Genomic DNA, 57,671 nt, shown 5'->3' on the forward strand with positions numbered 1-57,671 from the left:
CCACCCGTATGGCTGAAGATGCGGGATATTTTGCTTTTTTGGACCGCCCGAAAGGTAGATGGTTTTCGCTGCGATATGGCGGAGGAAGTGCCAGTGGAATTTTGGAGCTGGGTAATTCCGGAAATAAAAAAGGCCAACCCGGATATTATATTTATCGCTGAGGCCTACAATGCTCAAAAATACGCAAGCTTCCTCACCACCGGCAACTTCGATTTCCTGTATGATAAAGTCGGTCTGTACGATGGATTAAAGAAGCTGATTAAAAACGAACATCATGCAGATGTAAAGGATATTACACATGTATGGAGTGTTGAGAGCAAAGGTTTCTCATCGCGCATGCTGCGTTTTCTGGAGAATCATGATGAAGAACGAATTGCATCTCCTGCATTCGCTGGCAATGCCTGGTATGCAAAACCGGCAATGGTAGTAAGTGCAACCTTGTCTACTGGCCCGGTGATGATATATTTTGGGCAGGAAAGCGGGGAACCCGGACATGGCAACGCAGGTTTTGCCGGCGAGAACAACCGGACTACCATATTTGACTATTGGGGCGTTCCGGAACACCAAAAGTGGATGAATAACGGTGCCTTCGATGGCAAAGGGCTTAGTGAAGATCAGCATTATCTCCGTGGATTCTACAGCACGCTTTTAAATGCGGTGAAAACGGAGAGGGCCTTGCGTAAAGGGGCGTTTTTGGAGTTAGTTCATCAGGAAAACTTTTCGAACCGTAATTATGCTTACCTGCGATATACAGCTGATCAGCGAATATTGGTAGTGGCCAATTTCGAACGGGAGCGGCGTCTGCATTCCAAGATCCATTTACCTAAGGAGTTTTTGACGTCAATTAAGAACAAGCAGAATGTTAAGCTCCGTGACATCTTAACAGGCAAAACATTTGTCGTTACAGATCTCTCGGCCGAGATACCAGTGGAAGTGGCAACAACCGATGCATTGATACTAACCTTTTAAACCCAACCATTATAAATGATCCAGTCACTCAAGCCCAGGCTCTCATTCTGGCAACTATGGAATATGAGCTTCGGCTTTTTTGGCATTCAGTTTGGCTTTGCACTGCAAAACGCGAATACCAGCCGGATATTTTCGACCCTTGGAGCAACCCCAGACGACCTGCCGTTGTATTGGCTTGCAGCACCGGTAACAGGCTTGTTGGTACAACCTATTATAGGGTACCTAAGTGACAATACCTGGCATCCATTGTGGGGCCGGCGGCGGCCATTCTTTTTTATCGGTGCTGTACTCGCCGCCATTGCCCTGTTTCTAATGCCTAACTCAACCGTATTGTGGATGGCTGTGGCAGTTTTATGGTTGATGGATGCTTCCATTAATATCTCAATGGAACCTTTCAGAGCTTTCGTTGGCGACAAACTTAATCCTTCACAGCAAACAGCAGGTTTTGCGATGCAAACCTTTTTTATTGGTTGCGGAGCTGTGATTGCCTCGCTACTTCCAACCATGTTTTCGGAAATTTTCAATGTAAGTAATTCTGCCGCCGATGGCTCAATTCCGGACTCAGTACGCTATTCATTCTATATTGGAGGATTAATTTTCCTTCTCTCGGTGATGTGGACAGTATTCACTACTAACGAGATTCCGCCTAAAGATCTTGAGGCTTTCAAAGCGGAAAGAAGAGAGAAAGGTGGATTTACGAAAGCTTTTAAGGAAATCATCTATGGTTTTGGAAAGATGCCAAAGACAATGGTTCAGCTGGCTTTCGTCCAATTCTTCACCTGGGTTGCTCTATTCTCCATGTGGATCTATACTACCTCAGCAATTGCCGATAATGTCTTTAATACTACGGATGCTCAGTCGGCTGCTTACCAGGAGGCGGGAAACTGGGTAGGAACCATGTTTGCGGTTTACAGTGGAGTATCTGCGCTTGCTGCCTTCCTGCTCCCGGTTTTTGCAAGACTCACCAGCCGTAAATTTGTTCACTTGATTTGTTTGGTCATTGGAGGGCTGAGTTTAGCCTCAATATTTTTAATCACCGAAAAAGAGTGGTTGATGTTGCCAATGGCGGGTGTCGGGATAGCCTGGGCAAGTGTTTTAACTATGCCTTATTCTATTTTGGCCGGATCATTGCCACCAGAAAAGATGGGTTACTTTATGGGAGTATTCAATTTCTTTATTGTAATCCCGCAGATCGTAGGAGGTCTGGTGCTAGGCTATATTACCAGTAATTTTTTTGACGGTCATACCGTCAATACTTTAATGCTTGGCGGTTTTTGTATGATATTTGCCGGGGTGTTAACCTTGTTTGTCAGGGATGAAGCCGGAGAAATAAAAGAAGTGGTGCCGGCTCCACATTAATAATTATGGAAGAGAGTAAAGAACTGATTACGGATCAGATTGATGTAGATAAATTGGAAGAGGGTGTTCAGCACCTTAACAACCCCATTTTAAATCTACAACCCATTGTAAAGAAATACCTGACTCAAGTAAATTCGGTAAAACAGGAAGATAATATATTTTATTTTTCTGATGGATATGCCAAAGTAGAGGTTCGCGTAGTAAGCGACGAGATTATTCGAATACGACTTGCGCCCCATGGAGTCTTTCTACAGGACTTTTCCTACGCTGTAAACCAGCCGGATCAGAGAGTCACTGTGTTAAGTTTCGTTGAGAATGAAGCGACTTACCGGGTGTCGACAAACACCGTTACTTGTATTATCAGGAAAGAGGATTTCCTGATTTCATTCGCTGATAACCAGGACAAAGTAATCAACCGCGACCTTATGCCTATGCATTGGGAAGAAAATACCGAGTTTGGCGGCTTTTACGTCTACGCTACTAAGGAGTGTACCGTTGGTGAAAGCTTTTTTGGTATGGGTGATAAAGCTACTGATTTCAACCTTCGGGGGAAACGCGTCCACAACTGGAACACCGATGCCTATTCTTTTTCAAAAGGTCAGGACCCGCTCTACCGGTCGATCCCTTTTTATATCGGGTTAGCCGAAGATACCAGTTACGGTATTTTTTTCGATAATACATTTCGTACCCATTTCGATTTTGCTCAACAGGAGAGTACCAAAACAAGCTTCTGGGCAGATGGGGGCGAGCTTCAATACTACTATATTCACGGTCCGCACATGATGGACGTGGTTAAACGTTATAGTTCTCTTACGGGTACTCATCCTATGCCTCCGAAGTGGGCGCTGGGATATCATCAGTGTCGATGGAGCTACTACCCAGAATCAAAACTTAAAGATCTTGCTAAAAACTTCCGTGACCGCAAAATTCCCTGCGATGCCCTTTACCTGGACATCGACTATATGGATGGTTACCGTTGCTTCACCTGGAATAAAAAGCATTTTCCTGATCCTAAGCGAATGATTAAGGAGCTTTCTGACGATGGCTTCAAAACCGTCGTAATTATTGATCCAGGTATTCGCGTGGATGATAACTATTGGGTTTTTAAAGAAGGTAAAGCGAATAATTATTTCTGCCGCCGTAGTGATGATTACTTCATGGAAGGTCATGTTTGGCCCGGCCGTTGTCAGTTTCCAGACTTCACCAATCCTAAAGTCAGACAATGGTGGGGTGGTTTATTCAAAGAGCTGGTTGACGACGGTGTTGCGGGGGTTTGGAACGATATGAATGAGCCTGCGGTGTTTGGCTCAGGGACTTTTCCGGATGATGTTCGTCACCATTTCGACGGCATGCGTGGTTCGCATCGAAAAGCGCATAATGTTTACGGAATGCAAATGGTGCGCTCGACGTATGACGGACTAAAAGCTCTTCAAAAGAATAAGAGACCCTTCACAATTACCAGAGCAGGCTATTCTGGTGTCCAGCGGTATACTTCGGTTTGGACAGGCGATAATGTTGCCTCATGGGAACATCTTAAACTTGGCAATATTCAATGTCAGCGGCTTTCCATTTCTGGTATCTCTTTTTGCGGAACCGATATAGGTGGGTTTAGCGGAGAGCCTGATGCAGAGTTATTTACGCGCTGGATCCAACTCGGTGTATTTTCACCGTTGATGCGAGCACATTCCGCCGGCGATACCAAGGAAAGAGAGCCCTGGAGCTTCGGCCCTGAGTTCGAAGCGATAAATCGAACATTTATCGAACTAAGATACCGGCTGCTACCTTATATTTATTCAACCTTCTGGGAACATCACCGTCATGGCTTCCCGATTCTGAGACCGGTGGTAATGCATGAGCAGGAAAACGCTCTGAATCATCACCGCGAAGATGAATTCAGTTTTGGTGATAAAATTCTTGTTGCGCCGGTCATGGAGCCGGACGCCGAATTCAAAAATGTTTATCTGCCCCAGGGTAAATGGTATCACTTCTGGACACACCAATTATTCGAAGGCGGGCAGGAACACCATGTTCACGCGCCTATAGAGAGCATGCCAATTTTTGTCAAGGCAGGTTCGGTTTTACCTGAATACCCAGTGATGCAGTATGTTGGCGAAAAAGAAATTGATGAAGTTTGGCTGAATGTATATTATGCGGATTACGAAGTAAACTCTTTCTTGTTTGAAGATCATGGAGACACTTTTGCTTATGAGCAGGACATTTACCTTGAAAAGAAATTTGTTGTGAAGGGCGACAATATCTCAATGATAATCAAACAGAACATTGAGGGATTATTTACCCCCAACTATGAGTCGTATGATTTCAATGTTATCGGTGTCCCGTTTACCGTAAGTCGGATAATGATCGATGGTAAAGAAATCAGTGATTTTCAGAAAGATGAGAGAGGGTGCCTGCGATTCAAATCCAATAAGAATTTCAAGCAAATACAGCTAACAAGCAAGTAAAAATAATTTATTAGGAATGCTAAATACCCTCCCCTGGAGGGTATTTTTTTGTTTTTGATCGTCCCTTCAGTCCAGGGCGGGCATCACTTCCTTAAAACATGGAGGAATGATAATTTATTAAGTCATATTCTCTTCCACGAAAACAATTATGCTATATTTATTTTAAGTGTACAGTCACATTCCACTCCATGGCGAAGGCAAAAACAATTAAAGGTTCCGAACCGAAAAAAACATCAATCGGTCAGGCCGCTAATACCCCAACACAACCGGAAATTCAGCAGAATACGAATGTCGGATTTTACTCACGTTTCACTGACTTTGATATAAGCCTGTTCAAGGCCGGTAAGCATTTTAAGCTCTACGAGAAGATGGGCTCTCATGTGGTCGAGCATGGAGGAGTAAAAGGAACATACTTTGCAGTGTGGGCGCCAAATGCACGTTCAGTTTCCGTTATGGGTAATTTTAATGGGTGGGATAAAACAACTTTTCCGATGAATGCCCGCTGGGACGGCTCAGGGATATGGGAAACATTTGTTCCGGTGATGGGTAACGGCGAGATTTACAAGTATTTCATACGCTCAACCTCAGGAGAAGAACTCGAAAAGGGAGACCCTTTTGCATTACGCTGGGAAGAAGCTCCTTCAACGGCTTCCATTGTTTGGGATACCTGGTATGAGTGGAAAGACCAGGAGTGGATGAAGGTCAGGCAGCAAAAAAATGCGCTTAACCAGCCAATGTCTGTTTACGAAATGCACTTTGGTTCATGGGCACGTAGTCTCGAATCTCCCGAGGAGTTTTTAAGTTACCGGGATATGGCAACCAGGTTAGTTCCATATCTTGTTGAAATGGAGTTCACCCACGTGGAATTTATGCCGCTGATGGAACACCCTTTTGCACCTTCCTGGGGTTACCAGATAACCGGCTACTTTGCAGCTTGTTCACGCTTCGGAACCCCACAAGATCTTATGTTCCTGATAGAGGAACTTCACAAGAGTGGAATTGGTGTCATCCTCGATTGGGTTCCTTCTCATTTTCCCGGTGATTCGCATGGCCTTTATAAATTTGACGGAACGCATTTGTATGAGCATGCCGATATGCGGAAGGGATTCCATCCCGACTGGAAATCTTACATCTTTAATTACGGCCGTAATGAAATACGGTCATTTCTGATCAGTAATGCCATCTTCTGGCTGGATCGTTTTCATGCCGATGGTCTGCGAGTGGATGCGGTGGCTTCGATGCTTTATCTTGATTATTCCCGAAATGCGGGTGAGTGGATTCCTAACGATTTCGGCGGGCGCGAAAATTTGGAGGCTATCAGCTTTATGAAGGAGTTTAATGAGGCAGTATACGGCGAATTCCCCTATGTCCAAACGATTGCGGAAGAATCAACTGCTTTCCCGGGTGTCAGCCGACCGGTTTACCTTGGCGGTCTGGGTTTCGGTATGAAATGGATGATGGGCTGGATGAACGATACACTAAGCTTCTTCGAGAAAGATCCATACTTCAGAAAACATCATCATAACCGTATCACTTTCAGCACGGAGTATGCGTTCACCGAGAATTTCATGCTGCCACTGTCTCATGATGAAGTGGTTCATGGTAAGGGCTCCCTACTCAATAAAATGCCGGGCGACGAATGGCAAAAATTTGCTAATCTGCGTCTTTTATTTGCCTATATGTTTACACATCCGGGAACCAAACTTATGTTTATGGGTAATGAGTTTGGACAGGGTAGAGAGTGGAATCATAATTACTCCCTGGACTGGCATGTTCTTGAACATGCATCTCACCAGGGTGTTAAAGCTTTTGTAAAAAGTTTGAACCACGTTTATAGAACTGAACCTGCTTTGTACGAAAAGAGTTTTACCTATGATGGATTTGAATGGATAGAGGGCGGTGACGCTGATAATTCAGTATTGGTTTATTCGCGAAAAGGGAATAACGCAGAGGATGACCTGGTAGTAGTAATTAATCTTACACCCGTTCCCCGTCCTGCGTACCGCACGGGCTTGCCGGCAGCTGGTGAATGGAGCACGATTCTGAATTCTGATGACTTAAAGTATTATGGTAGTGGTATGGAAATTCAGCAAAGTCATAAATCTGAACAAATAGCATGGCAGGGGAAAGCACAGTCTGTATTGCTTGATGTTCCTCCCTTAGCTGCGGTGATTCTGAAGAGGGGATAGTATCAATTATAATTTAATCTGAGAGTAACTGTAAGATCACAGATCTGCGACGGGATTCCACAACATTAAAATCTTGCTGAACCATTATACGAGATCGCTTTCCCGGCTTGCCCAATAACTAGTTTACCCTTATGCCTTAAGGCAACGAATTTACCGTCAGAAACAACGGCTTGTGTAATCTCTTCCGAGGATCTGTCTTCAATAGGTTGGTCAACCGGATCTTCCCGTCTATGAGATATGTTATTTTCGAGAAGATCCGATATCGATACACTGGACATATCCCGGGAATTTTTCAACCATATGGTATCATCCATTACCGCTAATGGAGTCGAACCATCGGTTAAAGGAAGTTCTGCCAACGGAGATATCCAACGCTGATACACTTGTGGTGTGTCTGTTTCTGTCCGAACATTTCCTTCAACCTGCAGCGTTTCATCAGCATCGGTAATTACCTGCGCAAAGATAGCCCCATCTTTAACATTGGCGAAGCCGAGATCACGTGTCCCGGCGGGACCCACTGCACTGAATCGAATTCGACCCTCAGCAGCTAAGCCCGATGTGATTACGGTCCACTCACGTAACGCAGGCAATCCGTAACTGTCAAAAGGCGGATCAACAAGCCAGTCAAGATTAAAAACTCCCATGCCCCAGCGATCGCTGATAGCCATACACTGAGAAATGGCAAAGGCTTTTTTGCTTGTGAAGCTTGTTGCAGGTTTCTCCGGAATTACTCCCAGATCGACCCATCTAACACCAATATTGCCTGTAATGAAGGCAGAGGAGCTGAGTCCTGTAACCTGGGTTACACCCGCAGGAAGCTCAAATATAATTTCAACAGTATGCAACCCTATTCCATTATTGGTTGACTCGACACGGGCATTCCATGCTCCGAGAGGCTCAACCAGGATTCCGGGGTCAATTTTTATTTGAAACGATCGTACTTCAGCATTAACGTGTAGTACCGGGCCAGCAAAAGTGGTGTGAACGTTCTTCGTTTTGCAATCAAGGCGGTTTACCCAACGCGGATTTGTAAGATAGAAAGAGACGGAAGGAATGCCAACTACCTTAACATTTCCCAACACGTGAAGCCCGTCTCCCGCCACCAATGCTTTGGTAATTGTCGCAGTGAAAAGATCGCTTTTAGGGACAAATAGCGGGGAAAAAGCTAGATACTTCACAAAGTCGTCTCCCCTATCAATTTCTTTCAGCTCCCCGGGTGCTGCAAGTGCCTCTTTAATTGCGTCGTTCACCATGTCTTTGACAATACCAAAATTCCCAAAGAAGCCTTGTGGGTCCCAGCTCACCGTAGTAATCGCTTCAAGCCCGTTTGGAGGTTGCGGGACATTAAAATGGGTTTCCGCCGTTACCTTTACAGAAACATCAAACCCAAGCGGAATGGCATCTACTGCATTGATCTCCACGTTGGAAAAAGCATGCGGAGGATTAGTGGCCCAGTTGGGAGAAGCCCGCTCGGTTAGTTCAAGTACCGGATCTGATGATCCGGCGATAGAAGCCTCCACAACCGCATTTATAGTTTCCGAGAGTTGATCGGCAAACAAGTTTCCATCAGCGAAAAAACCCCAATCCAAACCTTCTAACTTGTTTGAAACAGGTCCTTCCACAAAATCATCCGGTTTTGTCGAAAACCTGAAAGCAACAACTTCTGAACTTGAAACTAACATAAAGTTGGCGATATTGAAACCAATGTTACCAAAGGAAACAATACTTGCTGCCAAAACAGGCTGATTGCTGTTTCCAAGTTTGAGAGACTTTGTCCAGGCCTGTAACCGCGGGTTAGGCGGAGTGCTTCCGTCTCCGGTTAAGGACAGCTCAAAAGTGATCTCACAAGGCAGCTGCTGGGTGACAGGTGGTTTCAGCGACCCGGCGTTCTTCGCGTCTGTCAAGGTTGTATGGTGCTGTAGAAAGCTGATTTTCAGGTCTAGTTTTCCAACCCGTTCCTGATCATCTGTAGTATCTACTGCATCCAGAATCTCAATCTTTTCAAGAATGCGGTCAGGTGCTAATTCCGTAAACAGATTTCTTGGTATTTCCTGTCGGGAAAAGTTAGCTTTCAGAATTTCCAAAAAACTGCCTTTTTCAAATTGTACCTCGATGATAGCCATGGGACAATATTTAGAAGAAACTCAAATTTAACGCTCTTTCTTTCTCGTTCCTATATTATTCAGCTGAAGAATATTAATTGTGTCAGTATGTGATACAAATAGGGGGTTTTGTGAATCAGATTTCATAGTTATTTCACAGTTGCTAACAATTTGAAAATCAGGTATTTTAACGCTGATTATTTGACATACCTAACTGTAAATTGATTAGGCTAAAAGCTCTTATTGATTTAGAGAAACATGGAAGTTGGAGAGAAGATAGAATCAGGGGGAACGCAAATAGACGACTTTCCTCTTTTTGCTCAGGAAATTCCATTGCTGAGAGATGTATTACAATTATATCTTCAACTGAAGCCCTTACTACCTATCATTGAGCCCGGTGATCTAAACAAGCTTAATGAAATGGCTATAGAGTTTAGGGATCTTCGCATTCCGGTAAAGATCTTTCAGGAAGCTCTTCCCCAATTTTTATTTCCGGTGGATAATAATGCAAGCCTGATCAGGCGGCTGCATCAGGTGGTTCAATTAGTCAATCCACTTTGGGGATATTCGTCTGATAAAAAGCAAAATATTAAGATGTTAAGTGACCGTAATTTCGCAGCATTTTTTAAGCAGTGGGCTAACCGTTTTGGCATTCCGCCCGAAAAATATATGGTAGCATAATTAAATCAATAAGGATATGATAATAGGAATTGTAGTTAGTTCGGTAGATGGTACAGCGCTGGCCGGCTGTTCGGTTTCTCAAAAGGGCACTTTAATCACAACCACCACAAATGCGTCAGGAGAATGGCAACTCGATCTCCCGGTTGGTACTACCATAGTGATTACAGCTCCTGGTGGATATAAGCAAGCTGAAATAATAGCCCAGGAAAATAACAGAACAGTTTTGCAGAAAGAGACCGGTACAACTGGTAATCATTGACACTTGGATATGCACCAGGTCGACCTATTCAGCTTTGATCTGAGGAAAGAGCAGTTGAACAAGTTGTCTGCTCATTTCGATGTCAGACAGGGAACACTTGAACAAAGGCAGCGGGCTTATTTTAAGAAAGGGCTTTATAATTTAAATAAACTCAGGGACCGCAATCTGATTTCAACTGAAGCAATTGATTTGTTCAATTCGGATCTCACGCTGCCGGAAAATCGCATGTTCCATAAAGTGCCGGGCGCAGCCTTTTTTTCGGTAGCCCGGGCTGTGGCGATGGAAAAAACATTCTTCTCCGACAGTAGTGACGACACCGTTCAGCTTGCAATGCTGATGAGCATTTTTACCAATCTTTATGATGAAGTTATTGATGAGGCACCCCACCTATTGACATCCTCCGAAAAGGATTGGATGCATGAAGTTATGTTTAACCGACGCTGGGTTTCATCTGATCCTCCAACTGTTCCTGACACGCAGCAAAGTCATCCTGCGGTACGTATTTTATTGGAAGTGATACACTCCATCATTTCATTAGTAACCAGCCAGGCAGTCTGGCAATCCGACAAAGTAGTAAGAGGCGAATTTGAAGCAGCCTCAGCAGCAGCTTTCTTTGCAGAAAATGAGAGCGGAGAAATACCGGATTTGCATCACATACCTTCAGATATTCATTTGCTGGGCGAAACTCTGCGGTCAAAATCAGCCAATTGGGCATGGGCTGTGTCTCTTGCACCTTTTTGCATTCATGGATGGCCTCCTCACATTGCTCCTGAACAGCTTCGTCTGATAGCCCGAAGCTTAGGCACATTTGGTGGCTGGCTGGACGACTTGTCGGATATAGAGAATGATTATGTATCCAATAGATGGAGCAACGTATTTGTTGAGCTTTATAAGCTTTTGTCATTTTTGCCGGTGGCAAACACGGATTTTCCAGCCATTATTCGAAATTGTTTGTCGGACGAGGCTGTAGTGCGACATTTGGTAGCTATTGGATGTACTTATTACTCTGATTTGATCAACGCTATAAAATCAGTAAGCTGCAATATGGAGCCGTTCAAGGAAATCACACATGATACAATATTGATGTTTCTTTCCCCTGACTGGAATAATAGCCTGTATAAGCAAGATCCGGTTAATCATGAAAACAATTTATGATGTTGCCATCATCGGATCGGGTTTAGCTGGTACAGCAGCAGCGATAACTCTTGGCAAATACAATCTGAGTGGGATAGTTCTTGAAAAAGGATTCCCTTACAAAGATAAAGCATGCGGAGATGCATTTATGCCGTCCGCCATTTCAATTTTAGAAGAATTAGGTCTGTCTGTAGCGGCATTTCTGACCATCGGAGGCAGGCCTTTTTACAATATAAAGCTGGTGGATGACTCAGACGTATTGTGGAATCATTCATTAAAACGGGAAACCGGCTGGATGTTACCACGGAGATCTTTGGATCAGAAACTAAGAGAGGTGGCCTCTAACTATTTGGGGCTGGAATACGGGTGCAGAGTACTGGAAGTTAAAAAGGAAACCAAATATTTTTCGCTGATTTTTGAGAAGGACAAGCGAATCAAGAGCATCCGCTCAGCCAGTGTGATTATTGCAACAGGCGCAGAAAATAGGTTTGCAAGAAATCTGGGTATTTGCGGGAAGCCTATAAATTCTGCATCTGTTTCTACTTATAGCACGTATGACTTGCCTTCCGGCGAGATCGCATTTGACCTTACAGACATTATTAGCAGGGGGTATGGCTGGTATTTCCCGATGAGTGTGCAATCTGTAAACATCGGGTTATGCTCGATGGGCGATATCCCTTTTAACCTAAAGTCTCTTGGTCGCCAATATTTGCGGAGTAAGGGCATTTATTCAGATAACATTAATTGGAGAGGAGGGAAGGGCCCTTTATGGAGTAATAGAGGTAGCATGTGGCATTCGGATCAGGGGATCATTTCTTGCGGTGATGCGGCTGGGTTAATAGATCCGATTAGTGGTGAGGGTATCACGGCTGCGCTTTATAGCGGATGTTTGGGGGCGAAAAAAATATATTCCTTTCTAACTAGTGGTGGTAATATTACACACTTACAGGAATATTCAAATGTTATTTTCAGTCATTTCTCCAATGCTTACAAATTGAATCTTCAGCGTTCTGTTTGGAAGGGCTTGTGTGGAATTTAGTATTTTAAGATTATTGGTAAATTATCAAACAAGCATGTTAACTCTGAGGGATTAACGCTGATAGCAAAGATCAGGAGGCTCCTCCGGAGCTGGGGAGGTATAGCCTGTAGTTCAAACATGGAACTACTCCCGAGCTGCAACCGCTTAATCGAAGTTTTCAGATTTTTACGCGTTATTCCTATCCGCTATAATGCTCCAGAGGAGCAATCTGTTTATGGAAGTCGACGAACGGATTGCCCGGCTCCAGAGGTGCCTCCTGCATGCGTTAATATCTTATGTGATAATCAATATAGGTTAGCCAGTCATGTATTTATCTAAGGAGCCGCATTGCATTTCTTGACCAAAAGTTTCAAGATTGATACGCAGCCGGAAAATTGAAACATTCCCAAACGAACCTTATCATTTTTTCTTGTAGTGTGCAGTGCATTTATCGCTTGATAACACCTTTCCAATTCATCCCATAGCCAAAGTTATAGGCACGGCTTTCACTGTCAACATGAACCCGCATATCAAGCTGAACATCTTCCAATTGTTGCTCTACAGTTTTCATATTCAATGGCATTTGGATTGGAAGTAGGGCGGAAGGCTCGTTTCCTCCGGATATAGTCTCCAACACAGCTTGATCCATTATCTATAATGTTTTCTGTATGCGGTTAGGAATCAGGCGAATTTGTAATCAAACATTAACAGATTTAAAGCTTCGGGGGATATTTACCAGAAACTAGCCTGCTTTGTGATTCGTTCGGGAATTGTTTTACCATCCTTAGATCAATAGCCATTTGGTCTGAGGATGGTCGAACATGAGCAGAACAATACTTTCATAAGTTCAATTAGAAATCATTATCCGACCTAAACAGGTCAGTCAGCAATACCTCTTGCTACTCTGATTACTATCACTAATTCTGACCGCATCGCTCATTATTATTTCTCAATAAACAATTAAATTTAATCCTTATAGAGTATAAACATAGCTCACGCTCCTTCTGTGTATTTAGATGAGCAGGATTAAAAGCAATACTGTGGGCGCGGGTATTCCAGCAAATTCCGACTGGTATTATTCAGTTAAGGTCGGGCATTTATATATATCGAATAATTAACTTTATAATATAGATGAACCATTCAGCAACATACTTATTCTTTACCGGAAAAGGAGGTGTAGGTAAAACATCGCTTGCATGTGCAACAGCCGTTGAAATGGCGGATGCAGGTAAAGTCGTGCTATTGGTGAGTACTGACCCTGCATCTAATTTGAAGGATGTATTAGAAAGTCCCGTTGATGAAAACATAAATTCAGTAAAAGGAATTGACAACCTCTTCGCGATCAACATTGATCCCGAAGATGCGGCTGAAGAATATCGTAACAGGGTGATTCGACCCTTGAAAGGTGTTGCTGCAGAAGAGGAGATTAAGAAAATCAGAGAGGATCTTTCCGGAGCCTGCACTACTGAAATAGCTTCCTTCGATGAATTTTCTCGTTTTGTGTCGGGTGAAACTGAAGCGGCAAAATTTGATGTTGTAATTTTTGATACGGCACCAACTGGTCATACTTTAAGGCTGCTTGAACTGCCGGCTGCCTGGTCAAGTTTTACCGATGAAAACCCCGATGGAGCTTCCTGCCTTGGTCCAACTTCTGCGCTTAAAAGTGGAAAGGAAAGGTACCACACGGTTGTGAATAGACTAAGAGACGAATCTCTGACCACCTTTTATATTGTTGCGAGGACTGACAAAGCATCATTAAAGGAAGCATCCAGAACCAGTAATGAATTACACGAACTTGGCATGAATAATCAACAGTTGTATATTAACGGAGTTTTTAAAGCGATGGGAACACGGGATGCACTCGCTAGTAAAATGGAAGCCATGGCCATTGACCAACTAAAGTCCATTCCTGCTAATTTGAAGTTATTGTCCTTACGAACATTTCCGCTTTTACCTTACAATGTGTTGGGAATTAATAAACTCCGTTCACTTTTTAATGTGGAGATGCAAAGGTCAATTGCCGCTCAGGATAGTTCAAAACTTGAAGTGGCTGCTCAGATATTACCGGGCATTGATCAGCTAACCGAAGAGCTGTTTGAGAATAAGCAAAACGGACTTATCATGACGATGGGTAAAGGAGGAGTTGGAAAAACTCTTGCCGCCTCGGCCATTGCGGTTACGCTTGCAAGAAAAGGCTTTGATGTACTATTAACAACTACTGATCCTGCGGCGCATATTCAGGATTTTATTGAGCAATTAGGCGAACTTCCGGCAACATTAAGTGTCGAGCGCATTGACCCTAAAGTTGAGACGCAACGCTATATTGAAAAGATTTTAGAGCATAAAGGCCAGGGGCAATCTGAAGAAGCCAAAAAACTGATTCTTGAAGACTTAAAGTCTCCCTGTACAGAAGAGGTTGCCGTTTTTCATGCTTTTTCTAAAGCCATCAGTATGGCAAAACGAAAGTTTGTGGTAATGGATACGGCGCCCACCGGACATACATTGCTATTGCTAGACACCGCCGGAAGCTACCATAGAGACATTATGAGAAACAATATGAGTTCGGTAGGAATCAGGACACCCTACATGTCGTTACAAGATCAGGAGTTGTCAAAAATCATTTTGGTTTCATTACCTGAAACCACACCCATGCGAGAAGCAGCGTCCTTACAGGACGATTTAAAGCGGGCGGGCATAAAACCTTATGCCTGGTTGATAAACCAAAGCCTCTCTATGATTTCGGGTATTTCCGACCCTACGCTGAAGAGTCGGTCTATTGCAGAAGTAGAAGTCATTGATACCATCAAGTCAACTTTCTCAGAACGGACTTTTGGAATTCCATTTATTGCGGAGAAGGATTTACTCCCCGCACTTTTAGATGGCCATCCTAACGTTATTGCGGACTTGAAGTAAGGAGAGAGCGACCCGGGCATTCGTCACTTGATTTTCACAACGGGATGGGTAGTAGAACCGTTTTTTCCCAATCTGAATACTTGTTCTTAAACTCCCGGAATTTGCCCGGATATTTTGCTTTCAGGTTTATTCGTTCGCCCGCATCTACATTAAGGTCAAAGAGATATTCCTCTCCTTCATCCTGTAAATATTTCCATTTACCTTCCCTGATCGCTTTTTGCTTGTTGCGCTGGAAGGTGCGCCAATAAAAGGTTCTCTTTATTTCCTTTCCCTGGTTACGGCAAATTGGGAGCAGATTTATGCCATCCAGTGGAAACTTAGGGTGCGGCTTTACTCCGGCAGCCGCAAGAATTGTGGCGGTCCAGTCCATGGTGATGATCGGCTGCCCGCTTGAGCCACCAGATGATATTACTCCAGGCCAGCGGATGAATGCAGGTACCCTGATCCCTCCTTCCCAGAGCGTAGACTTGGACTTGGCTAAACTACCATTGTTAGAATATCGTTCACCACCGTTATCGTTGGTGAAGATCACAATGGTCTCTTTGCTTAAACCCGTTTCATCCAATGTTTTCAAAACAGCGCCTACTCCGTCATCCAGGCTCTTCATCATAGAAGCATAGATTGCCGGTGATCCCCCGCTTCGAAAATTACTGGTATCAGCATATGCTTTATCGCCGGGACCTTGCCAGGGCCAGTGTGGTGCGTTATAATTCAGAGTAAGAAAAAAGGGTTTATCGTGTGTTCCTTTCAAAAATCTGATTGCTTTTTGAGAGAATAGGTCCGTGAGGTAGCCCTGCTCACTAATTGGCCTGGCGTTCTCATATAAGTCGGGTCTTCTGCCGTCGCCCTTATGGGAGATATAGTCTGCTGCGCCACTATGAATGCCGTAGAAATAATCATATCCATTTTTGACAGGACTATGCTTTGGTAAAAAGCCGAGGTGCCATTTACCTATTAAGACTGTTTCGTATCCGCCAGCTTTCATTAATGTGGCTACAGAAGGGGTTTCGGCGGTTATCCCGTAAGTGCTGTCTTTGGCAGTTGGTGTAAGGGGTTCTTTCAAGCCCACCGGTATGCGGGCTGGATAGCGGCCCGTCATGAAGCTGGCTCTTGTCGGCGTGCAGAGCGGCCCTGCTGCATAAGCTTGCGTAAACTTCAAGCCCTGGGAAGCGAGTTTATCCAGATTGGGCGTTTCATAACCCTTGTTGCCATAGCAACTCAAGTCTCCATAGCCCATATCGTCGGTCATGATGTAAATGATGTTGGGACGTTTTGGTTGGGCAACTGCGGAAGCCCCGATCGACAGGATGATAGCAAAAAAAACTAAGCTGCTGCTGACCTTCATTGGTATGATCTATTGTTTAAACAAAACGGAGTCGCACAATTGATAAGGAGAACAGTAATTTAACAATTTTTATTAACAATCAGAGTTTAGGGTATAGTTAAAAGCGTTAAATCTATCAGACTCCAATCTCCAGGATCTGGCGGATCATCTGGTTCGTAAATCCCCACTCATTATCATACCAGGCCATGACTTTTACCAGGTCGCCATCTACCACACGGGTCATTCGCAGGTCGACCACGGCAGCAAAGGAACTTTGAACTATATCTGAGGAAACCAGCGGTTCATCGCTCACCGATAAAACCCGTTTGTAACGGTCGGTTTGTGACTCTTCAGACAGGAAAGTATTGATCTCTTCGACAGAGGTGCTCCGCTCAGCAATAAAAGTAATATCAGATATAGAGCCCACCGGCACCGGGGTTCGGATAGAGATTCCGTCAAACCTGCCTTCTAATTGGGGAAGTGTTTTTACCGCTGCAAGGGCCGCACCTGTGGAGGATGGAACTAAATTGACAGCTGCTGCACGTCCCATGCGAACGTCTTTTTTGGAGGGAGCATCTACCAGCTCCTGGGATGCTGTATAAGCGTGAACGGTATTTAAAATGGCTTTTTTTATGCCCAGCCTTCGGTCGATGATCTCCATGACAGGGGCAATATTATTGGTGGTGCAGCTTGCGCATGAGAATATACTTACTTCGCGGTCCACCCTGTTAACGCCATGAACTACCGTCGGCGCGTCTTTACTTGGGCCTGAAATCACCACGGTCTTTGCGCCGGCATGAATATGTTTTTCAGCGTCCTCGCTTTTGGTGAATAGACCGGTGCTTTCAATCACCACATCTATGGTCAAATCTTTCCAGGGAAGGCTTCCCGGATCCTTTTCAGAAACATACAAGATTTTCTTATCGCCAACACGCAGGTAATTGTCTTCAATGGCCACTTCACCTGAATACTTGTTGTAGACGCTGTCGTACTTAAACAAGTAGCCAGCGTTTTCAATACTCATTAAATCATTGATTGCCACCACTTCTAATTCGGGCGTTTCAATGATTATTTTCAATGCGGCGCGTCCGATCCTGCCAAAGCCGTTAATTGCTATCTTTTTCATCCAGGGAAGTATTTAGTAGTTAGTATTTAGTACTGAGTACTTAGTACTAAGTATTTAGACCGGCATACGTGAAGATCTGAATCACATCTACATTTGCATGCTGTAGAGTTATAAAGTTTCATTGGTATAATTTGTTTTCATGTTCGATTGAACGGGCAGTTTTTGGGTTCACTTACCAGAGCGTCAGAAAATATTCAACCAGCAAAATTGCTTCAGGTTAGCCGGCAGTTGCACGACAAACAACTAAAAGCCCCTGATGGCCGGCCATTATGTAAGCATGGAAACCGGCGATTTATCAACCATTGCTGGCTACAACGCTATCGCCCGTATTCTCAATACCTATGTGGTCAAAACGTAGTAAGAAGGTCAAATATGAAAAGTAAATGGACGTTATTCCACAATCTTCTCCTTACTCACTTCATGAACCTTGCTGTGTTTACGTCCGTACAGGAAGTAGATTACCACGCCAAGCGCCATCCAGATGAACAGGCGTGACCAGCTTTCCGAAGGCAGGGAATACATCAGGTAAACGCAAACCAGCACACCCATTAGCGGTACAAAAGGAACCCAGGGTGTACGGAACGGACGGATAGCATGCGGTAGTTTTTTACGCATCACGATCACACCAATACATACGAGTACGAAAGCAAATAGAGTTCCGATAGACACCATATGCCCCAGATCGGATACCGGAACAAAACCTGCAAACAGGCTTACAAATACCATGAAAAACAAGTTGCTTTTCCAGGGGGTGCGGAACTTATGGTGAATGTTACTGAAGAATTTCGGCAGCAACCCGTCGTTGGACATCGTGTAGAATATGCGGGATTGTCCCAGGAGCATAACCAGGAGCACCGATGTATAACCGCAAAGGATAGCGATGATAAGACCATCCTGTAAAAACGTGTATCCGGTTACGGCGAAGGCCGTTGCAGCAGGTTTTGCATCGCCTGCAAAGTCTTTATAGTTAACCAAGCCGGTCATCACATGTGCAAACAATACATACAGGATAGTGCAAACTATCAGCGAGCCGAGAATACCAATAGGCATGCTCTTCTGTGGATTCTTGGCTTCCTGTGCGGCAGTTGATACGGCATCAAAACCAATGAAGGCAAAAAATACAACCGCCGCGCCTGTCGAAATACCCGACCAACCGTAGTTTTCAAACTGGCCGGTATTTGCCGGAATATAGGGGACATAATTTTCAGGATTAATATGGCTCCATCCAAGCGCAATAAACAGCAGGATAACCCCCACCTTCATGATTACAAGGATATTGTTCACTGTGGCCGACTCTTTCGATCCACGAACCAGCACGAGGGAGAGAAGGCAAATAATAAAAACTGCAGGAAGGTTGATCCAACCCCCGTCGATGACTGTTCCGTCGCCAAGTTTTATTGTTTCCCACGGTGACACTACCAGCTGATGGGGCAGCTGCAGATCGTATTTATGAAGTATTTCCAGCAGATACCTCGACCAGCTGACGGACACCGTCGCTGCGCCCAGCGCATATTCAAGAACGAGATCCCATCCTATAATCCAGGCCATAAACTCACCCATGGTTGCATACGAGTAAGTGTAGGCGCTTCCCGCGACCGGAATCATCGCTGCAAACTCAGCATAGCAGAGGCCGGCAAACGCACAGGCAAAAGCGGCGAGAGCAAATGAAATGGTTACTGCTGGACCCGCGTTATCCGCTGCAGCAATCCCGGTAAGTGAAAACAGTCCGGCGCCAACGATGGCTCCAATACCCATGGCAACCAGGTTGAAACTGGTTAACGAACGTCGTAGATGACCTTCACCGCTGGCTCCGGCTTCAAACAACAACTGTTCAATCGATTTCCGTTGAAACATCTGATATGTAATTTTTTTCCAATAAAGTATAAAGGGGTGTCCAAACGTAGGTATTTAATCTAAGAAGTAGAGAAGGACCGCTACCGGGATGCAGAAAATTTATATTTTTAATATTGGACGTAATTGACTGGAAAAGAAATTTTTGCGTGCATTTTTAAGATGTGCTAATTTTCTTCCGCTTATGAAATCAGGCCCGCAAAATTTTGCTTTTTGACATTGATATGGAGATATCCCACCATTTGTCGAAACTCTGATCATTGTTTGCGTAAATACAATGCTCACTAGCTGATAGTCTATGTTTGAGATTCGTTTATCTCGGGAACGATATCTCAGGTTGCCGGCAGTTGAATGATAAACTCTGAGTATTCACCCTCTTTTGTGTCTACCGCAATGTCACCACCGTGGCCCTTCGTCACAATGTCGTAGCTCAGTGATAGTCCCAGGCCGGTACCCTCGCCGGCAGGTTTAGTAGTGAAGAAAGGCTGAAAGATCTTATTGAGCGCTTTCTGTGGAATACCGGTTCCGTTATCTTTGACGTGTATTTCGACATGCCCGTCCACTCTTCTGGTATTCATGACAACTTCCGGTTCAAAGGTCTTGCCCAGCTTTTTCTTTTTCTGATTGACGGCGTAAAAAGCATTGTTGTAAAGGTTCAGAAAAACTCTCCCGATTTCCTGCGGAACAACGTTGACTGTTCCAACATCATCGCTATAATGAGTTTTTATCCCTGCGTTGAAGCTTTTGTCCCTTGCCCGCAGACCATGATAGGCCAGCCATAAGTACTCATCCGCCAACCGGTTGATGTCTGTAGGCTGTTTTTCGCCTGTTGCACCGTGGCTGTGTTCCAGCATACTGTTTATTATAGCAGAAGCCCGTTGCCCATGGTTCAATATTTTTTCTCCATTATGTTCAATACTGTCAGCCAGAGTATTTGCTTCTCCGTAGTTCCCTTTAACCAGTTCTTCTTTCATCTCTGATACTAACTCCTTATTAAGACCAGCGAAGTTATTAACGAAGTTTAAGGGGTTTTGTATCTCGTGAGCAATGCCGGCAGTCAGCTCCCCCAAAGAAGCCATCTTTTCGCGCTGAATTAATTGGGTCTGCGTATTTTTCAATTCATCCAATGCTTTCTCGGTTTCGCTTTTTTGTTTATGTAATTCAACATTAGCCCTTTGTTTTTGCCGGTTGTTGCGCAGGATGAAGAAGGAAAGCAAAAGGAAGGCTATTGCTCCTATGAGATAGATGTTTCGCTGAGATCGCTGCACCGTTAATTCTTTATCCTTCAGTAAAAGTGCCTGTTCCTTTTGCTTCGAAATTAATGTCTGTTTCTCAAGCTGTGACCGTTGTAAGGCTTTTTCCTGCTCAGCCAGTGTCAGCCTCTTTTCTTTTTGCTCGTTGCTGAGTTGCAATTCAGCCTTGGTCTTTAAGAAAGTGAGACGCTGCACATCTTTTTCCCGGTTCGCCAATTCAAGTGCGGCTTGTTTCAGTTTCAAATCCTGCTGCTGTTTTTTCGAAAGCAACGTTTGTTTGTCGAGTTGTTCTGCAATGAGCGCCTGCTCAAGTCTCAGCGAATCCTCTTTTTTTGAGAAAGTATAATACATCCGCTGTTCGAGTAGCTGCTTTGCTGATTCTGCATTAGCAATACTGTCGCGGTAAGTTATAAATTGCTGATAGTTTTTAAAGGCAGAAGCATAATTACCCTTTGCACTATCTATCTGTGAAAGTAATTTATATGACTTGCTTATAATCTCTTTATAGCCAACCTGTTTTGAAATATTTAATGCCTTATCTAATGACTTTTTGCTTTCATCCAGATCTTTCATATCGAAATAAACGCTTCCGCTTTCCAGATACGATATTGCGACGGATTCTCTCGAGCCAATTGCTTCAAAACGTTTCCTTGCGTCATCAAAGCTTTTCAAAGCTTCTATTGGTTTACCCATTAAACTGTAGATAGTTCCCAGGTTTCCCTGGGCAGCCGCTATTCCTTTGGTATCATCTGTAAGTTCCGAAAGCCTTAGCGCTTCTTCAAATGCTTTCAATGCTTCAGGTGTTTTTCCTAATTCCCTGTATGCATTCCCCAGGTTGTTGTAGGCACCGGCAATAACCATCTTATTATCCTGTTCTTCGGCAGCTTTCTTTGCCAGGATATAACTCTTCAACGACTCCTTCCAATTCTTCTGATCCTCGTACATCAGGCCGATACCGGTATGCACATTATAGATGCCAACTTTATTGCCTGTTTTTTCGAACAGACGCAAGGCCGAATAATTATCTTTTAATGATTGCTGAACATTTCCGTTTCGATTATTCAGTCTGGCGCTCACCACATAGCAGTTGGCCAAGCCGGTTTCGTTTCCCGATTCGGTATAGTACCTTATAGCCAGGTCTTTATAAGCGGCAGCCTCATTATATTCACTTTTCCGGATAAGTACGACGGCGGTGATATAGGCTAGCTTGCCTGAAAGGTTTTTATTGCTGGTTTGCTGAGCGGTTTTTAAGCCCTTTTTGAAAAACTGGATAGCGGCGTCATAGTTATTCCGCTGATGAACCGAACCCAACGCATAATAGGTTTCAGCCAGTTCTTCCGGACGCTTTAATTCCTCATAAAGTTTTTGAGCAGACAGATAATTCGCTAGTGCATCATTTGATTTCGACTTGTTTGCATAGGCGTGGCCTAAGTTGAAATAGGCGTCCGCTTCACCCTGTATGAAATTTATTTTTTTGGAAAGGCTAAGCGCAGATGAAGAGAGTAGGAGGGCACTGTCAGCTTTGCCAGTTTTTAAAAGACTGGAGGATAGGGTGTTGAGGATCTTAATTCGTGCAGTGTCATTACGGGCTGCCTGAAGGACTTGTCGTAGCGAATCCTCTCTGGCCTGCTCTTTCTTTTGTGCGAGCAGTGCTGGTGGCAAAAATAACAGCGTGAGTATGATCAGCGTAGTTTTCATGTGCCAATACTTCATCCGGAAATAATACAATCAATTTAATAAATTGAAATCAGATTGAATTAAAGCAAGGTCAGAATTTTTTCCAGCAACCAGTAATCATCCGGTGACATGTAGGATATCAGACATATAAGTCAGGTAAATGATTGAAGTTTAATTACAATTCCGAACGGTCAAAAAGATCATGAGGAATTCTTTAATTACAGATCCCATGGAAATATTAGCGAAATAAACTCATCGGTTGATAAAAATTTAGAGTATGGCTAATTAAATGGATTGGGAAAGAATGTTAAATACGCCCATTTGTTTTATTTAGAAGGAGTAGATCAGTTATTTCTTCATAGCAGAAACAATCCTACAAAACTTAATGTAATCTCTCGATCTTACAAGTATAACGTTGACCAGTATCCTATTGAAATCACGATTCAACATACTGATGGACCACAAAGTGTTAAAATAATCTATTCTGTAAAGTGATAAAAGTTTGGCTTTAGATATCGTATTCAGGGCATGCGGTCACTACAGGAGCGTGGTGCAGGGCTATGGTAATTGCGGAAAGATTAGATAGAAAATATTATTGGCGGTTGAAGACCAGCTGTCCGCCTTGACCCACCACGCTTAAGGATAACTTATTACCACTTACTCCATTGATCTCATAACAAATGATATCTGTTGCATCCTCTAAATTTAACAGATTCAAAAACCTCGTATTACTGGTAACCGGTACTGTTTTACCGCATTGCGGTGAAGAATTTGAAATAGTGTAACTACCGGTTTCTGTTAACGAGTCAGAGTAATATTGAGAACATCGGTCGGGGGTAAATACCAACTTCCAATTATTATCACTTTCGGAAATCCATGTTCCAACAACTGATAGCAACGTTTTCTTAGTTTTCAAATAAAAATCGCTGCCAATCTTCAGCTCTTTTCCTTCAGCCTCAACATCTATCTCCTGCCACTCTTTGCCAGGCCGGATCCATTTGTTCCCGGTCAGGCTGGTTTTAATAAGCATGTTAAAACCCGGAACACAATTGATATACCTGAAACTCAAACTCTGACCGTTCAAGCTGTATTCCAATGTAGGGATATCTATCTCCCTAAGGTACTGGTCAAAGATTGGCTGCAGGTCCATTTTAAACGCCTTACTTATGTATTTCTCCACTTCTCCGGATTCAACGGTCCGGTGGTAAAATTCCTTATTTAAGCCCCTTAAAACTTTGCGAAATCTTTTGTCATCGTCCAGTAGCGCTCTCAGCGTATGGATCAGCGTCCACCCTTTCAGGTACATATGTTCGCCGGCATCTTCAAAGATCTCGTACCGCCTGATCAGCGGTTCGTTATTTTCAATTTTGTTCAGTGTCCTGGCTTCATAAAATTCCTTAGCCGCCTGTTTCCCATACTGCTCTTCAATAAAAAGCTCTTCCGCGAAGCCTCCAAAACCTTCATGTACCCATCTGTCCGTAAAGTCCTTCGTGGTGATACTATTTCCAAACCATTCATGGGCCATCTCATGCACCACCAGACGGTCCGTATTCAGGTCCCAATAACTCAGATTCTTTAATTTGATCCTGCCCAGCCTGAACCCATTTCCGTAGGCGATGGCACTTTGATGTTCCATTCCGATATAGGGTGCTTCCACCATCTTAAAACTGTCTTCGTAAAAAGGATAGGGGCCAAACCAGTATTCAAAAGTCTTCAACGTCTTATTCACCTCGTGTTTCAGGTAGGAATGAACCTTTTCGCGATTATAATCCAATACCCAGTAATCGGTATCAAGCTTTTTCTTCTCACCAGGATACACTTCGTGTACATTCACATACTTACCGACATAGAAAGCCAGTCCATAATTATTTATGGGATTTACAACCTGCCAGGTGAATGTGCTGGTTCCATTGTGGTTATTTATAACATTTCTCAGCCGTCCGTTTCCAAGACCCACCAACGTGTCAGGAACTGTGATAGCTATTGATGCTCCCTTATCCGGTTCGTCACCCTGGTGTACTTTGCAGGGGAACCATACACTCGCACCTACCAGCTGCGCCCCAAGGGTAATCCATGGCCTCCCCAGTGAATCCCTCTTCCATGAAACACCACCATCCCAGGGTGGGTTAAGTGACTCCTTGGGTTTGCCCGAATAATAAATATCAACCGTGTTTGAAGACCGAAACGTTAAATCCGGCACGTTGACAAACCAGGCATCACCGTCATTGCTGACTTCGAGTTCCCGCCGTTTATATATCACGCTGTCAATGACAAGTGGCTTTTGAAGGTCGATTTGCATGAAGCGGTTCTTATTGCTGCTGATCACCTCAAAGCTGATGCTATTTCTGCCACGGATAGTTTTAGTCTTATAGTCTGGCGTCACACTCAATGCATAGTGTTTCAGATCCCACCATTCCCTGCCTTTGGTGATACTGCCTTTAAGAGTGTCTTGCCGGGAAGGTATAATACTTTGAGCAGGAGCATTGACGTAGAATAAGATGAGAAATGCCGATGAAAGCAAGTATTTTAAATTCATGATGAGGAAATAAGGGGGATGGAGTAAATTGTAAGTCATCTTCGCCTGCACTGGCAAGATAGTATTTTGATGTGGATGTCAATTAGCGTTTCCTTATTTCAAACTATCACGCAGAGATTGTGAACGGTAATTCTTCCACATTCTTTTTTTACTTAAAATTCCTCGCCTTCGGGAAAACCCCTTCTTCTACAATCTCCCTTACCTGAGTCCTTTTATTCTCTGCCGGGAAAGGACTTTTCTCATCGGCACGCGATAATGTCAACAGCGGCAGGTTTTCATTTTCAGCAGCAGTAAGTCCGCGTAAGAGCTTTGTAAGATCAAAGCAGCGTTTGACGATCACATGAACCACTTCGCCTTCCCGCTGAAGCTTGCCTTCCACCATGAGCAGCCTGGCGCCAAGGATCTCCTTGCGGTAAGTTTCAAACAGATTCTGGAAGACCACAAGGTTAGAGAACCCCGTCTCATCTTCAAGGGTGATGAAGCAAACACCGCCTGCTGTTCCGGGTCTTTGACGTACCAGCACCAGGCCGGCCGCTTTCACGTTCATACCATTTTTAGCATTACGGATCTCATCTGAAGACAGGATATGAAGCATCCGGAGTTTCTCCCTGACAAAACTAACCGGGTGTGCTTTGAGCGATAAAGCGGTTGTGGCATAATCCTGCACGACGTGTTCGGCGGTGGTCATAAAGGGTAGTGAGATCTGAGTTTCCAGGGCGCTTTCCGATGGCTGGCCTTCAAAAAGAGCGATAGGCCGGTCATTCAGGGCCGCCACTTCCCACAAAGCCTGCCGGCGATCCAGTCCAAGGGAGCGGAAGGCATCCGCATCGGCCAGCCGTTCCATTGCCGCCTGCGGTACCCCGGCATCGCGTAAAGCAGGAATGCTTTTATAGCCTTCTCCTCTTGCAGAAACCAGCGCCTCAATATCTTCCTCGCGCATCCCTTTGATCTGCCGGAAACCCAGCCTTAGCGCATAATATTTGCCAGTCTTTTCTTCTAACAAATTATCCCATTGGGAAAAGTTAATATCCACTTCCCACACTTCAACGCCATGTTTCCGGGCATCAATTACCAGTTGTGCCGGCTGGTAGAAACCCATGGGCATACTGTTAAGAATGGCAGTGCCGAAAACATCAGGGTAATAATGCTTGAGCCAGCAGGAGACATAAACCAGCAAGGCGAAGCTGGCCGCATGACTTTCCGGGAAACCATAGCTGCCGAAACCTTCGAGCTGTTTGAAGATCCGCTGTGCGAACTCTTCGGTATAACCCCGGGCGGTCATACCGTCTACCAGTTTCTTCTGGAACTGATTAACCATTCCTTTGAACTTAAAGGTTGCCATACTTCTGCGAAGCTTGTCAGCTTCAGCAGGAGTAAAACCGGCTGCAACAATAGCAATCTTCATCGCCTGTTCCTGGAACAACGGCACTCCTAATGTCCGGCTCAGGATCTCTTCCAATTCTTTAGATGGATATTCCACAGCCTCTTCGCCGTTTCGCCGCCGCAGGTAGGGGTGAACCATGTCTCCCTGGATTGGTCCCGGTCGAACGATCGCCACTTCGATCACCAAATCGTAAAAGCACTTAGGGCGCAGGCGCGGAAGCATAGTTTGCTGAGCACGACTCTCGATCTGGAAAACCCCGATCGTGTCGGCAGCACTGATCATGTCATAAACTTCCGGATCATCCTGCGGAATATTAGCCAAAGTCAGATCGAGGTTGTAATGCTTTTTCGCCAGGTCAAAAGCCTTGCGGATGCAGGTGAGCATGCCGAGACCCAGCACATCAATCTTCAGGAAACCCAGCGCATCAATATCATCCTTGTTCCATTCAATGTTTGTGCGGTCCTGCATACGGGCATTGAGGATAGGGCAGAGATCAGTCAGCTTTCCGCGAGTGATCACAAAGCCACCGGTATGCTGACCTAGTTGTCGCGGGAAGCCCATCAGCTGGGCGGTCAGCTGCAACACCTTCCGCAAATGCGGATCTTTTCCGTTCAAGCCCTGTTCCAGCAGGCGAGGCTCATCAAACCATTCATCAGTAAACTCCCAAATCGCACTCGAAAGCCGGTTAACCGTATCGATAGAAAGGCCCATCGCTTTTCCCACATCACGAATAGCACCTTTCTGATGCAGTTGCGTGACAGTAGCTACTATTGCCGCCCGGTCACGACCGTACTTATTATAAATATATTGGATTACCTCTTCGCGTCGCTCGTGTTCAAAGTCCACATCAATGTCCGGCGGTTCATTACGGGCCGAAGAAATAAAGCGCTCAAAGAGCAGGTCAAACTTTGTGGGATCTACCGACGTAATTCCCAGGCAATAACAAACTGTAGAATTCGCTGCGGACCCCCGTCCCTGGCATAAGATCCCTTTGCTTCGAGCGAAGTGAACAATGTCATAAACCGTCAGGAAGTAGGGCGCATAGTTCATTTCCTCGATGAAGATCATTTCATGATTGATATTGGAAATGATCTTTTCAGGGATGTTCTCCCCGTAAAATTCCCTTGCACCCTGCCAGGTAAGCAGGGTCAGTTCTTCCTGTGGTGTCCGCCCTTCGGAGGTGATCTCTTCGGGATATACATACTCCAGACTGTCCAGCGAAAACTGACAAGCATCCGCAACTTCCTGTGTGCGTTCTATAGCCTCAGGATATTGCCTGAACAAGCGGAGCATTTCTTCTGCCGGTTTCAAGAAGCGCTCTGAATTCTGGTGCAGACGGAAACCTGCATTCTGAATAGTGCATTTCTCACGGACACAAGTCAGCACATCCTGCAGCTCGCGCCGCTGGAAGTTATGGTAATGCACATCATTGGTGGCAACCAGCGGGATATTCAGCCGATCGGATATCTGCGACAAGCGAAAAAGCTTTTTGCTGTCATCACCCTGGTAAGTGCGGGTGGCCGCTATGGATAAATGCTGATCAAAAGCCTGACGGTATTCTTTCAATTGCTCTTCAAAAGATGGCTCGAACTGAAAGGTATCCGTCAATTCAGATGGAGGTACAGCAATTAACTGCATGCCTTCCGCATGTTCATAAACATCTTTTTTATACAGGATACATTCTCCTTTATCCGCACGAAGATTCCCTTTGCTCAGCAGGGCGGAAAGTCGGCAGTAAGCTTGTTTATCGGTGGGATAGGCAAGTAAGCTTGGTCCATCCACCAAATCAAGACGGCAACCCGGGATTAAAGTGATACCATTTGCTTTGGCAGCTACATGAGCTCGTACGATGCCGGCAAGGGTGTTCCGGTCGCAAATGGCAATCTTCGAATAACCGAGTTCAGCAGCCTCCTGCACCATCTCATCGGGATGAGAAGCTCCGCGAAGGAAACTGAAATTGCTGGTGACCTGAAGCTCTGTATAATTCATCTTTTAACTAAATCAGGATCATATCCATGCCCAGAGAGATATAGTTTATTTCCCTGCCGGATAACTTTTTCAAATTTAGACTACAAAAATAATACTAAAATTATTAGCATTTCAGTATGATTTAAAAGTTATGGATTTTCAGAATTTCAAGCCATTCCTGCTTGCGGTCGATTTTTTTAGTAATCAGACCAATTAATATAACCCTGAGATATTGAAGTAATGAAAAATTCATTTCAGAGCAACTTGATGGTTAAATAAAAGAAACGAGATAACAAATCATTATCTTGTCGTATATTAACATAATATACTCCCATCACCTTTTCAACAAGCTTCCTTCCATCTTTATTAATAAGTCTTAACTGCCTGGTATCATGTCAGCAAGTCTTCTTATTAATATATTTTCAGCCACAAAGCAGGATCAGAAGGTCATAAACTTTTTTCAGGCTGAGTGTATGACAACAGAAGTTGAACACCAGTTGATAAATAGGATTCATGACATATTATTAATAGCAAAGGATGTCAGTGATTCCATTGAAATAAATGTTTTGATTGAAACTCCAAATGTAGACGAGGCAGAGTTTCTAATAAAAAAGAAGATTAAAAAACCATTCGAAATCATTACCCCGAAACTAAGCATCCGCGAAATTGAAGTACTTGGATTAATAATGCAGGGCAATACAAATAATGAGATTGCCGAAAAGTTATTTATTTGCTATGAAACGGTTAAATCCCACCGAAAAAATATTCTTGAAAAAACAGGCGCTAAAAATACTGCGGCTCTGATTAATTATTACCATCAAACATTTTTCGAAAAATAAAATGCTTCTATAAAATCCCTCTTTCGGGGGATTGATACGGGTGACGTCTAATGGTAGATTAGATCATCTATTCAAACTTAATTACTCATGCTATGAATAACTATGCAGGAAATGGCATTAATGCTGAACTTGCCATGTTTGAAACCCCTTTTGCCGACGTTCCTATCTCAAAGGAAACACCCACAGGAAATGAATCTGCCGAACCTGTTTATAGCAATTTCGGGACAGATTTTGAAAGTCCTTTTTCCAGAACTTATGAGACAAACGGGGATGGACATCAACTGTCGGAAAATTCAGAAGAATTTGTGGGATTACTCGCAGAATTAGATGACACCCAATTTTCCAATACCCTGTATGAACTGGCATCAGAAATAGAAGACACCTGGCTTCCCAAAATATCGAATGAACTGGCAATGGGGGAAAATTATATTCCTTATGCTACCCAGAATGCAAGGGAGTATATCCAGCCTTTGGTGAATGAAATCGAAAGCACTATTGAAAGAGTTGCCCAGCATTTTTCGGGAAATAACCTGGCTGACCATTCTGATGCGGAGATCGAAGCGTTTTTCTCAGAACTTGGATCATCAAATATTAGCTTTACACCTGCACAGGAACAGCTATTTGGAGGTGTTCTCAGTAAAATAAAATCAGTAGTTAAGAAGGGGGTTGATTTAGCCAAAAAAGGGGTCAGTGCTGTCGGTAAAATTATGCCAATTGGCATCGTTCTTAATAAGATTAAAGCATTGATTAAGCCTTTACTCGAAAAGGTATTAAAGTTCGCCATCGGAAAACTCCCTAAAAACTTGCAGCCGCATGCGCAAGCGCTGGCCAAAAAATATCTTAACCTTGAAACCCCTTTTACATTTGAAGGCTCCGGCAATGACATTTCTTCAACCGGGGAACTGGATGCAATTCAAACTGAATTAGATAATTACATCGCGCAGCTTGTTTTCTCACCAGATGACCCTGAAACAGAAAACTTACTGATGAATTATGAATCATCAGACGATGCACTGGAAAGAAGTAACAGTTATGAAACCGGAGGTTTAAGTTCTCCTTCGCTGGCTGTTGCTCGCCAGCAATTTATTAATGAACTCAAGGATTTGCAGGATGGAGAAAGCCCTGCACCTGCCATTGAACGGTTTCTCCCTGTAGCCATCATGGCATTGCGACCGGTTGTGAAAATGGCCATCTCTCTTATTGGCCGCCAAAAAGTGATCAATTTCCTGGCTGGCGTTTTGGCAAAACTGGTCGGCAAATATGTTCCCGAAACTGTAGCAAAACCTCTGGCAGCAAAAATCATTGATGTGGGAATGGCTTCTATCGGATTTGAAACATATGAAATGAATAAACCTGACCTGGCTTATGAAGCGATTGCCAGCACCATTGAAGAAACTGTCCAAAACATGGGAGATTTGAACGAGACAGATCTGAACGATAATGAAGCATTGACCATGCATCTGTTGGAAGCTTTTGAAACGGCAGCTGCAAATAATTTTCCATCTGAATATATAAGGGAAGATTTGCGGAGGTCAGAAAAAAATGCTTTATGGGTTCTTAAACCAAGAAACGGGCCCAAGAATTTTTATAAAAAATTTACCCATGTTTTTAATATCACCATTACTCCTCAAGCATCTTCTGCGGTAACAACTTTCAGAAAATTACCATTAGCGGATTTTCTGCGTGATAAACTTGGGCTTGACCCAACTAAACCAATACAAGCGAAAGTGCATTTGTATGAGGCTCTTGGAGGTACGATGTTAAGTAAGATTAGTAAAGTTGAAAACCTGCCAGGTCTTAATGCTAACCAGCCATATTCATGGGTTCAGTTTCACCCCTTAACCAGGCAGGCGGCTTCCCTGTTACTCAAGGAACCGGCTTTAGGAAAGAAGATGGATGGAAGATTCCTTTCACGAAGGCATCGCACAGCCATTGGCCAGCGATTCTATTATCTTGAAATACCAGGAGCCAGGTTAAAAATAATCCGCAAAGGAAACACCAATCAGAAGAATCAACAGGGCGACAGGAGAGCAGGTTCAATAGCAGTTCCTAATTCTGGGGATGCGCAGGCAGTTATCAATTTCATTAAATCGGAGATAAGGTTCAACTATTATTTCAGTGAAGAAAGTTCACTATCAGTGGTAGAAAAACTAAACAAAAATGATTTTCTGGGTGCAGCTTTATTCATCCGCCAGTCTGTAAGGAATGTGCTGAATGGAATATTATTAAAGAATGTTAGCAACAAAGTGAAGATTATTCATGAAGCTGTTCCCGAAATCTACCTGGAACGGATGAACGAGCAGCCGGACGAATTTTCCATGAATGATGTGACCAAAGCAATCGGAGGGCTTGGCCTGGGTGCTGGAAAAGAAGTGTTGACTAAAATTGTTGAAAAGTTAATTGACAGGCTATCCGAAAGGGCATACCAGGCAATGGCCGACTTCTTTAAATCAAGGGCTGCTGAGTTTAAACAGGCACAGGCACAACCGCAAGATGGAGTAACAGTAAAGATTGTATGGAATAATATAACGGGAATGTCAGCCATCCGGGCGTTAATTAATGCCATTCGCGGTAACCTTTCTGTAGTTGATCTGGGGAAACTTTCCATACCGACTATTCAAAATCCGGAAATAAAAATAGTAGCAGATAAGAAGTTCGATTAGCGATTCATATCATGCAGACTATAGTATCCATACAAACATCTTTATTGCGGCAGGTTAATCATTGGCTGCAGGCTGCTTCAAGGCTTTCCACCCTGGATCACCTGGCCTCGGGTTATGCATGGCAGGGAATTGACCATAATATTGGACTATTGCTAAGAAAGTGTTTACAGGAAAGTGTAGGTGAAGTGGTTGTTTTGGCAAATAGTTTAAAAAGACAGTTAGAGAATTATGGAGACCAGGAATCATTGCGATCCGTTAAAAAAGGCTTAATTCAGTTACGTGATAAATACTTAAAAGCTGAAGAAACAATTCATTTTTATGCAGTAGCCATAAACTCTCGTACCACTCCAAATATTGCGGCATTACTAAGGGCTTGCGATATTCTCTGTATGAAAAGTATGCAGGCTCTGCTGCAGCCATTGGGAAAGGAAACACCGCCTGTACTTACCTATGTTGATAAAGGGGTTGGAGCTTCCATTCTCAAAGCAGGTTTGCGTTTATGGGACGGTAGAATAAGCCCGGTGGCTGCAATAAAAATTACACAGCATAATCTGTTCCGGCCAACCGCCATTATTCATGAAACCGGCCACCAGGTGGCACATATTATCAATTGGAACGATGAACTGGCCGTTGCGTTCAATACGAGGTTAACCGGTCATCCGCAAATTGCAGGTGCTGCATTCTCCGGTTGGGCAAGCGAGATTGCGGCAGATGCCTTCGCATTCGTTCATACCGGTTATGCTTCTGTCGCTGCATTGCACGACGTAGTTAGCGGTACGACTCAGGCGGTCTTTGCGTATCACCAACATGACCCGCACCCAATATCTTATATCCGTGTATTGCTAAATATTGAAATGTGTCGACAATTCTATGGAAGCGGCCCTTGGGATGATTTAGAAGCTGTATTTAAAAACGACTATAATATCAACCTGGCGAACTATCCTTCTGTTGGTTTGATTAAAATTTGCGCCAACGCACTTCCCGATGTTGTGCAACTGATTCTAAAATCACCTTATCATGCTTTTGGAAATAAGTCCTTAACCCAAATTATACCGCCTGAAAGGGCAAGCCCACAGTCATTGCAGATGCTGGAGCAAACCGCAGGCCCTGCATTATATACTTCACATGCATGGATATGGAAAGAAAGTTTAAGGCTGCTGGCTTTAAACGGATATAAAATCGGAGTTGGGAAAGGTGAACTTTCCGCCCTTTATAAACAGCAGGAAGATTGGATGGTGAGGCTGGGGTTTGCGGTGGAGATGAATTAGATTAATCACTAATAATTAAAACTATCGTTATGATTTCTGTAATCGAACTAAAGGACCTTATTTCCAGGAAAATTTCGCTGATTAATTCGTTTGATACCGCCAAAAAGACTCAGGTTTATGATCTGAGAGATAAAGTATTACTGCTGATCAAACGATACAGCAAACTGGAAAAGCAGGTTGATGATGATAAAAACCCTCCTCCTGATCTGAGCCTTGCTTTGACTGTTCTCAAGGATCTTGAAAGAGATATCAATACGGGTGAAGCGGAATTGAGAAGCTTTTTGAGTGAATCTGAGCCACTTAATTTCAGTAGAGATCCATCGGATGCAGGAACAATCGCTGGAAACGGTGCAGTAATTTTTAGAACAAATGGAAGTAGTTTTTTTGTTCCTGCCGGTACCCTCACACAAAAGGAAATTGAAGATATCATCAATGCTGGTAACATCAGCACTTTAACATCAAAACCTTAAGCTCAATATCAAAATTAAACAATATGGACGCTTTAGATAATCTCATTTTTGCGACATTACAAAGTCCTTTACAGTCAGGCGCTGGAATTGCAAGCGATTACATTCCCCCTGCATTTGGTGGCTTTGCTCCAGGGATAATACCTACAGGATCATTCAATCCCGTTTACAGTTTTTCTTTAGCTGATAAAGAAGCCTATTCCAGTTATGCCGACTCTTCAATCTTTGAAACTGCAATATCACGGCACTGGTACGACGTTAATGGCAATGGATTGGCTCCATTTGCGGATAACTTCCAATATGAGTGGCCCGGAACTGGTATTATTGCCGATTTTACGCAATCATCGTCCTATCATTTTATATATGGTTACTTGCTTGAGAATACCAGGATATTGCAAATATTTGAAAGGCTGATTGAAAGGTATGCAAACGATGAAGAACTGGGTATTGCCACCCCCAGTGTATATCAATGGATCAGCAATTCTGAAAGGTTATTCTTTAAAGACGGAACCTATCGGTCTCACAGTATCAGGAGCCTGATACGACCAAGTTTTGAAGACAACCGCCGAAATGCTTACTACCGAATGTTTGGTATTGACCTGGCTTTTGGCGATATCAATTCAACTGCTTCCGCATATTATAAAGCAAAAACTGCTAATCAGCAATTCGTTCCGTTGTTTGAACGATATTTATCAGAGGTGTGGCAGAGCTATATTAACGTAAGAAATTCATCCGGCCCCAATACCACCGATGTAAACAATCTTGTCGAGCTGGCTACTCAAATAAGAGAACTTTTGAAAGCGAGAAGAGGAGGACGACCCGGTGGTGGGTTGAATGTATATGCAGGAACAAATTTGTCCATGGAAGAATTTGCCTCAGCAATGATTGTGACCTGGTTTACTTTTATTATTTCTGCAGACACACAGCTTGTTAATTTCCTTAACTGTCAGTCATCAACTATAGGGGAAAGGCTGATAAAAATTGGAAATAAAGTAGGTGTACCGGCTCATACCAAATGCCAGGCTTTGTTTGAAATGGCGGGAGCAGCAGCTAATATAATGAACCTTCTTGAAATTGGTACTTACCTCGAATCAACTGCAAATCTGCAAACTATGTTGTCTAGCTTAAATCCCGGTACTCCTGCAAGTATCAATAGTGACTATATGAACTCTTTCCTTACTGTCATCAATAACTGGGAAAAAGCAACAGGCCACCGCATCAAAAACCCTGAGGCAAACATCAGGGGTACGGTTAGCATTCAACAGCAACCAACAAACGGAGTCAGGCCCCAGATAGCTAATAATTAAACAGCGTAGCCAATGTGTATTCTGTAAATAGCATTATTGAACGGCTGTTTTGCAGGATTCTTTTTTCGCCACCAAATTATTATTGACCATGCCTTAAGAAATATTCTTATGAGAACTCCATTCACCGAATTCGAAGTTTCTGATTCATTAGTCTTGGCGTCTGAAGAAACTGCCTTTGGATTAGAAAGCCCCTTATTAGATCCGGCAAAAATGAGGTTTGAAAGTAATGAGGAAGAGTCTGAAGCGTTTCTAAATGAAACTTTAGTTATAGAAGATAATGAAACTGCTGTCATTGATATTGAGAAGGCAGTAAGACTCAATAAAAAATATGGAGCTGAACTTTGGGGAAAGCAGATGGCGGCTATCCTGAAATACTTTTCTTCTATCGGAATAAGAGAAGAGGCAGCACCTGTAGATGCAAAGCAATTTTCTTTAATGGTAGCAAAGTGGCAGGACACTGTTTTCAAAAATGAAAAAAGTACTGATGGCATCTTAGGCCCTAATTCATGGGCTCTGCTTAAGCCACTTATCACTAATTTAACAGGTTCAGCACCTGTATTCACACCTTCACGCTGGCACGGCATAATCAAGAATACCGTTCCCTGTAACGTTGTTCCTTTAGTCCACGGCAAAGAAACGTTTGAACATATAGTGAGTGCCATACGAACTGCTGCTAATTCGGAGCATTACATCTATATACTTGGTTGGATGCTTGATGTTGATTTTGAGTTGATTCCCGGCGATCGGAGTTCAACATTGATTCGATTATTGCAGGATGCCTCAAGCAAAGGCGTTGAAATTCGCGTGATGGTGTGGGATAACCCGATCTACATAACAGAGATTAACGTCGCTTCTGGAAAAATAAATGCTTTGTCAAATTCTTTGTTGATAAAGGATAATGCAACTTTCGGTTCCCCCCGCTTAAAGAGCGCCATTGCAACTATTCGTTTGTTGCTGTCGCAAGCCCCATACTTTTTACGGTTCATCAATTCATGGAACAGTTTTACCGCGAAGGTAAAAGCAATACAGAATGAGGGCAGCCACCACGAAAAGGTGGTTGTGGTAAAAGGGAGAGAGGGTTTAATAGGATTTTGTGGGGGGATTGATATCAATCCGAACCGTATTTCCGGCAAGGATTCAACAGGAAGGGTCTATGGAATAGATAATAATGGCAATTCAATTGTGTTACATGATATTCACTGTAAGGTACAAGGCCACGCCGCATGGGTTTTGCTCAGACGTTTCATGTGGCGTTGGCAGGTATACAAGTCAACCCGACAAACGTTAAACAGCCTTCTTCTCTCTAAAGCCTTAAGGGGAGAAAAAGAGAACGTGCCTTCTCCCGTCAAACAGAGTGTCAATACAGCGCATGTAAAGATTCTGCAAACCTATAATCATCCGAATACACTTATTCAGGACCGCACCATCCGGGAAGCCGTGAAGCTGGCGATTATGAATGCGAAGAAAACGATTCATATTGAAGACCAATATATGATTTCGCTGGAAATTGCGAGTTGGCTCAATCTCAAACTGAAGGAACCCGGTTTTAGCTACCTGACTATTTTAACGCAGGATGATGAAGTTGCCGGTGCGGATATTCTGTTTTCTAAGCAGATGCGAAAAAAGTTTATTGACCAGTTGCAGACCGGGCTTTCGGATGATGTCATAAAGAGGAAAATTTTTATAAAAATGCTCCATCTGACATTGCCTCCAACTGCACACCATAAAGTGCATTCAAAGATCTATATTATTGATGATGAGCTGGCAATTGTCGGTTCTGCCAACCTTTCCTCAAGGTCTATGACTCATGACAGCGAAACCGCCGCCCTTATTTTTAATGACCCTGGTTCTGTTACAAACTTCGCATTGCAATTAAAGGCGAAAGAGAACGCCGATCCTAATACCCATATTATACCTTATGCTCCCAATCCGAATGTGAAAGATATTGATGTAAAGATTATTGATGAACTCAATAATCTTTCGACCGCTAAAAAAATTGCATTAGCAGCTACAGGCCCGGCACTTAGCTATCTGATCCCACAGGTAATAAAGATGCTTCTTACCCAATTAAAGCCTGCCATTATTGATATCATTGATCCCGATGCAGATAATACCCAGCCCCAGCAAGAGCTTGAAGGATGGCCCGAGCCCATAAATGAAACTGATCAGAAGTTTTATGAAGCAGATGTAGTTGAAGAAGTAAACACAGATCCGGAATTTGTTATCACAGCAGGTAATAAGGTTCAAGGAAGTAATCCGGAATCTGAAGAGTTAAGTCGAGATGATGATTTCGAGCAAGATTTTTCGAGCGAGGATATAATATCTGATAGTAATGAAGGCGAAGATAGCTTCAACCTTCATCCTGAGGACAAGCAAGTAGCTGAGGTAATGGAACATCAGGTGGCCGTCGTCAAAAGCGCTTTTGCAAACGCAAAATCTTGCCAGGGGCATACCTGCTGGGCAAAAAGCGTTTTGAATAATCTTCTTGGATTAAACCTTGCTCTTAATAATGTTTTAGATGATACTGCTAAAAAAGCAATTAGCGACTTTCAATTAAAAAACAACTTAGCTCTAACGCAAAAAATTAATGCAGTTACAGAAAGGGTTCTATTGGAAATGGAGTCCCTTCGCCGTCACATGGGAACAGCGTATCAATTGGCTTCTGAGAAAACAATTGCCGAGGCGAAATCAAGAATTGAGGATTGGACAAAACAGGCGGTTAATAACAAGCCGCAGCACATTCTCAACTCTTATCGTGATCCCCGTAAAGTTTATGCTTTTGTTCTGCACCAAATGGCATTTAAAAGAAAGGGCCGCCAGTCGGGACAATACAGTGATCCCACCGGTTATGTAAGTACAGGTGCTCATTTCTGTATCATGCTTGATGGCCGCATCATTCAATTACATCCGATGTCGCGAATGATATGGCATGGCAACTGCATTAGTCCGGGGTCAATTGCGGTTGAATTTGAAGGTAATTTTCCGAGCATTAAAGGCACATGGTGGTACCCAACGGATAAGAAGACAGGAAAGAAAATAAAGATTAATGAGGACAAACCGACGCAGGCACAATTTGAGTCCGGGAGATTTCTTGTTAGTTATTTGAAGCTTGTCTTAGGAACCTCCCACATTCTTGCCCATCGTCAAAGTTCAGATTCAAGGGAGAATGACCCGGGACCGGATATCTGGTACCATGTAGGGCAATGGGCGGTTGATAAATTAGGTTTGTCAGATGGAGGACCCTCATTTAAATGTGGGACAGGGAAACCAATCTTACCACAATGGCGTACCTGGGGAACCATAGCCCCGCAGCCTGAAATACAAGGATATTATAACGCAGATGATGAGAATGAAGTGGAGTTTTCTGAAGATCAGGAACCGCAAAACCTGATAGATGAGCCGCCGGGTGATGAGAGCGAATTCAATGATGAAGAAGAAATAGGATACGAAGCACCGGAATTTGAAAATTACACGCTGGCTTACAGGTTGAGTAAATTAAATGACTGGGCTTACCTTTTAGCATTCAAAGTTCCTGATGATTTGGTTTTAAAATTAAAATCAAGGAATATGTATGTACAATATGCTCATAACGAATCATACAGTAATGATCTGAATGTTGACTTTTATCGCCTCAGGATTGATAAATTTCCAACACTTAACGGTGTAACTCAAAATGCTCAAAGTCTTGTAAAATACATCAGGTTAAATATAAACAGTCTTGTAGACACATCATATTGTGATTGGCAACCCTATAGCTTAACAATTGACCAGCCAATTTGGGTAAGTGAAAATGCAGTGGGCGCTGTGATGAGACAGGATATCAAAGGACCTGATAATGCTGCTGTAGTAGTAAGTTTATCAAAACCAAACGGCTGGAGGTTCTCTACCGTTACCACACCTGGTACAGGCAGGCATCCCGTTAGTGGACATAGAGAATTTTTCATAGGCAAAGATCCGGTAACAGGAGGAACCTACTTTATCATCAAGGGCCTTGATATGATGTCAACCGGGATTGCCGGTTTAGGATTGCCACTTGCAGGCAGATGGGGCTTTGCGCAAGGCGATGCATTATGGAAAAGCATGCGTGAAAAAATCATTCTCTTTATCAATTCAAATGGGGGTATGGCAAGAAGCGATATCACGTACTCCGAGAGGATCGAGTGGAGGCATGTTTACTACTCCTATAGAAATTTACTTGCTGATACATTTGGTAAAGGGGCAGGAAGTGCACAAAACAGTTCATTCTTTAGCTTTCAACTGTCAGAATAAATGGAATCAGAATGACTGAGATTGCCGCCTTTATTATTCAAAGCGTTGAAAAACAACTATGATCAATAAAATATTTCAGACCTGACAATTAAGATTTGAGTATAAGGCTTGATTCTACTATTAGGTATTGCAGCGCTTTTCGCTATATGGATAAGTAAATTCTCAATTCCCTGAGAATGAAATTTCAGTAGTAAGATTTAATCCATTTACAATCCTCACGCAAAAAACCCATGCAAAAACCACTGCTTATTTTCCCCACCCGCATAATGCCCCGACCTAAACAACCAATACCTTTGCCCATCTTCATCCTCTACATTATAATAATCCCGGTGCTCTCCGCTATCCAGCCACCATTCCCGTTCTATGCGTTCCGGACCGTCGGCTTTGCGGATATGATGTGCCTTGCCTTTATATCGAAACAGCAGCGGCGGATAATCCGGTATCGGTGCGGTCACTTCCACCGGTTCGGGTTTTGCTAAAAGCCTCACCGGCCTTGGCCGGTCGCTGCGCCAAGGAGTATTCGCCGGTTCCTGTAAAGTGGGTGCAGCTTTAATAGACCGCTCCGGCCAATAATGTTCATCAGGCAGGTAACGGTGGATCTTTCCGGAGCCTACCTTTGCCGATATGCGGTCGAGCAGTTCCGCCACGCCTTCATCATCCAGGCCAGGGTTTTCTGCCCACATTGCTTCCTGCGAGAGCATAACATCTTCTACCTTATGGGCTTCCAGGACGAACAACTCAATCCCAAGAGCTGGTGTAATGGAAGAAATCTTCAGCTGGAACAGCTTGAACAAATGTGTTACATGATGAGTAGCCCGGTTAGTTCCGATCTCTAACTGCTGGATCTTACCGTCCACACGGTAACACTTCAGGGTAGCTGTGCGAATGCCTTTACCTTCCTGCTGCATTCGCTGGCATAGAGTCTCCAGAAGTCTTGTGATGGCAATCTCTATCCCCTGTGCCGTACGGATCGGCTCCATGCAGGGTAATCGTTCCTGGAAGGGCTCAGGTACCTGCAGCGGAGTTATATATTCTTCAGCCTGCCCCAGTGCTTGCGCCAGTCTTAACAGCAGGCCTTCCTCAAAGCGCCTCCGCAAAACCGAACGCGGCATGCTGATAAAACTTCCGATTGTATATAAACCTAGCTTTTGCAGACGAGCCAGGATTGCCGGCTCCAATCGCAGGGCAGCAGCGGGTAATGCAAGCAGAGCCTCAGCCTGTCCGCCGCCTTCAATAATTGGGGTCACCTGTCCGAAACGGGAAATGGCCCATGCCGTCCCAATGGTATCAGCAATTGCAGCCCGCACATCATAACCTGACCCTCGCAAACGCGTCACGATCTCTTTCAGGTAAGCCCGTTCGCCACCCCAGAGATGTGCGCAGCCGCTAATGTCCAATATCAGTCCGTCGGGAAGATCCAGTGACACCCAAGGCGTATAGCGAATACACCATTCTCCCAGCGCCTTCAGTAAGTTAGCCGCCCGTGCCGGTTTCTCGTCCAGGATCTCCAGATCAGGGACCATCGCTTTGGCATCTGCTACCGGCATTCCCGGACGAACACCATGGGCTTCGGCAACAGCATTCGCTGCGGTTATCACTTTCCTATTATGTTCTGGGGCAGCAAAAACAAAAGGCAGCTGCTTCAATCCCGGCCGACGGAGAGTCAGCCAGTCTGTCGTTAAGTGACGGAACCATATGGTAACAAAGCGCTTCTGCATAACATCCTTTTATCCGGCCTTCCGTACATGCTCCCTTTGCAGATCAATTGTTTGTTTATCAATCACCGGCCTGAAACTGCCGGCAGTCCACTCTATTTTCCATGCGCCCGGGTTGCCGTTTCGCACCTTTAGCAGCTCTACGTTCCATCTCGGGAAGCCCACGCCCGGCATTCCTTCCTCTAATTCACTGGGCAGGGGGGTAATTTTCCAGCGGGCCACACAAGCGGTAGTGCCCAGCTTCTGTGCATTCCTACGAAGTATAAAACCGGTCACCCTGCTTTTTTCAACCACCAGCTGTAGCCGCCGTGATTCAGTAAAGCTGATCTCGCCGGTTTCTGCCACAACCGCCGCCAGGGAACCGCATGTTAGCGCTTCTTCCATGGCCCAGAGCAGGTCCTTTTGTTTCAGCAGGTCAATAAAGATGATGCGGTCAGGGTTGACACCAAAGGTCTTGAGTGCCGGAGGAAACAGTGAACGTGAAGTACTGATCCACAGGCAGATGCCGCCATTCTCCATGAGCACCTTCAATAAACCCGCCAGGAACCCTCCGCATGCTGCGGCATGCTCGGGTTCTTCCGTTAAAAACTCATGGATTGCCCCCGTAGGGAACACAGAATTTGGAAAGGCAGATTCGACCGGCTCCAGTCCCGAAAACCGGGTTCTGCCTGCTAAAGGGACCTTGAAGCCCTGCCAATGCAGAATGTTCTTCTGCAGTTCAGTGATGATGTCCTTCTTGCTGGCAAGCATAATTTGTAATGTCTTTTTAGTAGAGCTTACAAATTTAATGCTAAAAATATTAGTATTTATGGGTTGTTGAAAATTAATAATCCATTTGTCAATGAGATTACTTGTCGATTTGTCAATCGTATACGGGAGGTGCATGGTCTGGGAAATTCTGTTTGTAGAGGTTAAGCGTAGGATTGAGAAATGGATAAAAATTCTCACTCAGTACTGAATTTCAAACGAAGTAGGCGAGTCAGAAACTCTTTTCTTTTTTTATGAATCCAAAGAGCCCAGCGGAACTCCACAGACAAAGCGTGGCTCATATAGTCTGTTAATGCGGCAAATGTGCTTTGAAAATTAATCTTAAGAAATCACTTCTAATTAAATCGAATGGAATTCTGTAAACGTCAGAATTTTTGTATTATCAATTTGCTTTAATTCTAGTAAGTCCTTATCGCCGGTTATTAAAAAATCGGCATTGCCATCTTTTGCAAGGGATAAAAGGAAGTTGTCTTTGGGATCGCGACAAAGGTTTACTACAGAAGCTACAGGAATAAATTCAGCCCGTGATCTGATTTGACCAAGTAAGCTTTCAAGCAGTTGAAGACTAAAGTATTTTTTGAATTTAGACCGACTTGCTACTTCGATGAACTCTTCTAATCTTTAAGGAAACTATGATAAAAAATGACAGTTCCCGTATCAATTTATCCACTGGCCTTAGCCAGTGGATAAATTGTCAGTATTTAAAGGCTTTAGCCGAGCCTTTGAATTGTCAAGATAGCTGCAAGTAAGTAATTACCAGACATCAATAACGATGTTCATTCAGTTGCAGTTTTTGACATAATTGATGTCCTTCTTCCAGCACTTTTTTTAATCGGGGTTCGCGGATATTTATTTTAAGTAATAGTTTCGGGTCTTCGCAAATTTGACTGCACAATACAATCTTATCATTAAGCAACCTTTGTTTCTCAGATATGGTCAGGGTTGTCAGACAGGTGATAGGGTATAGTCCCAATTGGTCAATTGTTTCATTTAAGCTCCCTTTACGCGGGAAATCCCATCCTACCAGGTGGAGCCCAGCGCACAGCCCGTATTGAATAGCATCGGTTGTAAACTTGGTATTGGTAATCACCCAGCCCTGGTGCAGTTTGATATCGTGTCCGGGCAACTGAACCCAACTTGCTTCCAGATCTCTGAAACGGGAATGGATATATAATGGGATTTTGACATCGCATACCACAGCACGATGATTATGGTATTTGCACTCGACCATAAAATGATGCTCGTCTTTTTCGGCGATAACATCCACTTCGTGATTGACGCATTTACCCTTTACAATGACACCCGTCTGAACACGATATCCCTGCTGCTTTAATATAGCCGCCACGTATTCTTCGAAAGGATAGCCTGAGGGCCCAAGTTCCATAATTGCCGACTTCAGTTTATACCTTGCTGCCATTGGCCTTGACCGGTTCCTTAGTAAACGAAAAGCCATTTTGTAGATCTTTTTGGTCGAAATGCCTTCATAAAGTTGGTCTTCCAGTTCCCGCTTAATCTCTTCAATGACTTCGGGTCGAGCGCCAGCATGAGCCAAAGACTTTTTCAGTTTTTCAGCATCATAATAAGCTTGTATACCGGATGCTTTAGTGACTAAGTAGGAACCCTTGTCTTTCATAACTAATGTTTGGACTGTGAACTCGTTACAATCTATAAACTTCATTTAAAGTTCATTAATGAGATACTTATATCCAATAATATTGAACATGCCGATAAGTGACTTTGGTCATCGGTCTATATTGTAAAATTCAGAATTGTGGGCCGCAAGGACCTGCTGTTACAGAAGGGGCTGAATGCTTCCAGAAAGTATGTACTGAATCCGTGATGTTTTTTAAAACTATTGATGGGCGATTGCCCTCTATTCAATTGCCACTCGCTTTAGCCAGTGGATAAAAAAGAAATTATTCAATAGGCTTTAGCCAAACCTTCTGAATTATCAAATACACATGCTATATTTTGGCTAAAGCCAATCAGGCCTGGCTTTTATTATTCCTCCAGCTTAGCTGGAGGAAATTGAAATTTTGAGTATGAGGTGCTGCAGTATAAATCCATTGAAACTGAGCGGGAATCTATCGCAACAGCGGCGCTACGCGGCATGTTCCGTATGTTGCTTGATAGCATTTAATTCTGTTTTTTTATGAATCTCCTCTTCCTCAATACCAAAATCATCCTGAAGTCCAAGCCAGAACTTTGCACTATTACCAAAATATCTGGATAGTCTGAGCGCTGTATCCGCAGTAATTCTTCTTCTTCCTTTAATGATTTCCGAAATACGCGTCTGTGGAATACTAGATCTTTTGAAAGCTTGTATGCACTAATATTTAGAGGAAGAAGAAATTCTTCCTGAAGGATTTCACCGGGATGGATATTTCTTATTTTTTCCATTTTCTGTTTAATTAATAATAGTCCTCAGTTCCTTTGAAAAGCTACAGCCTTCTATTCAATTGCCACTGGCTTTAGCCAGTGGTTAAAATGCCATTCATAAAAAGGCTTTAGCCAAACCTTCTGAATTGACAATACACAATGCTATATTTTGGCTAAAGCCGATCAAGCCTTGTGTATAATTATACCTCCAGCTAAAGCCGGAGGCAATTGAATAAGATCAAATTAAAGTCAAGATGACCTTGAATTGAGGAAATTTAATAAGCTGTTGATGAATAGCGATCGCCCTATATTCAATTGCCACTGGCTTTAGTCAGTGGTTAAAATGCCATTCATAAAAAGGCTTTAGCCAAACCTTCTAAATTGTCAATATCCAATGCTATATTTTGGCTAAAGCCGATCAAGCTTTGTCTTTTATTATTCCTCCAGCTAAAGCTGGAGGCAATTGAAGGAGATCGAATTCATCTCATTCTAAATCTCAATACATGCATGTCATTAGTGATGTATAAGGTTTTTTCATCCGGAGAAAGTTCACAATTGGAAGCCGCTTCATCCAACCGAAGTTTCCCCAGGAGTTTTCCGTCGCGGTTAAGAATCCATATTCCTCCGGGACCAGTAGCGAATACATTTCCGTTCTTATCGATTTTTAACCCGTCCGCGCCGCCTGCGGCATCATAAAAGATCCTAGCGTTGATAACCGAATCGTTCCCATCTATATCATAGGCATACCAGGTTGGTTTCTTTCCGTCGGAATTGGCGACAATAAACGTTTTTTCTCCCGGAAAGAAAGCTATGCCATTGGGTCGGCTTATTGTATCTGTAATCAATATCACTTCGCCTGTTTTTTTTACTTTGTAAACCCCCTGAAATGGAAGCTCTTTAGCGGGGTCTTCCATGCCTTTTTCAAGACCGTAAGGAGGGTCGGTGAAAAATAACTCCCCTTTGCTGTTATATACCGCATCGTTCGGACTATTGAATTTTTTGCCCTGGTAATTACCTGCAATTGTTACAAATTTTGCGGAAGGTTTATCGATAGGTGCATCCATTCTTGCCATTCTCCTGTCGCCATGCTGGCTAAGAACAAGTGCGCCTTTGTTATCCAGTGTCAGGCCGTTACTGCCTGTTTCGCCGCCACGCGCTGCCTTGCCGGTATAGCCGGATGGCGTCAGGTAAAGTTCTGCCCCCTTGCTGGCGGTCCACTTATAGATCGTATTCCGGGGCACATCGGAAAACAAAAGCATTTGATGCTTTTCAATCCATACCGGTCCCTCGCTCCATTCGTAACCCGAGGCAATAATTTCTGCTTTTGCATCAGGCGAAAGAATGGCATTCACCGAACTGTCGAAGCGTTCTATAGTGCCGACTGTTGTTTGGGCCGAACACGCTGTTGTAGCGATCAAAAAAATGAAGAGGAAGGTTTTCATAAGACAGGTCATTTATACGCCCGATTTCAACACCAGATGTAATTGATAAATATAGATACTCAGTGAGACATATAAGAATGCTCAATTCCGGTAGAACAGGGAGATCTGATTAGAGATCAAGATATATGGTATAAATGCCGGGCACTTTACCAGGAAGGTTGGATAACTAAAACACAAGAAAGGCATCTAAAAATTAAGGACTTTATTTCCAAATCTTTTACCTGAAGATAATTAGGATTTCTCTTACAACTGCATATTTTAAAGATTTAAAAAACTGACAATCAGATATATGTATATTTATTAATCAAACTCATCTATATATTAGAACTGCCATTCACCCTTCTCATAATGTAAAAAGCCGATCTGAGTATTATCAAAACTTAAAATCAGTATCATGGCACAACTGCTTAATATTCCGGCGCTGGAAAAAGTAATCAGTAACCTTGAAGGTTTATCAGAGACTCAAAAACAGTTCATCACCGACCGATGGCTCAATTATGTAATTTGGTGGGACAGCAGGGCAAGCAAACACAAACGGCTGCATTTCAGGTTGCGTACCATTGTAGTAATTGGTGGTGTAATTATCCCTGCCTTAATCGGAACAGCAGCCACACCCAACTTATCCGGACTTCGAACTGAGCAGGTGAATATTATTCAATGGGTTGCCTTTGCCCTGAGCCTTCTTGTTGGAGTTTCTGCAGCACTCGAAGAGTTATTTCACCACGGAGAGATCTGGCGCGACAAACGATCTGCCGGAGAGATCTTAAAATGTGAAGGCTGGAGATACTTCCAGCTGATAGGCAAATACAAAGGCAAAACGCATTCAGAAGCTTATACTGACTTTGCATCAACTGTCGAGGATCTGATCGAGCATGAAATCAAAGATTACTTCTTAATTACCCGTCCGGAGAGAGAGCCGGAAAAGCCGGGTGTAATCCATTCAGAGAGAAAGATTTAAGAGTGATATGAATTGATATCGGCTATTTGTGTAGATAGTGCTTTTTTAACTGCCAGATGACTACTGCTTTTTTTGGATTGCTCCACCATATACCCGAGTAATATCAAGTATTACTCAAAAGATAACCTCACCATTTATACACTATGTCTTAACAATATGTTCACTATATCCCGATATACTTAGCACCCTGCCATCATACTGTTATCATACTGTTATCACCCTGTTATCTAGAACTTAAAATACAAGGATTTTCGAACCAGATTAAACTCATCATTAGGCATAATTTTTTAAGTAATTTACACTAAGTCCCTTCTGGACTGAGTTGGGGATAATGGCTGGCTTCATGAATTTCGACCTATTTGTTCGATTCAATCGATTCCATTACTTTGTGGTTTTAATTCAATTTTAATCCCGCCCTCAAACTTTTTGTTCTTCTAACCATTAATAATTCTTCGCAGTCAGGATTTCATTTCTGGCTTGTGAATAAGAAGGCAATAATTTCAATGAACATCGAAAACAAGAAACGAATAGCAATACTCGGGGGCGGTCCTTCCGGACTGTTTATGCTGAAAAGGCTGATTGAATCCGGACGGAAAGATTTAAGCATCCATATTTTTGAACGCAAGAGACAGATGGGAGCGGGGATGCCTTACAGTAAAGAAGGCGCCGGCGATGAACATATCACCAATGTTTCGGGCAATGAGATCCCGGACCTGGCAGAGTCGATGGCCGAGTGGGTCCGTAGTATTCCAGAGGAGAAGCTGCGCCGATTCAATATCGACCCTTACAATTTTAATGAATATAAGGTGCTGCCGCGCTTATTATTCGGACAATACCTGTCCGAACAATTTGACGTGCTTCTGGAGCACGCGAAGGAAGCGGAGATAGAGGTAAAGGTATTTTCTGATACTGAGGTGCTCGATATCATTGATTTTCCGCATCAGGAGAAGGTGATCGTTGTGCCGGAGAGCGAAGAGCAGCTGGAATATGATCATGTGATCATCTGCACAGGTCATAACTGGCCGAAGAAGCATGAAGGTAAAGTTCCCGGCTATTTTGATTCGCCTTATCCGCCTGCGAAACTGGCTTTGAAACTGAACCACTCCATTGCCATTCGCGGATCGTCACTGACCGCGATTGATGCGATCCGTACGCTTTCCCGAAATAACGGCACATTCAGTCGGGATGGTGACAAGCTGATCTTTGCGAAAGACGCAGACAGCCCGGAATTCAAGCTCGTTATGTTTTCGAAGGGCGGCATGCTCCCGGCAATTCGTTTTCACCTGGAGGACTCGCACCTACAAAAAGATTCGGTACTCAGCAAGGAGGAGGTTGATCAGAACCGCTCGGAAAACGAGGGCTTCCTTTCGCTCGATTATATCTTCGAAAGGAACTTTAAAGAGATGTTCCGGGAGAAAGACGCCAGTTTTTATGAGCTGATTAAGGATATGCGGATGGAGGAGTTTGTAGATACCATGATGAAGCGGAGGGAACACCGGGATCCTTTTGAATTATTCAAAGCAGAATATGCGCAGGCGGAGCGGTCCATCGAGCAGCAGCAGTCAATTTACTGGAAAGAGATGCTGGCGGTGCTTAGCTTCGCCATGAATTACCCTGCCAAGTATTTTTCGGCGGAGGACCGTCAGCGGTTGCAGGTGCACCTGATGCCGCTGATAGCTATTGTGATCGCCTTCGTGCCGCAAAGCTCTGCAGCAGAACTGCTGGCGCTGCATGAAGCGGGGGTGCTCGACCTGGTAGATGTAGATGGAACAAGTGAAGTAGAACCAAATAGCAAAGGCGGAATTACATATCATTACATGAACGACGAGAATGAACCGCAGTCCGCACCTTTTGAGACATTCGTGGACAGTATCGGGCAGCCGCATCTTTCTTTTGAAGATTTTCCCTTTAAGAGCTTGTCAGAGCATGAGACGATCAGCAGTGCAAAGATCAGGTTTCGTGATGCCACTTCGGCGCTTCTTGAGCTGGAAGCCGGCAACGATAAGGTGACTTCTGACGGAAACGGAACTTATTACCTGGACGTTCAGGGAATCACCATAAACGACCAGTTCCAGGTGGTTGACGCTTACGGCGCCCTGAACGAGCGGATCCATATTATGGCCGTTCCATACATAGGAGGGTACAATCCTGATTACTCCGGACTTGATTTCTGCGAGGCGGCTTCAGCGGCTATCAGCGAATGCCTTGTGGGAGAATTGGGAATTAAGAATTAGGAATTAAGAATTGCTGAAGCAGAGAGACGGTGTAATTAAATAAAGATGGGAATAGCAGATCAGGATAGTAGGGAGAATAAACTTTACATGCTCTTGCTCGGTTCGAAAGCACCGGGAAGAAACGTAGAACAGCACGATTATTTCTTTGCGATTGCCAAAGGGCTTCCTGCATTGATCCCGCGCATTAAAGCGTTCTGGCCGGAAGCCGGAAGGAGTATTCATATTGATGGCTGGCGTGAAGTAACAGCGGTTGACGGTTACCGGATCAGGGTCGTAGAGAACGACCTCGTTGAAAATTCATCTTCCCATAAATTGTTTTTTATCAACCTCGGCGGCTACCAGTCAGGCAAGCTGGAGGAGCAGCACTATACAGTATTAACGGTGCAGGAGGACCGGGTGGCCGCTATTTCTTCGTCTAAAAAAACGGTGTTCTTCAAAACGCATTCTGTAGATTCGGTAAAAGGGGCGAATTCTCATATCGATGAAAAGTATGGAATTGATGTGGATGACATTTACCGGATAGAAGATATTCTGACACCTGAGCAGAAGATGCAGTATCGTCTGGAAATTACACCTGCGGTTGATTTAACTGATGACACCGTGCATTTAGGTTACCTGACGCTGGAAAAGTTAGCCAAGATCGAATCGTTGTAGTGCGGTGACAAATTACTAGCGGCCTTGAAAGAGCTCTCTGATTGCACGCAATGCAAAATAAGAAACCGCAAAGCTCGCAAAGTCTGGCACTCTGCAATCGGTCTAAACCAATGGTTCTGAGATTAAACTTCGCGATGTTTGCGTTTTAATCTTTGGGCCTTTGCGTGAAAAAAAAGCCTCCTAAATTAACATCCTTGTTTGATAGCAAGTGAAAGCTGTTGAAAAGACTCAGGGTCCTCGGCGAGAGTCCCTGCTGAGACTTCTAAGTACAATCGAGGTTGAAGGTGTAAAAGGGCGCAGGTATCTACCACTTATCGATCATATCCCCCAGATCACTCACCCCTAAGGTGAACATGATAATGATTATGGCCAGGATGATTTTAACGGTCGGCAGAATCGAGAATCCAAACCTTCTCTTGAGCATATCATCTACCGGCGGCAGATAAACCAAAGAAAGCAGGAGGTAAGCAAACCCGGGAACGGGATGCACCAGGAATAGATTTGCTACCCCTGCGGTAAAAACAAGTGTGGCAAACAGCCAGCTGATTACACTTGATATGGTGAGTCTTTCTTCCATGATATTTTCTTTACTAATTATCGCTTTCAATTTTTAGAATTATCGGTATTATTTGAAGCCAAAGATCGTTGGGAATAAAAAGATCACAATCATGGCCCAGAGGCAGTAAACGGGTAGAAAAATAGCAATAGATCTGCCCACAGCTACAACTTCTGATTTCTTCGTCAATGACCGGAAGAGCTCTACAGTGATGAAAATCAAATTGAGCAGCATCAGGAAGTTGGCACCCATTACCGCCAGTCGGTTAGGTGTAATGCCGAATTCTGCTATCCGGAATACAATCGCCGATAATGCAATCCCATTTACAATGATAGTCACGGTTGATAAAAGAAGAAGTACCCAGGTAGCTTTGCTGGTATCGTCGGTTTTGGAGCTTTCTGCTATTGAAAAGAAGATGATGGCCATAACACCGATCAGCAGCAGGTTAAATATGATCAGGAACTCCCGGTCGTTATATGGGTCTTTTCCGGAATAGATAATGGCACCCAGGTAGATGATCAGCATAACTAAAACCAGCGGACTGAAGATCTTAGCGATTACCGGGGAAACTTTGCTGACCAGCTGCGGATTGGTCTGCGTCAGGTAGGTCCCTACAATCGGCGCGGCCGCCAGTCCGAAGATTCCGACATATTTAAAGTAAAACTCTTCGATCTTGAAACCGATCAGAGCAAACAAATTGATAGTGAGGGCGGTCATTAGCGCTCCGGCAATCAGGATCAGGCCTGTCATGACTAACAGGTCGCCATTGTATTTCAAATAATCGACGCGCTTGTTGTAATCGCTTAGGTTATTACCCGCATAAGCAGAGCCCAATAATGCCCACAGAAGCAAAGGCAAATGAATACAGGCCAGCATCAGGGTATCACTGGTAGTTGACAAGGGGAGAGCGTTGATATAGATCAGTGATACCAGCATCACGCCACAGATCACAGCGATGTGGGTTGTCCTCAGGTTGTTCTTCCAGGCAAAGTAGGCGGTCAGGACGGGCAGAAAGATGAAGCCGATATTACGGGGATAGAAGAAATCTTCATCAATCTGGAAGATGGCCGGGATCTTGACAATTAAACCGGCCAGCAAAGCACCGATGACTACGTACAACAGCTCCCTGCCGGTGCCCCAGTTAATTTCATCAGTCTCGTAGTTCAGCCTTTCATTCCAGAAATCAGCAACTGCGTTGCCCTTTAGCTCCGGATAGATCGTACTGAACTCCCGTTTAAAGGGTGCCTTGTTGCTGCGGTACAGCTTCTCCAGTTCCCTGGGATTGTTTAGGTGAGATATTATTTTATTTTTCATGACTGTTCAGTTTATTAGGAGTAGGTAGGTTGTTCCATGTGCTTAACTTCCTGCCAAAGGTGACCCGAAGATGCCTACGGCTAGTTCTGCCCAAATGAGGATCAGCCCTAAAAGTATAACAGCAAGGACGCCGTACTGGTAGTCCTTATTTCGGATCTTCCGCATTACAAACTCACATAGCAGACCAGTGCCGAGTAAGAGGACGCCAGCGATTACAAAATCGCTTCCGGTCCAGCTAACTTCCTTGGTGAACTGCATTGCGATGAATGGAATAAGTAATAGAAGTGCTACTGAGAGCACAATGCCGGTAAGTCTTTTGTTCTTCGTAATCATGATTTTCTTGTTTTAGTATTTGTTTATATATCTGTTATTTAGGGTGTTAGAAGCTGGTTTTCATCATTTCTATCTTATCGAATAATTCACCCACACCCAACGCTGCCCAGAGAATGAAGATGCCCAGTAGAAGCTTCAGAATCCCGAATTTGGGAATGTGAAAGCCGGTCCATTTCTTAAGAATCTCGTTGATGGGAAGAAAATAAACAAGGGAGAGAAGTACTATGAAAACTCCAAAAGCAGAGTCGTTCCCCCAAAATGTATTTACTAGACCCATTGCAAAAAATAAAATTCCGAAGAGCCAGCTGGAGATGGTCAAAGCAGTTGACCCGTCATTTACCGCTATTTCTTTCTGGTGTTGATTTTTGTTGTTCATAATTTTATGGTTAAGCTCGGTTATTTGTATTTCTAATCCCACATAGTGCCGTTCAGTCCTAATGCTATTCCAAGCCAAAGGACGATGATGTATACGATCAGGCTTAGTACCATAGCAAATGGTTCTCGCCAACCGCCCCGGACACGCAGGTGATCCATGTTGTAATAAAACAAACCGCCCAGTGCACCGGCTGCCGGTACCATGAGTAGGGGTTTAATCATCCAGACCTTTGACCATGCAGGGTTGGCCTGCTGGCCACCAATCAGGAAAAAGCTGATCAGGATTAGCCCGATTGCCGCACCCTGCAGCATTTTTTTACTAGCTGAAACAGGATGGATTGGTTGATTGGGATACTCGTTTATCGGTGTCATAGTAATTGTTTTTAATGATGTCTAAAGTACTTTGAAATACAAAGTGTAAGGTTAAAAAAAATGTTAAATCTCTTTTCTGTTAGTTATAATTAGTTGCTCCAATGCATCGAGGTGACTCTTAAAGGCGTCGCGGCCTGCATCTGTAGCATGGTAAGTGGTGTTTGGTTTACGTCCTACAAATTGCTTTTCCACACTCAAATATTCTGCTTCTTCCAGCGCCCTCAGGTGACTGGCCAAATTACCATCGGTCAATTGCAGTGTATCCTTCAGCGTACTAAAGTCTACCCGTTCATCCACCATCAAAACCGACATAATACCTAGTCGCACCCTGCTTTCGAAGGCTTTATTTATATTTTCAAGATAATCTTTCACAGGTCAGCTAGCGTTCGTATTTATAATACACCAGCGCACCATACACTATGTGCAGCACACCAAATCCCAAAGTCCAGGCAATTAGACCATAACCCACAAAAAAGCTGGCTAGTAAGCCGATTATAATTTCACAGATGCTCAGGTAACGGATATCACTCAGCGTATACTTACTGGCATTTAACAATGCGCAACCATAGAAAATCAACATCACGGGAGCCACCAGGAACAATAAGTTATGATAAATTAATATCGCACAAAAAATACCGCCTGCCGCCAAAGGAATAAACAGGTTAATTAGCATCCGTTCGGTCTTGCTATCCCAAACACGCTGGCTTTTTTTCCGGGCATTGCGGGCGGTGAAATAAATAGCCGAGCAAAGTGCAAGAACGAATACAAGCCCTGTTACTAAAAGCATGAATATAACAGCTTCTCTTGAAAGATCGCGACCAAGGGTTTGACTATAGTCTATATTATGCTTTACCATGTACCACTTCGCCACAGCAGCCCCTATAAGCGCCGAAACTCCCGCTGCTACACCAGAAAGGCCGCTCAACGAGATAAAGCGTGATGAACGATCCATGATATTACGGATCTCGTGAAGAGTGGCTAACTGGTCTTGCTCTTGGTTCATTATAAAAGTACTTTGTACTTCAAAGTTAGTAATAGTTTATATAATAGCAAGTGATGGAATAAATATTTATTGAAGAGGTGCGAATCAGGGGAGGGTCACCACAGATTTCAAAACCATGGGAATGATAAAACAAGGATCGCGATGTTTAGAATGCTGTTTTAGGTAGCTATAATGTGATTTGTTAATTGAACTGTCACCTAGAAATGTTAAATTTTTTTGATAAAGCCTAAAGGGCTTACACATCATAACTGGGGGCATCGCCCCCAGTTAGTTAAGATATGACGAATTTCTAGCCTGAAGGACTAAAACAAGGCCTGCTTAATTGTCTAACGGAACACTCTGTTTCCGCCCTTCAGGCTGATTTAGCATCCAGGCTGTCATTATCTTGGGACGATGTCCCAAGTTTTGCTGTATCAGGCCTTCAGCCAGAGGTAATGTGCAAGGGATTTTTGGAATCTGGCTAAACTCTCTCCTTCTTCCCCGATTTCACACTCCTGAAAATCGCATCAATCACCTTCATATCCATCATGCCCATTTCACCGGGAACGCGGCTAGCTTTCTTTTGCATGATGCACCGGGCAAAGTCATCCATTTGCAAAGCCTGCTCATAAACCTGCGGGAAATCCATTGGTCCCTTTGGAGTTTTTCCATTTTGTCCGCCGTAGCCATAGGCTGGCTCTATCTCAAACTTACCTTTTTCTGCCGTCGCCCTCAAATAACTGTAGTTCTTCGCAAAACTGGTTTCCCCCTTTGCTTTCGTCCCGCCGGGAAACTCTAGTTCCCAGCTAATGGTTTCTTCCACTTCTTTGAAAAGCGAATTGCTGGTTTCCGTTTGCCTGGCAACTACAAAGGCGGGTTCTTCGCCGATGGTATACCGAGAGCCCTGAATAGAATAAATGCCCATGTCCATTAGGGGACCACCTCCCATCGCTTTCTTCAACCGCCATGCATTAGTATCCCCGCCGTAGGTATAGCCGTTCACCGTATCAATGGCAAGCACCTTACCATAAACCTTCTGCTGACCCAAGCGCATCATCTCCATGTTATGAGGTTCGAAATGTAGACGGTAGCCGATGCTGAGCATCCTGTCAGCCTGTTTACAGGCAGCGACCATTTCTTCGCATTCGCCTGCATTCAAAGCCATAGGCTTTTCACAGATCACGTGCTTACCCGCCTTTGCGCCCCGAATCGTGTATTCTTTATGCATGGAAGGTGGCAGTACGACGTAGACAATATCTATTGCGGGGTTCTTTGCGATCTCATCAAAGTTCTCATAATTGTAACAGTTCTCTTTCGGGATTTTATAACGGCTCTGCCAGTCGCTGATCTTGGAAGGAGTACCGCTTACCACGCCGGCCAGGTAGCAATTACTGGTTTCCTGCAGGGCAGGAGCAAGCTGACCACGGGAATAGCCGCCGAGGCCTACCAGTGCAATCCCTAACTTTTTATCCTGCTTTTCCTTTGAAGATTCCATACATCCGAAGGAATATAAGGGGCTAAGCGCAACTGCTCCCACTGCCGTTGAGACAGTGCGGATGAATTTGCGTCGTGAGGAGGGCTTTTTCATGATCAGGAAGGCTAAACGAATTATAAGCTTTTCTTTATTTGACAATCCGTAGAGCCCAGCGGAACTCTACAGACAGTAAGATAAGATAAATTTAATATCAACATCCTGTCTGCCACTTTGTTGACGAACTGGCAATTAGCCATTATCTACAAATCCTGGATACAGTGTCATACCGCCATCTACATAAATAGTGGTGCCGGTAACATAGTCACTTTGCTGTGAAGCAAGCCAGACGGCTACGTTGGCAATATCTTCCGGCATTCCGATACGTTTATAGGGGATGAGCTCCAGCAACTCCTTTTTCTTTTTCTCATCTTTCCAGACCTCATCATTGATGTCCGTTGCGATGGCACCGGGAGAAATGCCGTTTACCCGGATCTTTTTTGGCGCTACTTCCAGGGCAAGTGATTTCATCAGCATCATGATCCCGCCTTTAGAGGAAGCATAGTTAACATGGCCTGCCCATGGAATGATGTCGTGAACTGAACTGATGAATATGATATTTCCGATAGCCTTGTCTTTAGCGTTTTTATTTTCCTGCTTCAGGAATTGCTTTACAGCCTCTCTGGCGCAGAGAAATTGCCCGTCAAGATTAGTGCTCATCACATTCTTCCATTGTTCAAACGTCATGTCGGCAAAGGCAGCGTCGTCCTGGATACCGGCGTTGTTAATTAAAACATCCAGTGTCCCGAACTCATCCGTGACTTCTTTAAACAAACGGAGAACTTCTGCTTCTTCGCCGACGTCAGCTTTGTATATTACCCCGCTGCCACCTGCTTTTTCTATGATCTGTAATGTTTCATTGGCGCCATCTTCGTCACTATAATAGTTCACGATCACATTAGCCCCCTGTTGCCCAAAAGCGATTGCGATCCCCTGTCCAATTCCTGAACTGGCACCCGTAACAAGTACCGTTTGTTTTTTTTCCTTTACTGACATATGAGTTGTTTACACGATTTGATTTCTTCTATTGCAATAGTTGAGCAACAACTAATGCGTGGCGATGTTTATCGACGGGCGTAAATGAGATATCAATTGACTGCAATGATTTATATCAATAGGCCGTAAACGCCCAGAGTTGGCTTGGAGAGATCTCGCTTCTTAGAAGAATTCAGCTACCAATCTCGACCCCTTCTGGGTCGCAAAATGTTTGGATATCATTAACTATAAACGTTTGATGCCTTCGGCATCAGTACAACGTCGCTACAACCAACTTTTGTAGATGCAGGCACTATTACTAATTCAGTCCGCCATATTAAACCGCACGTGACAGTTAAGCTAACTGCTAACACCTACCACCTAATACCTACTACCTAACACCCAATACCTAACCCTCTGCCAGCTAATTTCTCTTAATCAATTGATATTATAACAGAGTTTTTTGCTTCTTAACTTTAGCAACTTACGGCACTAATAATCTTGTCAACTTTTTTAGATCCAGTTTATAATTGACACTTAAATACACCAACTTGAAAAACACCGGTTTACTCCTGCGCTTAGCTCTCCTGATTCTTTTTCCTGCCAAAAACTTCGCCCAGAGCAATCCTTCTATTATTCCACAGCCTGTTAATTTCCAGTCTAAACATGGAAGCTTTGCTGTAAATGAAGAAACGCGGATAAAATATAAACGCTCGGATAAGGAGCTGAAAAAGCTGGCTACTTTTTTTACAAATTATATTCAACAGATCTCAGGTTACGAACTTTCCAACGGATCAAAAAAGGAAAATGTAATTGAATTCAAAATCTCTAACACTAACGGTTTGGGAGAAGAAGGTTACCAGTTGAAAGTAAGTCCTCAGAAGATCTTACTTGAAGCTAATTCAGCGGGTGGCATATTTTACGGAATGCAGTCTATATTCCAGACTTTGCCGCAGGTTCGTACTAATGCAGCTCTTGTGATACCAGCGATGGAGATCTTTGATTTTCCTCGTTTCAAGTATCGCGGGATGCATCTCGATGTCAGCAGGCACTTCTTCTCCGCGGAGATGGTGAAAGAATACATTGACCTGATTTCGCAATACAAGATGAATACGTTTCACTGGCATCTGGTAGATGACCAGGGCTGGCGTATTGAAATTAAAAAATATCCTGAACTGACTAATAAAGGCGCCTGGAGGGTTGATCAGAATCACTTTGCATGGAGTGACCGGCCGCAGGCGAAAGAAGGAGAAGAGCCAACGTACGGCGGCTTTTATACCCAGGAGCAGGTGAAAGACATTATTGAATATGCTGCTCTGCGTAATGTAACCATCATTCCTGAAATTGAAATGCCGGGTCATGTAGCCTCGGCTATTGCGTCGTACCCCCATTTAAGTTGTGTTCAAAAGCCTCAGTATCCCTTAACAGGAGGAAATTATACTGGAATGGCCTCAAATTACTGTGCGGGGAATGAAGAAGTATTTACATTCCTTGAAGATGTGCTCGATGAGGTAACTGCTCTTTTTCCATCAAAGTATATTCATATAGGCGGCGATGAGGTGGATAAAAACCCATGGAAGAATTGTACGCGTTGCCAGGCACGAATTAAGACTGAGGGTTTAAAGGATGAGGAAGAGCTGCAAAGCTATTTCATCCAAAGAATTGAAAAATACCTGGTCAGCAAAGACCGTAAGATAATAGGATGGGATGAAATACTGGAAGGTGGTTTAGCACCGGAAGCGACTGTGATGAGCTGGAGAGGTGAGGCTGGTGGTATTGCTGCCGCAAAGATGAAGCACGATGTGATCATGACTCCCGGCAACCCGGTATATTTTGACCAGTACCAGTCCGGACCTGAAGGCGAACCGCTTGCCATAGGGGGCTTTAACACCTTAAAGGAAGTTTATCATTACGAGCCGATCCCGGTAGAGTTAAACGCGGATGAGGCCAAACACGTGCTGGGTGCCCAGGCTAACTTATGGACGGAATATATCTCTACTGCCGAGCATGTGGAATATATGATCCTTCCAAGGATGCCTGCGCTGGCTGAAGTGGTATGGTCGCA

The 57,671-nt window shown here is 43.8% G+C and carries 42 protein-coding genes (2 of these 42 cut by a window edge); 19 read left to right on the top strand and 23 right to left on the bottom strand.

Features of this window, described 5'->3' with window-relative positions; all coding sequences use genetic code 11:
• The 4 genes from AC1MCB_RS00235 to glgB form a co-directional block, all read left to right on the top strand.
• A protein-coding gene (locus AC1MCB_RS00235) for an alpha-amylase family glycosyl hydrolase (RefSeq protein WP_479966738.1) crosses the window boundary here: on the top strand, positions 1-969 show its 3' portion. It extends 837 nt beyond the left edge of the window; only the last 969 of its 1,806 coding nucleotides appear in the window; the start codon falls outside the window, past its left edge; it ends in the stop codon at positions 967-969.
• 15 nt (positions 970-984) lie between these two features.
• Positions 985-2,328, top strand: a complete 1,344-nt coding sequence (locus tag AC1MCB_RS00240) for an MFS transporter (protein WP_479966739.1) — start codon at positions 985-987, stop codon at positions 2,326-2,328.
• A 5-nt stretch (positions 2,329-2,333) separates the two neighbouring features.
• On the top strand, positions 2,334-4,790 hold the full coding sequence (locus AC1MCB_RS00245; protein WP_479966740.1) for a glycoside hydrolase family 31 protein: 2,457 nt from the start codon (positions 2,334-2,336) through the stop codon (positions 4,788-4,790).
• Between the two features lie 188 nt (positions 4,791-4,978).
• The gene (glgB, locus tag AC1MCB_RS00250; protein WP_479966741.1) at positions 4,979-6,979 is read left to right on the top strand and encodes a 1,4-alpha-glucan branching protein GlgB; all 2,001 of its coding nucleotides are present in this window, start codon (positions 4,979-4,981) and stop codon (positions 6,977-6,979) included.
• Positions 6,980-7,044: 65 nt separating this feature from the next.
• Here glgB and AC1MCB_RS00255 read toward each other — a convergent pair whose 3' ends face one another.
• Positions 7,045-9,102 carry a hypothetical protein gene (locus AC1MCB_RS00255; protein WP_479966742.1) on the bottom strand — a complete coding sequence of 686 codons (2,058 nt, stop codon included), beginning with the start codon at positions 9,100-9,102 and terminating at the stop codon, positions 7,045-7,047.
• A gap of 237 nt (positions 9,103-9,339) precedes the next feature.
• Between AC1MCB_RS00255 and AC1MCB_RS00260 the strand changes: the two genes are divergently transcribed.
• From AC1MCB_RS00260 to AC1MCB_RS00275, 4 genes are read left to right on the top strand one after another with little or no spacing between them, the layout of a single operon-like run.
• Positions 9,340-9,762: a hypothetical protein gene (locus tag AC1MCB_RS00260; protein ID WP_479966743.1), complete on the top strand. Its 423-nt coding sequence runs from the start codon at positions 9,340-9,342 to the stop codon at positions 9,760-9,762.
• Positions 9,763-9,778: 16 nt separating this feature from the next.
• Positions 9,779-10,021: a peptidase associated/transthyretin-like domain-containing protein gene (locus AC1MCB_RS00265; RefSeq protein ID WP_479966744.1), complete on the top strand. Its 243-nt coding sequence runs from the start codon at positions 9,779-9,781 to the stop codon at positions 10,019-10,021.
• Between the two features lie 9 nt (positions 10,022-10,030).
• Entirely contained in the window at positions 10,031-11,176 is a 1,146-nt protein-coding gene (locus AC1MCB_RS00270; RefSeq protein ID WP_479966745.1) for a hypothetical protein, read from the top strand.
• Positions 11,160-12,194: an NAD(P)/FAD-dependent oxidoreductase gene (locus AC1MCB_RS00275; protein ID WP_479966746.1), complete on the top strand. Its 1,035-nt coding sequence runs from the start codon at positions 11,160-11,162 to the stop codon at positions 12,192-12,194. The genes AC1MCB_RS00270 and AC1MCB_RS00275 overlap by 17 nt, the downstream gene beginning before the upstream one ends.
• A gap of 427 nt (positions 12,195-12,621) precedes the next feature.
• Here the strand turns inward: AC1MCB_RS00275 and AC1MCB_RS00280 are convergent, their stop codons facing one another.
• Positions 12,622-12,822 (bottom strand): hypothetical protein, encoded by a 201-nt coding sequence (locus AC1MCB_RS00280; RefSeq protein WP_479966747.1) that lies wholly within the window; start codon positions 12,820-12,822, stop codon positions 12,622-12,624.
• 482 nt (positions 12,823-13,304) lie between these two features.
• Between AC1MCB_RS00280 and arsA the strand changes: the two genes are divergently transcribed.
• Positions 13,305-15,086, top strand: a complete 1,782-nt coding sequence (gene arsA, locus AC1MCB_RS00285) for an arsenical pump-driving ATPase (RefSeq protein ID WP_479966748.1) — start codon at positions 13,305-13,307, stop codon at positions 15,084-15,086.
• Between the two features lie 34 nt (positions 15,087-15,120).
• On the opposite strand, the gene AC1MCB_RS00290 is transcribed toward arsA, so the two are convergent.
• The 6 genes from AC1MCB_RS00290 to AC1MCB_RS00315 all read right to left on the bottom strand — a co-directional run bounded on the left by AC1MCB_RS00290 (position 15,121) and on the right by AC1MCB_RS00315 (position 28,226).
• The gene (locus AC1MCB_RS00290) at positions 15,121-16,431 is read right to left on the bottom strand and encodes a sulfatase-like hydrolase/transferase (RefSeq protein WP_479966749.1); all 1,311 of its coding nucleotides are present in this window, start codon (positions 16,429-16,431) and stop codon (positions 15,121-15,123) included.
• Between the two features lie 115 nt (positions 16,432-16,546).
• Entirely contained in the window at positions 16,547-17,536 is a 990-nt protein-coding gene (gene gap, locus AC1MCB_RS00295) for a type I glyceraldehyde-3-phosphate dehydrogenase (RefSeq protein ID WP_479966750.1), read from the bottom strand.
• Positions 17,537-17,926: 390 nt separating this feature from the next.
• Positions 17,927-19,390, bottom strand: coding sequence for an amino acid permease (locus tag AC1MCB_RS00300; protein ID WP_479966751.1), 1,464 nt, complete (start codon positions 19,388-19,390; stop codon positions 17,927-17,929).
• A gap of 329 nt (positions 19,391-19,719) precedes the next feature.
• On the bottom strand, positions 19,720-22,338 hold the full coding sequence (locus tag AC1MCB_RS00305) for a tetratricopeptide repeat protein (RefSeq protein ID WP_479966752.1): 2,619 nt from the start codon (positions 22,336-22,338) through the stop codon (positions 19,720-19,722).
• Positions 22,339-22,909: 571 nt separating this feature from the next.
• The gene (locus AC1MCB_RS00310; protein WP_479966753.1) at positions 22,910-24,853 is read right to left on the bottom strand and encodes a M1 family metallopeptidase; all 1,944 of its coding nucleotides are present in this window, start codon (positions 24,851-24,853) and stop codon (positions 22,910-22,912) included.
• 148 nt (positions 24,854-25,001) lie between these two features.
• Positions 25,002-28,226, bottom strand: a complete 3,225-nt coding sequence (locus AC1MCB_RS00315; protein WP_479966754.1) for an error-prone DNA polymerase — start codon at positions 28,224-28,226, stop codon at positions 25,002-25,004.
• Positions 28,227-28,678: 452 nt separating this feature from the next.
• Between AC1MCB_RS00315 and AC1MCB_RS00320 the strand changes: the two genes are divergently transcribed.
• The 6 genes from AC1MCB_RS00320 to AC1MCB_RS00345 all read left to right on the top strand — a co-directional run bounded on the left by AC1MCB_RS00320 (position 28,679) and on the right by AC1MCB_RS00345 (position 39,018).
• Positions 28,679-29,044, top strand: a complete 366-nt coding sequence (locus tag AC1MCB_RS00320) for a response regulator transcription factor (RefSeq protein ID WP_479966755.1) — start codon at positions 28,679-28,681, stop codon at positions 29,042-29,044.
• 92 nt (positions 29,045-29,136) lie between these two features.
• The gene (locus AC1MCB_RS00325; RefSeq protein ID WP_479966756.1) at positions 29,137-31,707 is read left to right on the top strand and encodes a hypothetical protein; all 2,571 of its coding nucleotides are present in this window, start codon (positions 29,137-29,139) and stop codon (positions 31,705-31,707) included.
• 11 nt (positions 31,708-31,718) lie between these two features.
• Positions 31,719-32,975: a hypothetical protein gene (locus AC1MCB_RS00330; protein ID WP_479966757.1), complete on the top strand. Its 1,257-nt coding sequence runs from the start codon at positions 31,719-31,721 to the stop codon at positions 32,973-32,975.
• A 29-nt stretch (positions 32,976-33,004) separates the two neighbouring features.
• Positions 33,005-33,445 carry a hypothetical protein gene (locus tag AC1MCB_RS00335; RefSeq protein ID WP_479966758.1) on the top strand — a complete coding sequence of 147 codons (441 nt, stop codon included), beginning with the start codon at positions 33,005-33,007 and terminating at the stop codon, positions 33,443-33,445.
• A gap of 23 nt (positions 33,446-33,468) precedes the next feature.
• On the top strand, positions 33,469-34,749 hold the full coding sequence (locus AC1MCB_RS00340; protein ID WP_479966759.1) for a hypothetical protein: 1,281 nt from the start codon (positions 33,469-33,471) through the stop codon (positions 34,747-34,749).
• A 108-nt stretch (positions 34,750-34,857) separates the two neighbouring features.
• A complete protein-coding gene (locus AC1MCB_RS00345; RefSeq protein WP_479966760.1) occupies positions 34,858-39,018 on the top strand; it encodes a phospholipase D-like domain-containing protein in 4,161 nt (1,386 codons plus the stop codon).
• A gap of 215 nt (positions 39,019-39,233) precedes the next feature.
• Here the strand turns inward: AC1MCB_RS00345 and AC1MCB_RS00350 are convergent, their stop codons facing one another.
• The 6 genes from AC1MCB_RS00350 to AC1MCB_RS00375 form a co-directional block, all read right to left on the bottom strand.
• Positions 39,234-40,736 carry a Y-family DNA polymerase gene (locus AC1MCB_RS00350; protein ID WP_479966761.1) on the bottom strand — a complete coding sequence of 501 codons (1,503 nt, stop codon included), beginning with the start codon at positions 40,734-40,736 and terminating at the stop codon, positions 39,234-39,236.
• A gap of 9 nt (positions 40,737-40,745) precedes the next feature.
• The gene (locus AC1MCB_RS00355; RefSeq protein ID WP_479966762.1) at positions 40,746-41,483 is read right to left on the bottom strand and encodes an ImuA family protein; all 738 of its coding nucleotides are present in this window, start codon (positions 41,481-41,483) and stop codon (positions 40,746-40,748) included.
• A 357-nt stretch (positions 41,484-41,840) separates the two neighbouring features.
• Entirely contained in the window at positions 41,841-42,107 is a 267-nt protein-coding gene (locus AC1MCB_RS00360; protein WP_479968767.1) for a putative toxin-antitoxin system toxin component, PIN family, read from the bottom strand.
• A 157-nt stretch (positions 42,108-42,264) separates the two neighbouring features.
• A complete protein-coding gene (locus tag AC1MCB_RS00365; protein WP_479966763.1) occupies positions 42,265-43,179 on the bottom strand; it encodes a restriction endonuclease in 915 nt (304 codons plus the stop codon).
• Positions 43,180-43,602: 423 nt separating this feature from the next.
• A complete protein-coding gene (locus AC1MCB_RS00370) occupies positions 43,603-43,827 on the bottom strand; it encodes a HigA family addiction module antitoxin (RefSeq protein ID WP_479968768.1) in 225 nt (74 codons plus the stop codon).
• Positions 43,828-44,359: 532 nt separating this feature from the next.
• Entirely contained in the window at positions 44,360-45,322 is a 963-nt protein-coding gene (locus AC1MCB_RS00375; RefSeq protein WP_479966764.1) for an SMP-30/gluconolactonase/LRE family protein, read from the bottom strand.
• Positions 45,323-45,716: 394 nt separating this feature from the next.
• Here AC1MCB_RS00375 and AC1MCB_RS00380 point away from each other — a divergent pair, with 394 nt between their 5' ends.
• The 3 genes from AC1MCB_RS00380 to AC1MCB_RS00390 all read left to right on the top strand — a co-directional run bounded on the left by AC1MCB_RS00380 (position 45,717) and on the right by AC1MCB_RS00390 (position 49,168).
• On the top strand, positions 45,717-46,280 hold the full coding sequence (locus AC1MCB_RS00380; RefSeq protein ID WP_479966765.1) for a DUF4231 domain-containing protein: 564 nt from the start codon (positions 45,717-45,719) through the stop codon (positions 46,278-46,280).
• Positions 46,281-46,783: 503 nt separating this feature from the next.
• A complete protein-coding gene (locus AC1MCB_RS00385) occupies positions 46,784-48,514 on the top strand; it encodes an FAD/NAD(P)-binding protein (protein WP_479966766.1) in 1,731 nt (576 codons plus the stop codon).
• Between the two features lie 45 nt (positions 48,515-48,559).
• The gene (locus tag AC1MCB_RS00390) at positions 48,560-49,168 is read left to right on the top strand and encodes a DUF1543 domain-containing protein (RefSeq protein WP_479966767.1); all 609 of its coding nucleotides are present in this window, start codon (positions 48,560-48,562) and stop codon (positions 49,166-49,168) included.
• 304 nt (positions 49,169-49,472) lie between these two features.
• Here AC1MCB_RS00390 and AC1MCB_RS00395 read toward each other — a convergent pair whose 3' ends face one another.
• The 9 genes from AC1MCB_RS00395 to AC1MCB_RS00435 form a co-directional block, all read right to left on the bottom strand.
• On the bottom strand, positions 49,473-49,745 hold the full coding sequence (locus AC1MCB_RS00395) for a hypothetical protein (RefSeq protein WP_479966768.1): 273 nt from the start codon (positions 49,743-49,745) through the stop codon (positions 49,473-49,475).
• Positions 49,746-49,793: 48 nt separating this feature from the next.
• The gene (locus AC1MCB_RS00400) at positions 49,794-51,038 is read right to left on the bottom strand and encodes a hypothetical protein (RefSeq protein ID WP_479966769.1); all 1,245 of its coding nucleotides are present in this window, start codon (positions 51,036-51,038) and stop codon (positions 49,794-49,796) included.
• Positions 51,039-51,080: 42 nt separating this feature from the next.
• Entirely contained in the window at positions 51,081-51,371 is a 291-nt protein-coding gene (locus AC1MCB_RS00405; RefSeq protein ID WP_479966770.1) for a hypothetical protein, read from the bottom strand.
• A 46-nt stretch (positions 51,372-51,417) separates the two neighbouring features.
• Entirely contained in the window at positions 51,418-51,747 is a 330-nt protein-coding gene (locus AC1MCB_RS00410) for a hypothetical protein (protein ID WP_479966771.1), read from the bottom strand.
• Positions 51,748-51,779: 32 nt separating this feature from the next.
• On the bottom strand, positions 51,780-52,118 hold the full coding sequence (locus tag AC1MCB_RS00415) for a hypothetical protein (RefSeq protein WP_479966772.1): 339 nt from the start codon (positions 52,116-52,118) through the stop codon (positions 51,780-51,782).
• Between the two features lie 63 nt (positions 52,119-52,181).
• Positions 52,182-52,490, bottom strand: a complete 309-nt coding sequence (locus AC1MCB_RS00420) for a winged helix-turn-helix domain-containing protein (protein ID WP_479966773.1) — start codon at positions 52,488-52,490, stop codon at positions 52,182-52,184.
• A gap of 7 nt (positions 52,491-52,497) precedes the next feature.
• On the bottom strand, positions 52,498-53,121 hold the full coding sequence (locus AC1MCB_RS00425; protein ID WP_479966774.1) for a hypothetical protein: 624 nt from the start codon (positions 53,119-53,121) through the stop codon (positions 52,498-52,500).
• Positions 53,122-53,581: 460 nt separating this feature from the next.
• Positions 53,582-54,688 (bottom strand): Gfo/Idh/MocA family protein, encoded by a 1,107-nt coding sequence (locus AC1MCB_RS00430; RefSeq protein ID WP_479966775.1) that lies wholly within the window; start codon positions 54,686-54,688, stop codon positions 53,582-53,584.
• Between the two features lie 135 nt (positions 54,689-54,823).
• A complete protein-coding gene (locus tag AC1MCB_RS00435; RefSeq protein ID WP_479966776.1) occupies positions 54,824-55,627 on the bottom strand; it encodes a glucose 1-dehydrogenase in 804 nt (267 codons plus the stop codon).
• 530 nt (positions 55,628-56,157) lie between these two features.
• Here AC1MCB_RS00435 and AC1MCB_RS00440 point away from each other — a divergent pair.
• On the top strand, positions 56,158-57,671 hold the 5' portion of the coding sequence (locus tag AC1MCB_RS00440; protein ID WP_479966777.1) for a beta-N-acetylhexosaminidase. 445 nt of this gene lie beyond the right edge of the window; the window shows 1,514 of its 1,959 coding nt (coding positions 1-1,514); its start codon is at positions 56,158-56,160; the stop codon falls past the right edge of the window.

This window comes from Daejeonella sp. AP26, from assembly GCF_056680515.1.

What these genes read in the sequence shown, in the direction of transcription:
- AC1MCB_RS00275 (WP_479966746.1), top strand. Translation starts at nt 11,160, where the DNA reads ATGAAAACAATTTATGATGTTGCCATCATCGGATCGGGTTTAGCTGGT.
- AC1MCB_RS00270 (WP_479966745.1), top strand. Translation starts at nt 10,031, where the DNA reads ATGCACCAGGTCGACCTATTCAGCTTTGATCTGAGGAAAGAGCAGTTG.
- AC1MCB_RS00435 (WP_479966776.1), bottom strand. Translation starts at nt 55,627, where the DNA reads ATGTCAGTAAAGGAAAAAAAACAAACGGTACTTGTTACGGGTGCCAGT.
- AC1MCB_RS00245 (WP_479966740.1), top strand. Translation starts at nt 2,334, where the DNA reads ATGGAAGAGAGTAAAGAACTGATTACGGATCAGATTGATGTAGATAAA.
- AC1MCB_RS00390 (WP_479966767.1), top strand. Translation starts at nt 48,560, where the DNA reads ATGGGAATAGCAGATCAGGATAGTAGGGAGAATAAACTTTACATGCTC.
- glgB (WP_479966741.1), top strand. Translation starts at nt 4,979, where the DNA reads ATGGCGAAGGCAAAAACAATTAAAGGTTCCGAACCGAAAAAAACATCA.
- AC1MCB_RS00405 (WP_479966770.1), bottom strand. Translation starts at nt 51,371, where the DNA reads ATGATTACGAAGAACAAAAGACTTACCGGCATTGTGCTCTCAGTAGCA.
- AC1MCB_RS00240 (WP_479966739.1), top strand. Translation starts at nt 985, where the DNA reads ATGATCCAGTCACTCAAGCCCAGGCTCTCATTCTGGCAACTATGGAAT.
- AC1MCB_RS00255 (WP_479966742.1), bottom strand. Translation starts at nt 9,102, where the DNA reads ATGGCTATCATCGAGGTACAATTTGAAAAAGGCAGTTTTTTGGAAATT.
- AC1MCB_RS00290 (WP_479966749.1), bottom strand. Translation starts at nt 16,431, where the DNA reads ATGAAGGTCAGCAGCAGCTTAGTTTTTTTTGCTATCATCCTGTCGATC.
- AC1MCB_RS00410 (WP_479966771.1), bottom strand. Translation starts at nt 51,747, where the DNA reads ATGAACAACAAAAATCAACACCAGAAAGAAATAGCGGTAAATGACGGG.
- AC1MCB_RS00325 (WP_479966756.1), top strand. Translation starts at nt 29,137, where the DNA reads ATGAATAACTATGCAGGAAATGGCATTAATGCTGAACTTGCCATGTTT.
- AC1MCB_RS00425 (WP_479966774.1), bottom strand. Translation starts at nt 53,121, where the DNA reads ATGAACCAAGAGCAAGACCAGTTAGCCACTCTTCACGAGATCCGTAAT.
- AC1MCB_RS00315 (WP_479966754.1), bottom strand. Translation starts at nt 28,226, where the DNA reads ATGAATTATACAGAGCTTCAGGTCACCAGCAATTTCAGTTTCCTTCGC.
- AC1MCB_RS00385 (WP_479966766.1), top strand. Translation starts at nt 46,784, where the DNA reads ATGAACATCGAAAACAAGAAACGAATAGCAATACTCGGGGGCGGTCCT.
- AC1MCB_RS00345 (WP_479966760.1), top strand. Translation starts at nt 34,858, where the DNA reads ATGAGAACTCCATTCACCGAATTCGAAGTTTCTGATTCATTAGTCTTG.
- AC1MCB_RS00400 (WP_479966769.1), bottom strand. Translation starts at nt 51,038, where the DNA reads ATGAAAAATAAAATAATATCTCACCTAAACAATCCCAGGGAACTGGAG.
- AC1MCB_RS00365 (WP_479966763.1), bottom strand. Translation starts at nt 43,179, where the DNA reads ATGAAGTTTATAGATTGTAACGAGTTCACAGTCCAAACATTAGTTATG.
- AC1MCB_RS00380 (WP_479966765.1), top strand. Translation starts at nt 45,717, where the DNA reads ATGGCACAACTGCTTAATATTCCGGCGCTGGAAAAAGTAATCAGTAAC.
- AC1MCB_RS00330 (WP_479966757.1), top strand. Translation starts at nt 31,719, where the DNA reads ATGCAGACTATAGTATCCATACAAACATCTTTATTGCGGCAGGTTAAT.
- AC1MCB_RS00305 (WP_479966752.1), bottom strand. Translation starts at nt 22,338, where the DNA reads ATGAAAACTACGCTGATCATACTCACGCTGTTATTTTTGCCACCAGCA.
- AC1MCB_RS00430 (WP_479966775.1), bottom strand. Translation starts at nt 54,688, where the DNA reads ATGAAAAAGCCCTCCTCACGACGCAAATTCATCCGCACTGTCTCAACG.
- AC1MCB_RS00395 (WP_479966768.1), bottom strand. Translation starts at nt 49,745, where the DNA reads ATGGAAGAAAGACTCACCATATCAAGTGTAATCAGCTGGCTGTTTGCC.
- AC1MCB_RS00350 (WP_479966761.1), bottom strand. Translation starts at nt 40,736, where the DNA reads ATGCAGAAGCGCTTTGTTACCATATGGTTCCGTCACTTAACGACAGAC.
- AC1MCB_RS00265 (WP_479966744.1), top strand. Translation starts at nt 9,779, where the DNA reads ATGATAATAGGAATTGTAGTTAGTTCGGTAGATGGTACAGCGCTGGCC.
- AC1MCB_RS00300 (WP_479966751.1), bottom strand. Translation starts at nt 19,390, where the DNA reads ATGTTTCAACGGAAATCGATTGAACAGTTGTTGTTTGAAGCCGGAGCC.
- gap (WP_479966750.1), bottom strand. Translation starts at nt 17,536, where the DNA reads ATGAAAAAGATAGCAATTAACGGCTTTGGCAGGATCGGACGCGCCGCA.
- AC1MCB_RS00340 (WP_479966759.1), top strand. Translation starts at nt 33,469, where the DNA reads ATGGACGCTTTAGATAATCTCATTTTTGCGACATTACAAAGTCCTTTA.
- AC1MCB_RS00335 (WP_479966758.1), top strand. Translation starts at nt 33,005, where the DNA reads ATGATTTCTGTAATCGAACTAAAGGACCTTATTTCCAGGAAAATTTCG.
- AC1MCB_RS00415 (WP_479966772.1), bottom strand. Translation starts at nt 52,118, where the DNA reads ATGACACCGATAAACGAGTATCCCAATCAACCAATCCATCCTGTTTCA.
- AC1MCB_RS00260 (WP_479966743.1), top strand. Translation starts at nt 9,340, where the DNA reads ATGGAAGTTGGAGAGAAGATAGAATCAGGGGGAACGCAAATAGACGAC.
- AC1MCB_RS00355 (WP_479966762.1), bottom strand. Translation starts at nt 41,483, where the DNA reads ATGCTTGCCAGCAAGAAGGACATCATCACTGAACTGCAGAAGAACATT.
- AC1MCB_RS00320 (WP_479966755.1), top strand. Translation starts at nt 28,679, where the DNA reads ATGACAACAGAAGTTGAACACCAGTTGATAAATAGGATTCATGACATA.
- AC1MCB_RS00280 (WP_479966747.1), bottom strand. Translation starts at nt 12,822, where the DNA reads ATGGATCAAGCTGTGTTGGAGACTATATCCGGAGGAAACGAGCCTTCC.
- AC1MCB_RS00375 (WP_479966764.1), bottom strand. Translation starts at nt 45,322, where the DNA reads ATGAAAACCTTCCTCTTCATTTTTTTGATCGCTACAACAGCGTGTTCG.
- arsA (WP_479966748.1), top strand. Translation starts at nt 13,305, where the DNA reads ATGAACCATTCAGCAACATACTTATTCTTTACCGGAAAAGGAGGTGTA.
- AC1MCB_RS00310 (WP_479966753.1), bottom strand. Translation starts at nt 24,853, where the DNA reads ATGAATTTAAAATACTTGCTTTCATCGGCATTTCTCATCTTATTCTAC.